The following is a 57,671-nucleotide window of genomic DNA, read 5'->3' on the forward strand; positions in this document are numbered from 1 at the left end:
TTTATACTTACAATCGCAGCACTGGTAGTAGGATTTATGCTTTTTACCGGACACGGTTCCTTTTTTATGAAAGGCGGAAACACACAGGCCAGAGCCCAGAAGTATGATGAGAAAAAAATGGAAAAGGTTTCAGGAATCTGTCTGATACTTATCGGAGTGGCTACAGGAGTTGACGCATTTACCACAAGTGTAGCAGCAAAGATCGCCTATGTAGTAATTCTGTTTGTGATACTTGCGGTATTTCTGTTTGTACTCAGAACAAAATGTATCAAAAAATGATCAGAAGTATCAGAACTATCCTTTAGGTAAAAAAGCAGAACTCCCCGTGAAACGGTAACCTGTCTGATCAGGCTCCGGTATCCGCGGGGAGTTTTTCTGTCTGTATTTAGTTTAATTTCGTTCGGCTGGTCTGCCGGAATGTCAGAGTAAAGATGATTCCCTTTACGATAGAAGTAAGGGAAAGTGCCCACCAGATACCATTAAGTCCCATTCCCGCATGAGTCAGCAGCATGGCAAGCGGGATTCTGGCCCCTGTCAGGATAATACTGATGATACTGCAGAGCTTGGTCATACCAAGGCCGGACAGTGCACCGATGGTCATCAGCTCAATGGCCATGAAAGCCTCACAGAAGCCGATGATGATCAGGTAATTTACAGAAATCCCAAGGGATTCCGGATCATGGAAAAACAGTCCGGAGATCGGGCGTGGGAGCAGCACAAAGGCTGCAGTTATGATAAGGCCCCAGATTGTCAGGATACCAAAGGAAATACGGTAGCCCTGGCGGATGCGGTCGTATTTTTTTGCACCGAAATTCTGTGCGGTAAAAGCATTTAAGGCAGAGGCAAAGCCGTCCGCGGTGTTCCAGGAAACGGATTCGATCTGTCCGCCCACACGCTGGACAGCAATGGCAGCAGCACCGAAGGCGGAAACCATTCTGGTCAGTACCATGGAGATCATACAGTAGAGCATGCTCTGGATAGCGGTTGGAAAACCAATGCGGAAGATATTTTTATAAAATTTTCCCGGAAAACGTGAAAAAAGATGAAGTTCACGAAGTACATTTGTTTCCAGCCCGGAAGTAAAGATCCGGAAAACCAGCACTGCAAAAACCAGAAACTGTGCAGTTACTGTGGCAATGGCAGCACCTAACGTTTCAAGCCGTGGAAAAGGTCCAATTCCAAGGATCAGGAGCGGATCCAGGAGCATATTTCCCACAAGTCCAAGAAAATTGGCCATCAGCGGAGATCTGGAATCTCCCTGGGCTGTAAAAAGTCCGGTGAGAGTCAGGTTCAGGAAGGAAAAAATGATTAGTCCGCAGGTGATCAGCATATAAGATCTGGCAGAAGAATATGCTTCCGGGTCTGTCAGATTAAAAAATCCGATCAGAGGATCAAGAAATATAATACTTGCTGCAGAAAATAAGAGACCGAAGAGAATGGTCATCTGCAGGGCACTGGCCGCGTAGGAACGTGCCTCTTTATAATCCTTCCGGCCGCAGGATTGTGCGGTGTTTACCTGTCCGCCCATTCGTGGAAGGGCTACCAGTCCCTGGGAAAGCCACACATACATGCCGCCCACACCGACACCGGCAACTGCCTTGGAGCCCAGAAGCCCGATCCAGGCCATGTCTGTGATATTATAGGCAGTTCCAAGAAGGGAAGATGCCATGATAGGAAGAGCAAGCTCTGAAAGCGTTTTCAGGATCGGACCGGAAGTAAGGTCTATGGATTTTGATTTTTTCATACTCATCTGCATATCTCCGTAAGGTCAAAAGGCCTGGTGATCCGGTAATCCGGTTTATCCACCTGACCGAAACCGTATTCAGCAAAGATAAAAGGAACTCCTGCTTTCCGGCAGGCATTAAAGTCTCCTATAGTATCACCGATATAAACCGGATCGGAAAGATTATTATTCTCGCGGATCTTCATGATATTTTCCGCTTTGGCCATGCCGGTGTCACCGGGACAGAGATGGCCCTTGAAATAGTGTCCGAAGCCTGTGGATTTCAGGAACACTTCAATATATCCGGCCTGGCAGTTACTGACGATAAAAAGAGGAAAACGGCTGGAAAGAATCTTCAGTGTTTCCTCAAGATCCGGATACAGCGGAGCACATTTGCGAAGCAGTGCCTCGTGCTCTGCCTGGCAGCAGCCGTCGATGATACGAAGCTGTTCTGCTTCCGGAAGCTCAGGGAAAAGAGCCTTTGCGATATCCGGCAGCAGCTGGCCGAAAAGCCCCATCAGTCGTTTGGCACTTACGTCGGTATCCATGTGCTCCGTATGGATAAGGTAATCACTCCAGGCCTCAGCTACGATTCCGGTGGAATCCCAGAGCGTACCGTCAACATCAAAAATAATACTGTCCATCAGAAAAACCTCCCAAAAAAACTATGATATGTAAAAAAAGCAACCCTTTGTACTGTACATAGTACAAAAAAGTTACTGTTCACTCCGTTCTCAGCAATACGCTTCGCGATGCACAGAATTTATGCTAATCGCATAAATTCGCGCGGTATGTTTCGGGTTTTCTGTGACCTTCGCTCACAAAAAACACCTCGCGGAATATTACCAGTGAACAGTTATCAAAATAATTCTATATGAGAAAAGAAAAAAAAGCAACTGCGCTTTTGAAGATTTTATGTTATAGTAAGGGTTACGAGGGAAAAACTATGAATTATAAGAATACGATCAGAGGTATATTCAAAGACAGGCCTAACCGTTTTATCGCTCATGTGCAGATCGGGGATCAGCTGGAAACGGTCCATGTGAAGAATACAGGCAGATGCCGGGAACTTCTTGTTCCGGAAGCAGAAGTGATCCTGGAAAAGAGTGATAATCCTGCCAGGAAAACGAAATACGATCTGATCAGTGTGAACAAGGAGGGCCGCTGGATCAATATGGATTCCCAGGCCCCAAATAAAGCAGCAGAAGAGTGGGTGGCGGCCGGAAATCTTTTTCCGGAGAAAGTGACTGTCAGGAGAGAAAAGACATACGGAAATTCCCGTTTTGACCTGTATGTGGAATCCGGGAAGCGAAAGGCTTTTATCGAGGTAAAAGGCGTCACTCTGGAAGAAAATAATATCGTGCGTTTTCCGGACGCACCTACAGAACGGGGGATCAAGCATCTTTGTGAGCTGATGCATGCAGCAGCTGACGGCTATGAGGCGTATCTTCTTTTGGTGATCCAGATGAAGGGTGTAAGGTATTTTGAACCAAATCGGGAGACACATCCGGAATTTGGAGAAACACTTAAGGCGGCAGCAGATGCCGGTGTTCACATCCTGGCCTATGACTGTGTTGTCACGGAAGATTCCATGAAGATATGTGATCCGATACCGGTAAGATTATAGAAAGGAAACGATATGCCTGAAAACATTGCAGAACCCCTTCTGAAATGGTACGATAAAAACAAAAGGATCCTGCCCTGGAGAGATAAAGACAATGCCTATTATACCTGGGTATCTGAGATCATGCTCCAGCAGACCCGAGTGGAAGCGGTGAAACCTTATTTTCAGCGCTTTATCCAGGAACTTCCGGATGTAGCAGCCCTTGCGGCGGCACCGGAAGAGAGGATCATCAAGCTGTGGGAAGGCCTTGGCTATTACAGCCGTGTCCGCAACATGCAGAAAGCGGCTGTTCAGGTCATGGAAGAATATGGAGGCAGGATCCCTGAGGATTTTGAGACACTTCTCTCGTTAAAAGGAATAGGAAGATATACGGCAGGTGCCATTGCGTCCATTGCCTACGGAAAGAAAGTCCCTGCAGTAGATGGAAATGTGTTGCGGGTATACGCAAGACTCACCGAAAACCGTGGAGATATCATGAAACAGTCTGTACGGAAATCGGTGGAAAATGATCTTACAGAGCAGATGTCTGAGGACAGACCAGGGGATTTCAACCAGGCTATGATGGAGCTGGGAGCTGTAGTCTGTGTTCCAAACGGAGCAGCAAAGTGCGAAGAATGCCCGTTGGGGCATTTTTGCCTTGCCAGAAAGCATGGAACTGTAGAAGAACTTCCCGTAAAAGCACCGAAGAAAGCCCGCACCATAGAACAGCGAACGGTCCTTGTGATCCAGGACGGAGCAGGCACAGCGATCCGTAAACGTCCGGATACAGGACTTCTGGCAGGCCTTTATGAGCTTCCAAATGTGGAAGGACATCTGACGGAGAAGGCGGCACTTGCCCGGGTAAAAGCCATGGGGCTGGAACCACTGCGGATCGAAGCACTGCCGGATGCGAAGCACATTTTTTCCCATATTGAATGGAGGATGTGTGCTTATCGTATCGCTGTATCCTCTCTGGAAGAAGCACCGCAGGGGGAGTTCCTGTTTGTGGATAAGAGAGAATCCGATAAAAAATATGCAATACCATCTGCGTTTCGCGCATACACCAGATATATGAAGGAGGAAAACACATGAAACTTTTGAGCGTAGCAATACCATGCTATAATTCAGAGGCTTATATGTCAAAATGCATCAATTCCCTGCTGATCGGAGGAGAGGAAGTAGAGATCATCATTGTAGATGATGGCTCCAGTGACCGTACTGCCGAGATCGCAGATGATTATGCCGAGAAATATCCAACTATCGTAAAAGCCATACATCAGGAAAATGGCGGCCATGGACAGGCAGTCAACACAGGGATCAAAAACGCAACAGGACTTTATTTCAAGGTTGTGGACAGTGATGACTGGGTAAATCAGGATGCCTACTATGAGGTCCTGAAAACACTTTATGAACTGATACGTGGGGCTGAGACCGTGGATCTTCTCATCAGTAATTTCGTTTATGAGAAGCAGGGAGCTACCCGCAAAAAGGTCATGCAGTACAGACACTGTTTTCCGACAAACCAGATTTTCGGATGGGATGAGGTACGCCACATGAAAAAAGGCCAGTATCTCCTTATGCATTCCATGATATACCGTACAAAACTTCTCCATGACTGTGGAATGGAGCTTCCGAAGCATACGTTCTACGTAGATAACCTGTTTGCGTTTGAGCCGCTTCCCTATGTAAAAAATCTCTATTATCTGGATGTAAATTTCTATCGATATTTTATTGGAAGAGATGATCAGTCTGTCAATGAGAAAGTGATGATCAAGCGTATCGATCAGCAGATCCGTGTAAACAAACTGATGGTGGACGCCTATCTGAAGGCTAATGTGAGCAACCGCAGACTTCGTGCTTATATGTTCAGCTATCTGGATATCATCACAACCGTTTCTTCGATCATGCTGGTAAGAGCTGCAACGCAGGAATGCCTGGATAAAAAACAGGAGCTGCAGGATTACATCAAAGATCAGAATATGGGACTGTACCGGAAGCTTCGGAGAAGTCTCTTCGGAAGGGTGTCCAATCTTCCCGGAAGAGGTGGAAGAAAGATGTTTGTGGCAGCCTATAAGATCTGTCAGAAGTTTTATGGATTTAATTAAAAAAAAGCCCCCAACGGGGCTTTTTTTATAAATTCTGTTCCGGCTTCTTCTTGCGCATATGAGATAGGGAGCGCTGTTCCTCGTAATCCTCCACTCTCTGTGGATAGAACAGGAGATGTCCGAACAGTGCCAGTGTGGTACCAAGACATACATCGATCACGGAGTGCTGCTTGATAAACATGGTGGACAGGATGATCAGAACAGAAAGGATCAGGGCTCCTCGCTGAAGCCATTTCCTGTCTTTCAGTGCCTGGCAGTGATGAATGGCAAAATAAACAGCCAGGGAATTAAATACATGGATACTTGGCAGGATGTTGGTGGGAGTATCTGTCCGATAGAGCTCGGCCACCAGTCGTGTAAAGATGTTGCTTCTGGGGAATACCGCAGGGCGGAGATACTGAACGTTCGGATAGATGTAGGAAACAACAAGGAAAACCGTCATTCCCATCATCAGGTTGAAGATCAGCTGGAAATATTCCTTTTTATTCTTATTGCGAAACAGGAAATACACAACCGTTATTACCACATATGGAAACCATAAAAGGTACGGAATAATAAAAATCTCGCAGAACGGGATCATATCATCAAAAACAGTATGTACAACATGGTAGGCTCGTACAGGCCGCTGCTCCAGATATCCAAACAGGATAAGATAGGCAACGAAATAGATTGCTATGATAAAACCGTGCCTGTATTTTTTTATTTTACTCAACATTTTGCCGCTCCTTTTCTTGAGGTATGGCTGATGTCAGCCTTAAGCTTCTTTTTTGTTAAGTATCTACCTGCTACTATAACACAGGCATTATGATTTTTAAAGGTTTCTTTTCAATGGTCACAGAAAATTCACGCTGGATTCCGCCGGATTCTCCGTCTTTATGCACAGGAAGGGAATGGTCACTTGTAATATGTACGTTCCTGCACTGTAAAATATGTACACCGCGAATGCGGGTATGTTTTCCCCAGAGAGCGCTCGGCAGGCAGAACAGCATTTTCAGCTTGGAGATTCCTTCAATAACGATCACATCCAGTAAACCATCCTCCGGACTGGCGTTTGGACAGAATTTAAAGCCTCCGCCTTCATATTTCTGGTTCATTACAGCCGCAAACCAAGTCCTGCTGAAGGTTTGTGGCTTGTTCCCGTCAAGTGTTATCGTGACCGGGGACGGAGTAAGGAAGAGAAATTGCTTCAGTGCCACCATAAGGTAGATGAGTTTACCCATATGGAGACGGTTGAGAAATTTTTTGCCAGGTGTGATCAGGACTTCCTGACAGATTGCCGCATCGTAGCCCATTCCTGCACTGATGCCGAAACGGTAGGAATGGCTGCCAAGGTGGAGAACAGGAACATCCATGAAAATGGTCCGTCTGTTTTCAAGGATAGAGCGAAGCGCTTCAAAAGGATCAAAGGGCAGGCCCATACTGCGGCAGAAATCGTTGCCGGACCCGACCGGGATAAATCCGAAAACAACCGAAGACAGATCAATGATCCCGGTAAGTACTTCGTAAATAGTGCCGTCACCGCCTACTGTTACCAGAGTTACCGGATCCTCCGGTGTTCCGGCGGCACTGATCCTCTGTGCCAGTACTGTGGCGTGTCCCACATATTCTGTGAGAAAATACTGATATGAGATCCCCTGACTTTCCATGATGCTGCGAAGCCGGTTCCAGACATTACGTCCCTCACCGGATCTTGAATTGGGATTCACAATAAAAGAATACATAATAAAAAACCTCCAAACAACTCTCTGCTTTATCATAACATTGACGTTCGGCTTTTACAAATTAAAATTTCTTAAGGATTTCTATATTTTACATAAACTTAACCTTTTTTCTATGTTGGATTTTACGAATGCACTTTATACTTGCACGTATCAGATGAAAAATGAAGCTGGAGGAAAATTATGATATATCTTGTGGAAGATGATGAAAGTATCCGTGAACTTGTTGTATATACATTAAACAGTCAGGGTCTGGAGGCACAGGGTTTTGAACGGCCATCACTTTTCTGGAAAGCGCTGGAAAAAGAACTGCCTTCACTGGTGCTTCTGGACATTATGCTTCCGGAGGAAGACGGACTGTCTATTTTAAAAAAAATCCGTATCCGTCCGGATGTGCGGAAACTTCCGGTGATCATGCTTACTGCAAAAGGAAGTGAGTTTGATACCGTGGTAGGTCTGGACAGCGGTGCAGATGATTACATTCCGAAGCCGTTCCGCATGATGGAGCTAATCTCCAGGGTACGTGCCCTTCTTCGGAGATCAGAGGACAATGGCGCAGAGGAGTATCGTATGGAAAATCTTTATGTATGTCCGGGAAGACATGAGGTAACTGTTGATCAGGAGCCTGTGAATCTGACACTGAAAGAATACGAGATGCTTTGTCTCCTTCTGAAAAACAGTGGTACGGTTCTTTCCAGAACACAGCTTTTAAATCAGATCTGGGGATATGAATTCGACGGGGAGAGCAGAACCGTAGATGTACATATCCGTACCCTTCGCCAGAAGCTTGGACCGGCAGGAGATCTGGTGGAAACCGTTCGTGGAGTGGGCTATAAGATCAGCGGAAAATGTGCATGAACAGCTGCTGAGAGTAATATGAAAGTAAAGAGCATTTCGACGGAAAAAGGCTTCGGCCCTTTTCTGGACGAAGTGCTTTTTTCATGCTATAATAGTTGAACCCCGGAGCTCTGAAAAACAGGCTCCAAAGAGTAAGAGGTGAAAGAAAAAAATATGAAATCATTAGTAATTGCGGAGAAGCCATCCGTTGCCAGAGACATTGCCAGAGTCCTCCACTGCAGTCAGAAGGGGAACGGAACCCTGGAAGGAAAAGACTATGTAGTGACCTGGGCCCTGGGACATCTGGTAACACTGGCAGATCCGGAAGAATACGATAAAAAATATACCAAATGGGAGCTTTCTACGCTCCCCATGATGCCGGAGAAAATGAAACTGGTGGTGATACGCCAGACCTCCAGGCAGTACAATGCGGTGAAAACCCAGCTTTACAGGAAAGATATTGGGGAGATCATCATTGCCACAGATGCCGGACGTGAGGGAGAACTGGTAGCAAGGTGGATCCTTGCAAAGGCAGACTGCCATAAGCCTATTAAGCGTCTGTGGATCTCGTCCGTAACGGACAAAGCGATCCGTGACGGCTTTGCCCACCTTAAAAACGGCCATGATTATGATGATCTTTACCGTGCGGCACAGGCCAGGGCGGAGGCGGACTGGCTGGTGGGAATGAACGGGACCAGAGCACTGACCTGTAAATATAATGCCCAGCTTTCCTGCGGACGTGTGCAGACCCCCACCCTTGCCATGATCGCAAGAAGAGAGCAGGAGATCCGGGAATTTAAGCCGGAGGATTATTACGGGATCACTCTGCAGGCGGGAAATGTACGCTGGACCTGGCGTGACGGAAAAAGCGGAAGCCTCCGCACCTTTAAGAAGGAGCGTGCCCAGGAGATCCAGACAAAGGCAGGAAAAAGCAGCCTTACCATAACAAAGGTTTCCAGAAAGCCGAAGAAGACCTATGCGCCGGGGCTTTATGACCTGACCACTCTTCAGAGAGAAGCCAATCAGAAATACGGCTTTTCTGCAAAGGAAACTCTGAATATCATGCAGAGGCTCTACGAGAATCACAAGGTCCTTACCTACCCAAGAACGGATTCCAGATATATAGGAAAAGATGTAGTTCCTACCATTAAAGAGCGTCTTCAGGCATGCGGGACAGGTCCTTATCGGAAACTTGCCGGTGTACTGGCCAATAAACCAATCCAGACCAGTGCTGGCTTTGTGGATGACAAAAAAGTCAGTGACCATCATGCCATCATTCCTACAGAACAGTTTGTACAGCTGGATCATATGACCAACGAGGAACGAAAGATTTACGATATGGTAGTACGCCGTTTCCTGAGCGTGCTGTATCCGCCGGCTGTATATGAGCTGGTAAGCATGGAAGGAACTGCAGCAGGAGAAACTTTCGCTGCAAGCGGACGTATTGTAAAAAGTGCCGGATGGAGAGAAGTCTATGAAGGCGGCTGGCAGGATGAGGATGAAGAGGAATCCGGTGATAAGCTGAAAGACCAGAAGCTTCCGGAGCTTACGGAAGGTCAGATACTTACTGTGGAAGGATCAGCTCTTACAGCAGGCAAAACAAAACCACCGGCCAGATTTACAGAGGCCACACTTCTTGGTGCCATGGAAAATCCGGTTCATTTTATGGAAAGCCACGACAAAAAAGCGGCAAAAACCCTTGGTGAGACCGGTGGACTTGGAACGGTAGCCACAAGAGCGGACATCATCGAGAAGCTTTTCAACAGCTTTATGATGGAAAAAAGAGGCAATGAGATCTACATTACCTCCAAGGCGAAACAGCTTCTGGAGCTGGTTCCGGAAGAACTGAAAAAGCCGGAGCTTACCGCAGACTGGGAGATGAAGCTCAGTGATATTGCAAACGGAAAGCTCCGTCAGGATAAATTCCTCACAGGGATTCGTAAATATGCCTGTGAGATCGTAGATGAGATCAAAGGCGGACAGGGAACCTTCCGCCATGACAATATGACAAACAAGAAGTGCCCTAACTGCGGCAAACATCTTCTGGCAGTCAACGGAAAGAATGCCAAAATGCTGGTGTGCGAGGACCGGGAATGCGGATACAGAGAGACAGTATCCAGGACCACCAATGCGCGCTGTCCGAAATGCCATAAGCGTATGGAGATGCTTCTGAAGGGAAAAGAAGAGACCTTTGTATGTCAGTGCGGCTATAAAGAAAAGCTTTCATCCTTCCAGGCAAGACGAGCCAAAGAGGGTGCAGGTGTGAATAAGCGTGATGTGCAGCGTTATCTTAAGAAACAGCAGAAAGAGGCCAATGAGCCGGTGAACAATGCATTTGCGCAGGCGTTGTCAGGAATTAAACTGGATTAAATAAATTGCCTGTCCAGATATCCGGGGTTCGGATGAGCGGAGGACCGGATGCAGATACGTCGGTCGGAGAAATGTGTCTGGCAGAACAGGACAGCAGAAAGAGAGGAAAACGATTTGGGATTACAGGATGACAGAATGTCAGGAAATATTCAGGATATCGCAAGACTGATCACAAGACTTCTTCTTAAGGGAGATATGCCGCAGTATACACTTCCTGCAGCAGAGGCAGATTATACAGAGGCAGACCAGCTTTTTAAGAAGGTTATCGGACTTGCTGATGAGGGTGACATCAACGGAGCGGAAAATGAGCTTCTTATGAACATGGAGGAAGATGATCCGGATTATCTGGAGCTTGCCCTTACCTTTTATCTGCATCTCAATGATATGGACGTAGATTACCTGGATGATCACGATTATTCCAGGGAGGAGATTCTGGACGGGTTGAAAAGCCTGGCTGAGGACTGGGGAGTTACAGGACTGGAGGCACTTGTCTAATGCGGCGGGAGGTTACACTGGAGGAAATTTCCGACGGTCGTTTATACGAGGCAAATGACATGGTAAAGGCAGACTGTCAGGACTGTAAGGGCTGTTTTGACTGCTGTACGGGAATGGGAGATTCTGTTGTACTGGATCCGCTGGATGTATGGCGGTTAAGTCAGGGACTTCACTTAAGTGTGGACCAGCTGCTTGCCGGAAAAATAGAGCTTGGCGTCACAGACGGAAATATTCTGCCGCATCTTAGGATGACAGGGGCAGAGGAACGATGCGTATTTCTGAATGGCAACGGAAGATGCTCCATCCACAGCTTCCGTCCGGGCTTCTGCCGTTTGTTCCCGCTGGGAAGATACTATGAGGACGGGAGTTTTAAATACATTCTTCAGATCCACGAGTGCAAAAAGACCAGCCGCAGTAAGATCAAGGTCCGGAAATGGGTAGATACTCCGGATTTTCGAAATTACGAAAAATTTGTCTGTGACTGGCATTATTTTCTTCTGGATGTCCAGGCGGTTCTCTATGAGAGCGAGGACAGTGATCTGATCCGAAACCTGAACATGTATGTGGTAAACCAGTTTTACAGGAAGCCTTATGATGAGAAGCGGGATTTTTATGAGCAGTTTTATGAGAGACTTGCGGCGGGAAAAGAACTCCTGAGCCTTGGAGTGTGAAACAGACCAGGCAGCGAGGTGTCTGAGCTTACCTGCCTGAAGGTCTCTCGCGCGGAGGAAAGAAAGGATTTTTTGACATATGAACTTAAATCAGCTCACATATTTTGTGACTCTTGCCCAGATCGAAAATTATACCAGAGCAGCCAAGAGGCTGGATATAACCCAGCCAAGCCTGAGCCATGCGATCTCCAACCTTGAAAAGGAACTGCAGGTTCCACTTTTTGAGCGTCACGGAAGAAATGTGACCATGACCAAATACGGGGAAATGTTTCTGAAATATGTGCAGGACTCCTTACATATCCTGAATCTTGGTGTGGAGAGGATACAGGAAGCGGCAAGGATTCCGGGAGGAAGTATTTCCATCGGATATATCCATACCCAGGGACGCAGATTTATCCCGGAGCTTGTCCGGGGGTTCCTTAATGAACAGGAGGGGAAGAAGATTGATTTCCGTTTTCAGAATGCAGCTACCGGAAGTCTGATCCGGGGTCTGAAGGAAGAGAAATTCGACGTGATCTTCTGTTCCCGGGCAGAGGGAGAGAAGGAAATCAGCTTTGTGCCGGTGTCAGAAGAAAAGCTGGTGGCTGTAGTGCCTGAGAACCATGCTCTTGCAGACCGAAATTCAGTGACCATAAAAGAGCTGGGACAGTATCCGCAGGTGACCTTTACCCCTGCAAGCGGACTGTATTTTGTGATCCGGGAGCTTTTCGAAAAGGAAGGACTTTCACCGGAGACGGCCTTTGAGGTAGAAGAGGATGGTGCACTGGCAGGTATGGTGGCGGAGGAATTTGGGGTAGGCATTGTGCCGGATGTACCGGTGATCCATACACTTCCTGTGAAAATCTTAAATATCGAGAATCTTCACTATCGCCGATATATATATATGGGAATGATGAAAAACCGGTATCCAAGTGCGCTTGTGGAGCAGTTCCGGGATTATATATATAAGCATTACCGGATCTATGAAGTGATACAGTAGAATCTTGGTGATATAATTTCTGTAAAAAATCTCTGCTTCTGTAAAAGGGCGGAGATTTTTTTGACACAGATCCTAGCGTGAATACTATAGCAATTCCATAAATTACTGCAAACAATCCAGTCCATCATAGTGTGAAGTCCTGCATCAGATATCTTTGCCGTGCCTAAAAATTATAAAAATAATCTATAGATCACATGCGTAAATTCAATGAAAATTTGGGTTGAGATAAAAATGACCAGTTGGTATAATAAGGACAGATACTTGATTTAAAGTGATAAAGTGATGACGGAAATCCGTAATAAAATGAACGAAGTAAAGGAGATATTATGAACCAGTTAGAAGTATTAAGAGAAAGCCTTGGACAGTGCGATGAGATCATTCTGGACGCACTCCTTATGAGAAACAGGATCGTAGAGGACATCATGGTATACAAGGAAGCTAACGATCTTCCGGTACTTCAGCCGGAACAGGAGGCGAAGCAGAAAGGATGGCTGGAAGCCAGAATGGAAGGCAGACGTCATAAGAAAGAGGTCAATGATGTTTTTGCAAGTATCATCCAGAACAGTAAAAGAATCCAGTCCAGAAATCTTTTCAATTATAATATCTTCCTGATCGGATTTATGGGAGCTGGTAAATCTACGATCTCCGATTATCTGAAGAATGTTCTTGCCATGGATGTTGTGGAGATGGATCAGTGTATCGTGGAGAGACAGGGAATGAGCATTTCCGATATCTTTGAGACTTACGGTGAAGAGTATTTCCGTGAGCTCGAGACAAATCTTCTGATCGAGATGCAGTCCAGATCGAATGTTGTAGTATCCTGTGGCGGTGGTGTTCCGATGCGGGAGCGCAATGTTGCTGAGATGAAAAAGAATGGCCGTGTCGTACTTCTGACTGCAAAGCCGGAGACGATTCTGGAACGTGTAAAGGATAATCATGACCGTCCGTTACTTGAGAACAACAAAAATGTTTCATTTATCGCTGACCTGCTGGAAAAACGTCGTGCGAAATATGAGGCAGCAGCAGATATAGTTGTTGAGACAGACGGAAAGAGTGAGCTTGAGATTTGCGAGGAGCTGATCCACAGACTTCGTGAGGCAGAGGCGAATAAATAACTGCTGATCATAAAACAGAATAGTTTTACATATAAAAGAGACAGCTGTCCGATAAACCGTACAGAAACAGAACGGGGATCGGGCAGCTGTCCTTTATGATATAAAAGATCCGGACCATATATTTGCAGATGAACAGACCGTTTAATTTGTCTTATAGAAAATCTCCCGCGAGGTTTCCTCGATCACAAATTTTTTAAAGGCCTCCACAACCGGCGGATGGTATACATCCTTCAGCATGGCCATGTAGAAATTCCGCTGCCAGCTTGGAGAGACAAGGGGCAGGATCTTAAGGTTCAGAGAGTGCAGGATCGGGATATCCGGTGCAATGCAGATGCCGAAATCATTGGCAACAAATCCTGCGGCAACCTGATCCTCATCGATTTCAAAAGCCACATCCGGGTACTGACCGATGCTCTTAAATAACTGGTCAATGATCTGGCGGAGACCGCTTCTCTTCTTGAAGATGATCTGCTTGTATGGAAGCGTTTCCTCCAGATGAATCTCGGATTTCTCAGCAAGAGGATGTTCCGGCGGAACGATGACGACCAGATCCTGCTTGGCAACCGGAATAAATTCGATCAGTGGTTCGTCGTCAAATTTGGAACAGAAGCCGATATCGTATTTCTTTTCTTTCAGTCCGGTGAGGATATCGCCGGTAAGCACCTTATCGCAGAACAGATTGAAATGGATCTGTTTTCCCTTATTGGCATTAAGAAAGCTGCGGATGATCTTTGGCATAAAGTCAACACCCAGAGTTCTGAGAAAAGCCACATCGATCTGTCCTTCTCCCTTTCCTGCAAGCTGGAGACCGTTTACGGAGGAATCCAGCCGGTTCAGGGTTTGTTCCACATCCTCCAGAAAAGACTTGCCATATTTGGTGAGAGAAACATTCCGTCCGTTTTTTTCAAATAATTTCACTCCAAGCTCTTCCTCCAGAGAAGAGATCGCGTGACTTAGGCTGGGCTGTGTGATGGCCAGAACATCCGCAGCTTTTGTATAATGCTCCAGATGAGCCAGTGTCACGAAATAGCGAAGATGATACAGATTCATTTTTCAATACTCCTTTCGTAAGTTTATCTGAATGTTTTACTTCGAACAGATCCCCGGTAAGTCTGACAGACATAAGAGATTTGCCGGGCCGTATGCAGTGACGGCGGCAATACGGCTGAATATGTTTTATATAGTATAACATGATATATTGATAAAATCTATGGATTCTCCTGGTACAATCAATTTGTTTTGTATTTAACAAAGTTATATAATGCTTATAGAAAAAAGATACAAAATAATTTAAAAAAAACAAATAAAATTATTTAAATTTTCAGGAGGAATTATCATGTCAAAAGAATTTCCAATCACAATCAGTTCCTGGACACTGGGAGATCAGTGCAAATTTGAGGACCGTGTAAAAGCTGCCAAAGAGGCTGGCTATGAGGGGATCGGCCTGAGAGCAGAAACCTACGTAGATGCCCTGAATGAGGGACTTTTCGACGAGGATATCCTGGCAATCCTGGATAAATATGACATGAAGGTAACAGAGGTTGAGTACATCGTGCAGTGGGCAGAGGAGCATCGTTCCTATGAGCAGAAATACAAAGAACAGCTCTGCTTCCATATGTGTGAATTATTTAACGTAAAACAGATCAACTGCGGACTGATGGAGAACTATTCCGTAGAGTACACAGCACAGAAGCTTCGTGAGCTTTGCCACAGAGCAGGCAAATACATCATCGGTGTTGAGCCAATGCCATACAGCGGAATCCCGGATGTGAAAAAGGGCTGGGCTGTTGTAAAAGCTGCTGACTGCGAGAATGCGAAACTGATCCTTGATACATGGCACTGGGTAAGAGCAAACCAGCCGATCGAGCTTTCCGTACTTGAGGGAATCCCGGCAGACAAGATCGTATCCATCCAGATCAACGATGTATGGGAAAGACCATATGCAACAACGATCTTAAGAGATGAGTCCATGCATGACCGTCTTGCTCCTGGAACAGGAATCGGAACAACAGTACCGTTCGTAAAAATGATCAAAGAAAAAGGCATCAGACCAAATGCCATCGGCGTAGAGGTTATCAGCGATGCAAACCTTGAAAAAGGTATCGAGTATGCTGCAAAACATACATATGAGAACACAAAGAAGGTACTGGAAGAGGCTTGGCCGGAAGTACTGTAATTAATATAAGAAACTAATATTTCAGACGGGCCCCTGTTTCCGACGTCATACCGGTGACAGGGCGTTACCGTGAAAGAAACAAAAAGATTGTTTCAAAGGAAAGGAGAACGCATATGAAATTCAATGCGATGTTTCAGCCGATCGAGATCGGTCCTATGACAGTAAAGAACCGTTTTGTTGTTCCGCCAATGGGAAATAACTTTGCAAACACAGACGGAACAATGAGTGAGCAGTCCGCTGCATATTACAGAGAAAGAGCAAAAGGCGGATTTGGTCTGATCACCATCGAGGCTACTGTAGTTCACAAGGGCGCAAAGGGCGGCCCGCGTAAACCATGTCTTTATGACGACTCTACAATCGAGAGCTTCCGCAAGGTTATCGACGGATGTCATGCAGAAGGAGCAAAGGTGTCCATCCAGCTTCAGAACGCAGGTCCGGAAGGAAATGCAAAGAACGCAGGAGCACCGATCACAGCAGCAACCAGTATCCCGTCAGTGTGCGGCCGTGATATTCCGAAGCAGCTTACAACTGAGGAAGTTTATGAGCTGATCAAAGGCTACGGTGAGGCAGCAAGAAGAGCAATGGAAGCAGGAGCAGATGCTGTTGAGATCCATATGGCACACGGTTATCTGGTAAGTACCTTCCTTTCTCCGAGAACAAACAAGAGAGTGGATGAGTTTGGCGGATGCTTTGAGAACCGTATGCGTTTCTCCCGTCTGATCATCGAGGAAGTTAAAAAAGCAACACAGGGAAAAATTGCAGTTCTTGCAAGAATCAACTGTGCAGATGAGGTTCCGGGCGGACTTGATGTCCACGACAGTGCAGCAATCGCAGCATATCTGGAAAGCTGCGGACTGGACGGACTCCATGTATCCCGTGCCGTTCATATCAAGGATGAGTTTATGTGGGCACCGACTGTTATCCACGGTGGATTCTCTGCAGCAGAGGTTGAGGAGATCAAACGTGCGGTAAATATCCCGGTGATCACAGTTGGACGTTATACAGAGCCACAGTTCGCAGAACTGATGGTAAAAGAAGGAAGAGCAGACCTTGTAGCATTCGGACGTCAGAGCCTTGCAGATCCGGCTATGCCGAAGAAAGCACAGGAAGAGCGTCTTGAGGATATGACTCCTTGTATCGCCTGTCTTCAGGGCTGTGTTGCAAACATGTATGCAGGAAATCCGGTATGCTGTCTGACAAACCCATTCCTGGGTCATGAGGCAGAGCCGCTTGAGAAAGCGGAAGAGCCGAAGAAGGTTATGGTTATCGGTGGCGGTGTTGCAGGACTTTCCGCTGCATTTATCGCAAAAGAGAGAGGACATGAGGTAACACTTTATGAGGCAGGAGATGTTCTCGGCGGAAACATGAGACTTGCTGCATATCCGCCAGGAAAAGGTGACATCACAAACATGATCCGCAGCTACATCCATCGCTGCCAGAAGGATGGCGTTAAGATCGTGATGAACTGTGAGGTAACTCCGGAGCTTATCAAAGAAGAGAAGCCGGACAGCGTGATCATTGCCACCGGTTCCAAGACTCTGATCCTTCCGATCGAGGGAATCGACAATCCGGCTATCATCCACGGCTCAGACCTTCTGGATGGCAAGAGAGCAGCAGGCAAAAAGGTTCTCGTTGTCGGCGGTGGAATGGTTGGATGCGAGACAGCTGCATTTTTAGGCGAGCAGGAGCATGATGTAACTGTTATCGAGTTCCGTGATACCGTAGGTGCAGACGTGATCCACGAGCACAGAGTATATCTGATGAAGGATTTCGAGGACTACGGAATCAAGGAGATCACCGGAGCAAAGGTATGCAAATTCTATGAAGACGGTGTAGAATATGAGACCGCTGACGGAGTACGTCACGAGTCAAGAGGATATGATTCTGTGATCCTTTCCATGGGATTCCGCAACTACAATCCTCTGGAAGAGAAGATCAAAGACCTTGTACCTGAGACACATGTGATCGGAGATGCTATCCGTGCAAGACGTGCACTGGATGCAACAAAAGAGGCTTATGAGGTAGCTTCCAGGATCTGATCTGCCAATCTATCCAATAAAACGGACAGTACAAAAATTAAAAAGATGACCTGTCAGACACCGGAGAAAATATATCCGGTGTCTGACAGGGGAAAATGCAGGAGGTAAAAAGAAATGGAACAGAGAATTAAAGGAACAACTGGTTTACTTGCACTGATCGGAAGCCCTGTAGGACATTCCGGATCCCCGGCTATGTACAACTTCAGCTTCCAGTACCATAACCTGGACTATGCTTACATGGCATTTGATATCAAAGAGGATCAGGTTCCGGCAGCTCTTGATGCAATGCGTCTGTTCAAAATGAGAGGCTGCAATGTAACCATGCCTTGCAAGAACAAAGTAGCTCAGTGTGTAGACGAGCTTTCACCGGCAGCAAAGATCATCGGCGCTGTAAACACCATCGTAAATGAGGATGGAAAACTTGTTGGACATATCACAGACGGTATCGGATTTGTCCGCAATCTGAAAGAGCACGGTGTTGATGTAAAGGGTAAAAAGATGGTAGTCCTCGGAGCAGGCGGTGCAGCTACAGCCCTTACTGTACAGTGTGCCCTTGACGGCGCTGCATCCATTGCGATCTTCAATCCTGACGATCCATTCCTTGACAGAGCAAAAGGAACTGCTGAGAAGCTTGCAAAAGAAGTACCGGACTGCAAAGTAAGCGTATATTGCCTTGACGACCAGGACAAACTGAGAGAAGAGATCGCAAACGCAGATATCCTCGCGAACGGAACACTTGCAGGAATGAAACCACATGATGACATCACACTGGTTGATAAATCCATGTTCCATAAGGATCTTGTTGTTGCTGACTGCGTATACAATCCGGCCGAGACAAAGATGGTAAAAGAAGCAAAAGAAGCAGGCGTGAAGCTTGCGGTAGGCGGAAAAGGAATGCTTCTGTGGCAGGGTGCAGCATCTTACAAGCTTTACACAGGTCTTGAGATGCCGACAGATGAGTACCAGAAATTTCAGGCTGAGAACGAAGGGAAATAAGAAAAATGAGCCAGACAGGTAAGAAAAATTTAGTGATTACTTCTATCGCGCTGTATTTTACATATTTCATCCATGGAATCGGAGCTTCCATCATGGGTCAGTACAAGCCGGAGCTTGCGGCTCACTGGGGAGCAAAGGCTTTAAGTGATGGAACTATGGATGTCAGCATGGTAGTATCTGTAATTGCCGCACTTGGACTTGGAAGACTGATCTCTCTTCCGTTTTCCGGTCCCCTGTCCGACAAATTCGGACGCAGATTAAGCGGAATCATCGGCGTAATCTGTTATGCAGCATACTTTATGGGAATCGCATTTGCTCCGTCTATGGGAGTTGCCTACGCCTTTGCCATTGTAGGCGGTATCGCAAACTCCTTCCTGGACACCTGCGTAAGCCCGACATGTATGGAGATTTATGTAAACAATCCTTCTGTAGCGAACCTGTTTACAAAATTCTCCATGTGTATCAGCCAGTTTCTGCTTCCTTTCCTCATCGGATTTGTAGCAGCGGCGAATATGTCCTACAGAACCATTTTTATTGTTGCAGGTGCTGCGATCTTTATCGATGGAATCCTGATTCTGTTCCTGCCATTCCCGGAGAGAAATACAGCAGGTACAGTAAAGAAAGAAAAAGCAAAATTAAAGATCACTCCTGCAGCTCTTGCAGCAATCCTCATCGGATTTACAAGCTCTTCTACATTCATGCTGTGGCTGAACTGTAACCAGGAGCTCGGAAAGCTTTATAACTTAAGTGATCCTTCCAAAATCCAATCATTCTATGCAGTAGGAACCTTTGCAGCAATCCTGTGTTCCTCTGTATTTATCAAAAAAGGACTGAAGGAGATCAATATCCTGATCATTTATCCACTGATCTCTTTCATCATGCTGGGACTTTGCTACTTTATCCAGAATCCGACAATCTGTCTTATCGGTGGATTTGTGATCGGTTTTGCAGGCGCAGGCGGTGTGCTTCAGCTGGCTGTTTCCACAACTGCGGAGTTCTTCCCGGAAAACAAGGGAACTGCAACATCCATGGTCATGATCGCATCCAGCGTTGCGAACTACACCATTCTGACACTGGCCGGCTACATTACAAAGACTGCCGGAACCAGTGCTCCGAGAATGATCCTGCTTCTCAATATGGCAGTGACATTCATAGGAATCCTTCTTGCACTGTTCGTTAAGATGAACCGTGGAAAAGAGGCTTGACTGAATCAAGGAAATCCCTTGGGGTGAATATCCGTTTGACTACAGTAAAAAAAGTGAATCATTGTATGGATACAGACAAAGATGACTGAATCTGTGCAAAACAAAGTTCCAATTCGGGAACAATTCCCGGATTGGACTTTACCGTTTCTGAAAATGTTTGTTAATTAACAAACTTACAAAATAAAAGATACTATATATGTATTATCAAAAAAAACGATAAAGGAGAATCGTTATGGCACGTGCAGCAAGACAGCGAAGAGAAAACGAACTGCCCTACATTCCGTTTGGGCCATTTCAGATTCGTTTTCCGTTTATTCACTATAAAATTGAGTCCGTAGAGTTTATCCAGGGTCTGATCCTTGGAGTTACGGCACTGGCGGCTGTTCCTTATCTTGAACAGTATCTGGGACTGCCTTATGAGCTGGCATGGAGCTGTGTGATCATAGAGACCATGCTGTATATGCTACACAGCTTACTTGGCGATCCGGTTGTACCGGGATGGATCACACCGACCCTTCCGCTGACTATCGTATTCCTGGAAGGCTTCCCTATGGGAAAAGAACGTATCCAGGCAATGATCGCCCTGCAGATGCTGGTTGGTCTGGTGTTCATATTTATGGGTGTCACCAAGCTTGCGGATAAATTTGTCCATGCAGTACCAAATTCTGTTAAGGGTGGTATCCTTCTTGCTGCGCCGGTGACGGTTATGGCAGGACAGCTGGGTGATGGCGGCAATATGCATAAGTATCCGCTGGCCATCGTTGCCGGTGTAGGCCTTCTGGTCCTGATCAGCTTTTCGGATAAATATCAGGAGAAGAGAAAGAATAACAAATTCCTGGATCTTGTTGCCAGATATGGAAACCTTTTCCCATATCTGATCGCCATGGTGGTAGGTCTTCTTGTAGGAGAGCTGGATGCGCCTGGTCTTGAGCTGGGAACCTTTATCAAGATCCCCCAGTTCAAAGAGATCATCTCCCAGGTAAGTATCTTTGGTGTGGGAATCCCGCCGGTTTCCATGTTTGTCAAAGCACTTCCTCTGGCACTTGTATGCTATGTTATCGCATTTGGTGATTTTGTTACCACAGAGACACTGGTTACAGAGGCACGCCAGTCCAGAGATGATGAGTACATTGATTTCAATTCCAGCCGTTCCAACCTGGTCAGCGGCATCAGGAACCTGATCCTTTCCGTCATTGCCCCGTTCCCGCCGCTTTCCGGTCCGTTATGGGTTGGAATGACAGTATCTGTTTCCATCCGTTACAAGGAGGGAAAGAAAGCTATGAAGTCTCTGATCGGCGGTATGGCATCCTTCCGTATTGCAACGTTTTTAAGTGTGCTGATCATTCCGGTTGTAAGCTTCTTCCGTCCGATCTTCGGAGTCGGTTCCTCCATTACTCTGATGTTTCAGGCCTTTGTCTGTGCAAGGATCGGTATGGATTACTGCAGAACAGACCGTGACAAGATGATCGCAGGTGTTATGGCAGCTGTGCTTGCAACCCAGGGAACTGCATGGGCATCCGCATGGGCCCTGGCTGTAGGCTTCGGTCTGAATATCTTCCTTTCAAACTGGGACCCCAGAAAGAAAGAGGAGAATGCCATCGAGGATAAAAATTGATCAGAGGAATAACAAAGATATAAAAAACAGAAAAAGAAGAAGTGTGCTGGATGGGTCAGCACACTTCTTTTTTTGTCATGAGATTTGTTGTTTTTAATTATTATTTTAATAGATTTGCTATTATGGGATTAAAATTGCAAAAATTTGTTACATCAATTGGGTTTAAAAACTGGTTTATAATTCGCGTTCTGTTACAAAAATCTACCGTAGATCCTTTTTATGGGAGGTTACAGGATCACAGGCTTTTGTGGATAATGTCAAGAACCTGTGCAAGCTCGTTGACATTGATCTGTCCCGGTGCGGAAGCTTTGGTAGCTGCACCGAAGGTAAGGGCGGAACCGAAGGTTTCACCAGCGAGACGGCTGACAACACCGGTACCTGCCATGGACATGGTAATGATCGGGCGGTCGGCGAACTGCTCGGACATTTCCAGCGTGGCACTTAAGAGTGTAAGCACGTCCTGTTTGTTTCTTGGCATAACAGCCATTTTCGGGATATCTGCGCCATAGTCCTGCATCATGCGAAGACGGCGCACGATCTCATCCTTCTCAGGAGTTGCGTCAAAATCATGGTTGGAAGCGATGACCTTTACGCCATAGCTGTGTGCTTCCTGGATCATGCTTTTTACGATCTCCTCACCTGTGAAGGCTTCTACATCAATGAGATCTACATAGCCGCTTTTTGCGACAGCCATGTTGAGTGCTTTGTAAGCTTCGTTGGAGATCGCTTTTTCTCCGCCTTCCTTTGCAGTACGGAAGGTGAAGAGGATCGGAGTGTCCTTTAAAACGGTCTGGAGATCTTTTGCCACATCCAGAACCTTGTCTGTGTCAAAAACGTCCTCAAACCAGTCAACACGCCATTCCACAACGTCTACGGGTATCCTTGCGAAGGTCCCTGCCTCAAGGAGGATATCATCCTTTGTCTGTCCCACGATCGGGACACAGATCTTCGGTCTTCCCTCTCCGAGTGTGATATTTCTTACCTGAACTGTTTTCATAATGGTCCTTTCTGATACGACAGGAACAGATAGCAGTTTAGTCGTCGTATCTGATGTTAAGAATCTCTTTCATATGTTCGATCGGCATCGGTTCTCCGGTCCACAGTTCAAATGCAGCGGAGCCCTGGAAAAGCATCATGCCAAGGCCGTTCATTGTCTTGCAGCCAACTTCCTTTGCCATAGAACGCATAGCAGTTTCAAGAGGGGAGTAAGGCACGTCAACAACGATAAGCTCCGGGCGGAAGTAAGACTTGTCCGGAACAACGGACTGACCTTCTAGTGGTTTCATTCCAACACCTGTCGCATTTACGAAAATATAACTGTCAGCCATTTCTTTTTTCAGCTGGTCAAGATCAGCCAGATCATAGAGAACAGCATGGCTTGAAGTTCTGGTGTTGATCTTTTCTACCGTAGATACTGCACGATCCCAGAATTCATCTTTGCGGTTGAAGATCACGATCTCGCCTACACCGTCAAGTGCTGCCTGGATCTCGATAGCAGTTGCGGCACCACCTGCACCTACGATGGTCATTTTCTTTCCGATGGCGTCGATGTTATTGTCTTTCAGTGCTGCCATAAATCCGATACCGTCTGTGATATGGCCTGTAAGATGACCATGATCATTAACGATGGTGTTTACAGCGCCGCACATTTCTGCTGCCGGTGAAAGCTCGTCAAGGTACTGGCCTACCAGAGTTTTGTTCGGCATGGAAACGTTGGAACCTCTCATTTTCAGAGTACGGATGGCCTTTACAGCATCCTCGATCTCGTCTGCACCAACCTCAAATGCAAGATATGCATAATCATAGCCAAGCTTTGCAAAAGCTTCATTCTGCATGGCAGGAGAGCTGGAGTGGCGGATCGGATATGCCATAAGACCAATCAGTTCGGTATGTCCTGTGATTCTTTCTGACATGGTAATAACTCCTCTCATTGGTAAAATCTGGATGAAGATTTGTCTTTTTAAACCTCCCGCCACATAGATCTGAAGAAGCTGCGGACATCTCCGGACGGCTGCGGGGGAGGAAGACGTGGAAAATTTATGTTACGGATCACCGAGTGAACTGTAACAGATCTATATACACTTTCCGGTAGAAGGATTGAAATGTTCCCGGAAAGGGTATAGCGGAAAAATATTAAAAGTATCCCTTCTGCTCAAGAATGGTAAGGATATTGCGTCCTTCCTGGGTACCGTCAATGATTCGTCTTGCTCTCTGGCTGTCGCCGATGTTCATGATCTCAACATCCTCAGAAGAAAATTCCTCTGTGAGGTTCTGGTAAAGCTGTCCCTGAGCTCTCATTCCGAGACATACGAAGCCGTACTCAAATGGAAGCTCATAAGGCTCACCGTCGCCCCTGACAAGGAAGGAAGAATCCTTAACCTCAAGGAGAGCAGTTTTTGTAAGCTGATGTACATTGTGTTTTTTCATCATGGTTTTTGTGTCATTTTTGCTTACCGGGTCAAGATCACGTCCGATCTGATCCATCATCTCAACGATAGAGATGTCTGCGTTTCTGTCAGCAAAGAATTCCACAACATCAAGACCTACAGCACCGCCGCCTACAACAACAACCTTTTTGCCTTCCAGATCCTTCGGAAAATCATTAATGTGGCTGATCATACCAAGAATAGAATAAATATTATGGTTCTCGTTGTCAATACGATCCTTCAGTCCTGCGATCGGAGGCAGAAGCGGAGCGGAGCCGGTGGAGCTTACGATGATATTCGGATGGAACTTGCGGATGTTTTCCGGTGTTCCTTCTGTGTTTTTGAAGATGTAAAGATTATCAAGCTGTTCAGCACGATGCATGAGATAGTGCGGGAAATCAGCAAGACGGTTCTTTGCAGGGATCTTTGAGATCAGAGATGCAAGTCCGCCAAGCTCATTGCCTTTTTCAAGAAGGAAGGTATTGCATCCAACCTCTGCGGCTGTACAGGCAGCTTCCAGTCCGGCAGTGCCGCCGCCGATAACGACTACGTTGCAGTTTTTATTTACATGTTTTTTCTTATATACATCGCCCTCAAGAACAGATGGGTTTACAGTACAGCGGATCGGACGGTTTACACCGATACGGTTTCCGGCACAGCCAACGTTACAGGAGATACATTTGCGGAGGTCACACTCATGACCTGTGGCAACCTTGTTTACCCATGCAGGGTCTGCAATCAGACCACGGCCCATACCGATCAGGTCTGCATCACCGTCAGCCAGGATACGCTCAGCAACCTTCGGGTCACGGACATTACCCATGGAGATACATGGCTTGTTGAATTTTTCTCTTACGGCCTTTGCCATGTAGGAACGCCATCCGTCCGGGAGATAATTTGCATCGATCTGGTACTGGATGGAACCGTTAAGTCCGCAGGAAACATCAAAGATATCAACCTCTTCCTGAAGATAATCCAGGTATTCCAGAGTATCCTCCAGTGTATTTCCGCCCTCCATCAGCTCATCCGCACTGAGACGGAGCATGATCGGGAAGAAAGGTCCTACCTGTTTCCTTACCTCATCGATGACCATACGGCAGAAACGGGTACGGTTCTCAACAGATCCGCCGAACTCATCGGTACGCTTGTTTGTGATCGGGGAGAGGAACTGACTGATCAGATAGGAGTGTCCTGCATGGATCTCTACTGCATCAAAGCCAGCTGTCTGTGCACGTTTTGCAGCCTCACCGTATTTTTTTACGATGTGAAGGATCTCGTCTTTGGAAAGAGGCCGCGGGATCTCGCCGCCTTCTTTGGATGGAACGTCAGATGCGGAAACTGGCTGCATGTTGATTCTGGAAGAAACAGCGGAAGCTCCGGCATGGTTGATCTGGATCGCAATCTTTGTTCCGTATCTATGAATATTTTCACAGAATTTGAAAAGACGTGGCAGATAGTTGTCATGGTCGATGCGCAGCTGTGTGGTTCCGTTGGAGCCTTGCGGGGAATCGATGCTTGCGTTCTCTACGATGATGAGACCTGTGCCACCCTTCGCACGCTGCTCATAATAATTGATATGAAGAAAACTCATTTCGCCGTTCTGTTCACCGTAGTTGGTGCCCATCGGCATCATAACAATACGGTTCTTGATAGTCATATTTTTAACGGTTAATGGGGAAAAAATATGCGGATAATCATTCTTCATCTGAAAAAAACCTCCCTGGTTATTTTAAATAGAATCGTTTGTTTGTGTTAATTATATAACAGAATAATCTATAAAACTAATTCATAATACGAGCAATATAATAAAAATAATCTATAGATTTTTGGATATCATCTTTCAGGCTGCAGGTACTTGCATGCTTATAATGTGAAAAAACAGATGTAGAACGGTAACGCTAACTGGAAAATGGTATCGGATCCAGGGGTTTACATATATGATTTTAACGTGTTATCATAACAAATAAAAAAGATACAGAAAACGGAGAAACGGGCAGGCTGAAACGGATCAAATGTAAGACTGTATTTCCGCGTTCTGTAAAAAGACAGGAGATAGATAAAATGGAATTCTGGGATATTTACGATGCAGATAAGAAACCGACAGGACGGACTATGAAGCGCAATGACTGGTGTTTAAAAGATGGAGAGTATCATCTGACAGTTTTGGGCGTGGTAGCAAGACCGGACAAGACCTTTCTTATTACAAAACGTGTGATGACAAAGGCCTGGGCTCCGGGCTGGTGGGAGGTTTCCGGCGGTGCAGCCCAGGCAGGAGAGGCTTCCCGTGATGCAGTACTCCGTGAGGTAAAAGAGGAGACCGGACTGGACGCCAGTGAGGCAGAGGGCGGATACCTTTTTACATATAAAAGAGAGAACCCGGGGGAAGGAGATAATTACTTTGTGGATGTGTACCGTTTTGTCATGGATGTGGAGGATAAGGATCTGAAGCTTCAGACAGAAGAGACAGACGGATATATGTTTGCAACCCTGGAGCAGATCCGGGCGTTTGCCGCAGAGGGAAAATTCCTACATTATGACAGTATTAAGAAGGTGTTTGAGTTCTGAGCAGATTTCTGACTGGTTTTCCGCGAGGATTTGAAAATAAATGTTGTTTTTTGTGGATTTCTATTTTTGAAAACGTTGTTTTTTGACTTGTTTTCGAAGAATTGTCTTGACATTAAAATTGGTAAATAGTAAAATTAAATCAGATGAACTGCCAGACTGTTTTTTGACCATGAGCAGGTAGCAGAGCGGATTTCAAAGATCTGCCTGACTTTAGGAAGCTGTAAGCCGGATGAATGAAATCCGGCTTATAAAATTATCCAATATTATCAGATCGAGAATAATATAAAATTTTGAAAGCGAGGAATCATCAATGGCGGATGAACATAGAGATCAGATCAGAATCGTACAGGAAACCGTAGCCGGTAAGGAGATCACATTTGCCCATATCATGGGTGGTCCGGCACCTATCATATATCAGAAGCTTGGACTGAATCCGCAGGTGGACTATGGATCATCTGCAATTGGTATCATGAACATGACACCTTCCGAGTCTGCTGTGATCGCATCCGATATTGCTGTGAAGAGCGGTAATGTGTATCTTGGATTTGCAGACCGTTTTACAGGAACACTGATCATAACAGGAGAGATTTCCGATGTGCAGACTGCAATGGAGGAGATCGTGGATTATTTCCGTGATACTCTGGGATATGTAGTATGCAATATCACCAAGAGATAAGGAAGTGTACCATGGAAGAACGGATAACGAAGGAAGAACTGCTGGAGAGGCTGTTTCATGATGATTATGAGAACCTTAAGGGAAGAAGACTTCGGCTGACCCGGGTGAGAGTACCTGGAAAGGAGCTTTCCTTTGCACATGTTTTTACACCAAATGACAGATCGATATATGAGAATCTTGCGTTACATATCGGTGTTCATGAAGGTGAAGATCACAGTGGAGATGCCATCGGCATGGTCCGTGTCACACCCTGGGAGGCAATCGTGGTTGCGGCAGATGTTGCAGTGAAGGCAGCTCATGTGGAAGTAGGATTTATGGATCGTTTCTGCGGGACGCTGATCCTGACAGGCGGTTTTACGGAAGTGATGACAGCCGTGGAGGAAGTGGTACGATTTTTCCATGAGACATTGAAATTCGATGTCTGTAAGATCCACAGGAGCTGAGGCAGGACGGGATAAAAAATGAAAAAAATTTTTCTGATGGGTCGAAGTGAAGCCGGCAAAACATCCCTGACACAGGCACTTAAAGGGGAAGAGCTTCATTATCATAAGACTCAGTATACCAATACAAATGAAGATACTATTGATTCACCGGGAGAATATGCGGAATCCAAGCATTTCAGCGTAGGACTGGCCTGCTTTTCCTTTGAGGCGGATGTGATCGCCATTGTACAGGCAGCCAATGAGCCCTTTAACCTGTTTAGTGACGGCAGCAGGAATTTTCTACTACGGCCGCTGATCGGGATCATCACCAAGGTGGATTCTCCCCATGCCAACATTCCCATGGTCAGACAGTGGATGGAGAACATGGGCTGTGAGAGAATCTTTATGGTAAATAACAAGACCAGGGAAGGCATCAGCGAGCTGATGGATTATCTGCAGGATGATCTCCCGACGCTTACGCTTGAACAGGCGAAATTCAAGCAGAGCCTTGGCCTTAACGAATGGGATTCCATGCCGGAAGGGGTGGAGTATCCGGAATCCATACGGTAAAATAGTAATATTCACGAAAAATGAATAAAAATACAAAATTCAAACAGAAAAAGTAGAAATTCCTCCGGAACTGTGATATACTGTCATCGTTTGGAAGATTCGTGGGCTGAAATGTAAGATCCCCAGAGCATGAAGGATAAAGAGGATAGAAACGGGGCTCGCAGATATATGGCAGAAGAGCTGTATGTCGGGAACACCGGGTATCCGTATCTGACTTCGTGTTCCGGGGATTTTTTATATTCTATACACAGATTTTCCGAATGGATGCAAAAGACAAAAAATAAGAAGGACAGGAGAGGAAAAGATGTTTGAATTATTTGAAAATCTGACCAACTGGCTCTGGGGACTGCCGCTGCTGATCACGATCCTCGCTACAGGCGTATATCTGACAGTACGTTCCGGTTTCTTCCAGTTTCGCCATTTTGGTTACATTGTGAAAAACATGTTCAGTAAAGAACGTCGCCAGGAAGGCGGAGATGACGGAAAGAGCCTGACACCGTTCCAGGCTATTTCCATTGCGATCGGAGGTACTGTTGGTGTATCCAATATGTCCGGTGTTGCAACGGCTATTGCAACAGGAGGACCTGGGGCATTATTCTGGCTCTGGATCGCAGCGCTTCTTGCCATGGTCATCAAGATGGCAGAGGTAACACTTGCTGTATACTACAGAGAGAAACAGCCAAACGGTGAGTACCAGGGAGGCCCGACCTACTACATGCAGAAGGGGCTTGGCGGAGAGAAAAAGCTTCCTTTCTGGAAACTTTTTGCAGTACTGTTCGGCGGCTGTATTTTCATGACATGGTTCATTACTTTGCAGAATTATACAGTATCAGAGGCTGTCGGAAGTACCTTCCACCTGCCGTACATCGTACCGTCACTTTTGTATGTGGCAGCGATTTATCTGATCATCATCGGCGGTGTAAAGAAAGTCGGCGTGATCTCTTCCTATATGACACCGATCATGTGCATGCTTTACATTGTAGGCTCTCTCGCAATACTGGTAGTGAATTTTGACAAGCTGCCGGAAACCTTTGGACTGATCTTCAAGGGTGCATTTACAACACAGGCGGCAGTCGGCGGATTTATGGGAGCCGGTGTTGCAACAGCAATGCGTCTTGGCTTTGCCCGTTCCGTATACAGCAACGAGGCAGGCTGGGGAACATCTCCAATGATCCATGCTTCCGCAAAGACAGACCATCCTGTAAAACAGGGACTGATGGGAGCATTTGAGGTATTTGCAGATACTATCGTAGTCTGCTCCATGACAGGTCTTGTCGTTATCACCACAGGCTACTGGAATTCAGGACTTCAGGGGTCCGAGCTGACACTGACAGCATTTGAGTCCGGAATGGGCTCTGTTGCGAGAGCATTGATCGCGATCAGTATTTTCCTTTTCGGACTGACAACATCAACCGGATGGTTCACCTACTACAGCGTGATCCTGAAGCACTGGCTGAAAAACAATCAGAAGGTTCTGAAGATCGCAGAGAAGATTTTTATCCTTGGAACACCATTATGGGGTCTTCTGGTCACAGTGCTTACTCTTTACGGAAACGGAACACCGGCACAGCTGTGGGTAATTGCAGACTTTACAACCGTATTCCCTACATTTGTAAATGTTGCCACATTATTTATCTTAAGTGGTACCTTCTTTAAACTGCTGAAGGATTACAAGGCGCGTTACATGGGAATCGGTAAAGTAGATAAGGATATGGCACTTTTCTACGAGGATAAAAAAGAAAAAGAGGAAAAATAAACAGTGGATACAATTTTTTTTAACGGATGTATAAGAACACTGGATGACAGTGAAAAAGTGGCAGAGGCTGTGGGAATCGAAAATGGCCGGATCGTTTTTGTGGGAACTGATAAAGAAGCGGAAGCTTTTTCCTGCAAAAAGCGGATCGACCTTAAGGGAAGGCTGATGCTGCCCGGTTTTGTGGATACACATATGCATATGCTGCATTATGCATTTGTGGAAAGATCTGTAAAACTGTTTGACTGCACAAGTGTTGAGGAAATGCTTGCCGCAGCAAAAAAAAGACTGGAGGAGAGCAAAGGTCAGAAGCTGACCTGGCTCTACTGCAGAGGCTGGAATGAGGAGCATTTTGATAAGCCACGCTATCCGCACAAGGATGAGCTGGATGCGCTCTCAACGGAAATCCCCATCATTATGGTGCGTGTCTGCGGGCATGTGGCTGTGTGCAACAGCTGCGGTCTGGAGCTTCTGAAAAAAATCCCGGAGTTCCCGGAGATTGAGAAGGAGGTTGACCTGGATACCGGACTTCTGAAGGAGAATGCAGTACAGTTTTATTCTTCCGTATTGGAAGCACCATCCCAGGAAGAAGTGGAAGACTACATCAAATACAGTGCGAAGAAGCTGAATGAATGTGGATTTACAGGTGTACAGTCCGATGATCTTGCTTCACTTCCGGGGAAAAACTGGCGTCGGATCATGGCCTCCTATAAGGCACTGGATGCCAGAGGAGAGCTGAGTATCCGCCATTATGAGCAGTGCCTTTTTGAGCGGGCGGAGGATGCGAAGGCTTTTATTGAGGAAGGATATCGTACCGGACAGAGGGGGTATCACTTTACTGTCGGACCAATGAAGCTGATCCAAGATGGTTCCCTTGGTGCAAGAACAGCGGCCATGAATGAGCCTTACGAGGATTCGCCGGGAAATACCGGGATCATCACATTCAGTCAGGAGGAGCTTGACGATCTGTTTGCTTTTTTTGACCAGCATCAGATGCAGGCAGCGGTACACTGTATCGGCGATCGTGCCATGGATATGGTCATTGAGGCAGCAGCGAAATCTCCTTACCGGAAGGATAATAAAAAGGGCAGACATGGTATCGTGCATTGCCAGATCACCAATCCGCGTATTTTGCAGGGGATGAAAGACCAGGATCTTCTGGCATATATCCAGCCGGTATTTATCGATCTGGATATGAACACAGTGGAACCTGCCATCGGCGCACACCGTATGGATAAGGTGTATGCATGGAAGAGCATGCTGGATATGGGAATCCATACGTCCGGCGGTTCGGATGCTCCTGTGGTAAGCTTTGATGCCATGGAGAATATTTATTTTGCAGTCACCCGCAAAAATATCAGCGGTCAGCCACAGGAAGGCTGGATCCCATCCGAAAAAATGTCTGTAGATGAGGCGGTGAAGCTTTTTACAAAAAACGCAGCTTACGCTTCCTATACAGAGAAGGAGAACGGAACGATTGAAACCGGGAAAAACGCGGATCTTGTAGTTCTTGAGAAAGATATTTATTCCATTGATCCCGATGAGATCAAGACGGTGAAGGTGGATATGACAGTTCTTGGCGGCAAAGTCGTCTTTGAACGGGAATAAACCATTCCCATAAATATTTATGAAAAAGAAAAAGGAGGAGAGTAAGATGAAGAGAAAACTGGCACTGCTTCTGACAGTGACAATGCTGGCAACAAGTGTGTATACACCGTGGCTGGCAAATGCGGCAGAGTTTACTTCCGGTGAAGAAAACTCTCTGTACACGGAAGAGAAACCGGAAACAGAAGAAATTGAAGAAGAACCGGAAGCAGACACAGAAGAAGCCGGAGAAGAGGAGGTACAGGAAGATATCCTTTCCGACGAAAACACGGACACTGGTGAAGCGGAAGAAATTCAGCCATCAGAGGAAATGACAGAGGAGGAAGAAACACAGGAGCTTCTGCCAGAGCCGGCTGACGGAGAACAGGAATCTGCTTTTGAGGATGGCCAGACAGAAGAAGCCGGCGCAGGTACCACAGGCGTCTGGAACGGACTTAACTATAAGGTATCCAATGGGGAAGTAACGATCCTTTCAGTGGTCTATGATCAGCATTTTGACAAAGACGGGAAAAAGACCGGGGAGGACCGCTGTCAGCAGACAGACGGAAAGATCCCTTCAAGTATCGCAGGCTATCCGGTTACGGAGATCGCAGGAGGAGCCTATGCGAACTGCATTAACATGACTGAGGTGGTCATTCCGTCAACGGTGAAGAGAGTGGAAAGGGAAGCCTTCAGCGGCTGTACTTCTGTTCGCAGTATTTCACTTCCGGATAATGGAGTTACCATCTGTGCCGGTGTTTTTCAGGGCTGTACGGCACTGAATTCTGTTCATATACCGGCATCTGTAAAGGCGGATGGAGCCATCGGGGAAAGTCCGGCCTATGCAGGCGTATTTGCACGATGCAGCGCACTGCGGAATGTAACCTTCGGAGAAGGCATTACCTCGATCCCCAAGGGATTCTTTTTAAGCTGTACCGGGCTTCTCAGTATCAATATACCGGACAGTGTGACAAATATCGAAAAAAATGCGTTTAACAGCTGCGTCAATCTGAAAGATGTCCATCTTTCCGCAAAGCTTGAGTCTATCGAAGCAGGAGCCTTTAATAACTGTAAAAGTCTGAGCAAGATCCAGCTGCCTTCCACACTGAAGGTTTTAAGAGGCAGTGCGTTCAGCGAAACCAGTCTTACAGAAATCAATATTCCGCCACAGATGAAAACAGAGGATTATACCGCAGCCAACAGAGCATGGGGAGGACCGTTTGCAGGTCTGACGACACTTAAGAAGGTTACATTTGAGCAGGGAATGGAAGAAATCCCGAGAGGTATTTTTTATTCACCGGGGTCAATGCTCATGCTGGAGGAAGTGGTTCTGCCGGATTCCGTAAAAAAAATCGGCTATCGGGCATTCTGTAACTGCGGATATCTTAAAGAGATCACACTGCCCAAAAACCTGGAATCTATCGATGCAGATGCATTCTGGAACTGTACGGATCTGAAGCTGAGCAGAAGTGAACTTCCGGCATCCCTGAAAGTCATCAATGGTTCTGCGTTCTATGGCTGTAAAAATATTGACAGGATCGTATTTCCGGAAGGACTGGAATTTCTTGGAGGAAGTGCCTTTGGAGGCTGTACAGGCCTTAACGAGATCAATGTGCCGGCAGGTGTTGATACTGCTTACCGGGAAGCAGGACCTTTTGTAGATTGTTCCAATCTTAAAAAGGTTACATTCGCAAAGGGAATCGATAATGTTCCCTACAGCATTTTTGAGAACTGTAAAGGCCTTGAAACCGTAGAGATCCCGGATACAGTGAAAAAAATTGAGTCCTATGCCTTCAGCGGCTGTACAGGGCTTACAAAGGTGAATATTCCAAAGAACGTAACACAGATCGACAATGATGCATTTCTGAAATGCAGTGCGCTGAAGGAAATCCAGCTTCCGGAATCGCTGGTCTATATGGGATCTGAGGTCTTTAAAGCATGCACGGCACTGGAGAAGATCACATTTCCTTCCCGGAATATTGCAAATGGAACAGGCTCCAATATTTTTGCGGAGTGCAGTTCCCTGAAGAATGCTACGATCCCTTCCGGGGTTACAAAGCTGAATGATAGCCTTTTTGATGGCGTATCAGAAAATTTTGCCATTTACGGATATACAGGATCCTATGCAGAAAGCTACGCAAAGGACCACTCATTCAAGTTTGTTTCCGTAGGAACCACAGAAAAATTAAACTTTAAGATCACATTCAACAAAAATGCGAAAAAAGCAGTGCTGTCGGAGAAACAGAAGACAAAGCTCCTGAAAAAGGGAGAGGCATTCGGAACCCTTCCGGTACCTGTCTATAAGGGATATTATTTCCTGGGATGGTATACCAGAGCAGGAAAAGGCGGCACGAAGATCACTTCCAAGTCTTTATTACTTCTGCCCGAGGATTTGACATTATACGCACACTGGGCAAAAGCAGATCTGACCAAGGCAAAGATCACCGTTGGAAGCCGTACCTGGAACGGAAAGGCATCCCTTCCAAAGGTAACGGTAAAATTTAACGGTATAACCTTAAAATCCGGTAAGGATTATAAGGCATCGACCAAAAGCAAAGAGCCGGGAACCGGAAGTGTGACTATTAAGGGATCGGGTGCTTTTGCAGGATCAAAATCTGTAAAGAAAAATTTCAAGATCAATAAGGCTGCACGTACACTGAAGGTATCCAATGTGATCAAAGGAGCCGGCAATAAAGGAAAAACGTTCACCATTTCCACAAAGATCAACGGAGGTAAGGCAGATAAACCGAAGATCACCTTTAAGAGCAGCAATTCTTCCGTTGCAAAGCTAAACGGAAGTAAGGCGACACTTCAGAAGACGGGATATTCTTATATTACCGTAAATGTAGGCGCCACAAAGCATTACAAGGCAGTATCCAAAAAGGCTCTTGCGGTTCTTCAGGGAAAACAGAACATTACCTTAAATCCGGACGGAATGAAAAAAGGTACAAAAGCCAATACCTATGTTACCTCCGGCGAACTTCTGGCGAAGCCATTAAGAGTCAAGGCACTGGATGAGGCGGCAGTTACCTGCAGCGTGAATGCATCCGGATTAAATGGAGAAGCATGGATCACCGGCGGAGACAAGCTTACGGCAAAGGGTAGAGGAAAGATCACCATCAGGCTCACCGCAAAAGAGAGTAAGCATCATGTTTACCCAAAGACAACCAAAACCATTACGGTGGAGGTGAACGGTTTTGCCGTTTACGGCAAGGAATGGGCTTATGAACAGAACAATAACGGAACCATAACCCTGGTAAGATATTATGGAAAGAATTCCAAGGTCGGTATTCCGTCAAGCCTGAGCATAGCTTCCTCTGCAAGAAAAGTAACAGCACTGGGGGCGGGACTGTTTAAGAACAATACGACGATAACGTCCGTAAGCATTCCTTCCAGCGTAAATACCATTGGAGCCAGTGCATTTGAGGGCTGTAGCAGCCTCAGTGAGGTCAGCAATTCTTCTGCACTTAAGAAGATCGGCGCAAATGCCTTTAAGAACTGTAAAAAACTTAAAAATATCGAATTACCGGAAACGGTTACATCCATTGGAGCCGCAGCGTTTATGAACTGTTCTGCACTTACCATGATCAGGCTTCCTTACGAGCTTACTATCATTGAAGCAAATACTTTCTCCGGATGTACCACAATGGGGGGAGCGCTGTATCTTCCGTTAAATCTGGAGACTATCGGAGATTCTGCTTTTGAAAACTGCCGGGCTATCGGCAAGGTACACGTTTTCGGTTATGTGACCAGAATCGGAAAAAATGCTTTCCAGGGCTGCGAAAGCCTTGCGGAAGCAGCTTATGCCGGAATCAAAAGAGGATGGACTCAGTCCATTTCCTGGGGCGCAGGCAATGAAAAACTTAAAAACGCAAGCCTTACCTCCTATGTTTACGGAGAAAACTTCCTTTCAAGTTTCGTGAAGATGTCAGAAGAAGAATTCCTTACAGATCATGCAGATTACCTTGGAAATGCAGAGATCAGCAAGGTTGCAAAAGAATTGCAGAGTGAATCCTATACTGCAATGGCATCAAAAAGTAAATTTGATGATATGGCAGCAGCACTGATCAGCCAGCTGGAAGCAGGCACACCGAATGTAAAAGCCATATTTGAACATTTTACCGGTGTAAGCTACAGTGAAGATAAGCTTAACATGGAGATGGCCAGAGAACTTCTTCAGAGTATGCAGGAAGAGGACTGGAACAGAAGATATGATTCGCTGGCAGATCTGTTGAAAGTAATAAATGGATTTTTCGGTGAAGCCAAGAATATCCGTGAAAGCTTTAAACTGGACGGGAGAACCCGTTATCAGTTTGCCCGGACAGTTTCCTCAAAGTTTTTAAATGGAGCGGTAGATGCCAGCAAACTGAATAATGCATTTAAACTGTTTACGGATAACTGGGGCAAGATCGAAAAAGCGAACAAAGCAATTGGAAAGGGATTAGACCTTTATGACTTTGTGATCTCCTGGATGCTGGTCCTGCATGTAGAATATGATCAGATCGTACAGCTGATGCATCTGGTTCCGACAGACAGTGGTCTTTATACAGGACTGAATAAGCTGGAACAGTGGTACAGTAAGGATATCTACAGTATGGCGGTGGATTATATAGCAGATGATATTCTGAGTGAAACAGCAGACCTTACCAATGATCTTATAACAAAAGGTATCGTAAATACTGTATGGAAGGGGCAGAAGCTGGGTGCTTCCAGCTATACCCTTGTAGCAAAATGGGGATTTAAACTGGTGGGCAAGGCATTCAGCGGAATCCAGCCATCGATCTCAGCTTACAATAAGGCATGGATCACTATCTGTAATACAAGATATCTTCAGTCCCAGATGGAAAATCTGCGAATAAAACTGGCAAACGGCCAGAATGATAATACAAACAGAAAATATTTTGCAACAGCAGCAAAGGCATACTTCGCATCTCTGCGTCAGCAGGTTGAGTATGTATCCAAAGCTGTTGACAGCAAACAGTCCAGCGAGCTTATGTTCCTGTACAGAAGATACGAACCAGGACTTACCTACAATTCCTACATCTATTCCCAGATCGCACGGTATGAGGGAATCTGACAAAAAAGGAGAAAACTGTAAATAACGCCAAAAAAGCTGTCCGTAAATGCGGGCAGCTTTTTTTACGGGAAACTGAGAAGATGTTACTGTTCACTCCGTTCTCAGTAACAGTAAAATTGATACATGGAAAATACTGATTGAGAAACAAGGGTAAACTGGTTATAATAAAATTAAGAAGTAAGCAGAGCATAGAATGATCAGTAGAAAATGAGGGATGATATATGCCAAAGATGATGCAGGATTTAATCGAACAGTATGTAGAAGAGATCAAGAAGATCTATGGTTCCTATGTACGCCAGATAATCCTTTATGGTTCATGTGCAAGGGGTGACTTTCGTCCGGATTCTGATGTGGACATTATGATTCTGGCAGATATATCAGATCTGGAATTAAAGGCATATGCACAACAGCTCTCGTACATGACCTATGACTTTAATATGGATCATGACACGGATATTAAGCCTATTGCAAAAAGTGAAGCACATTTTAACAAGTGGATTGTGAACTATCCATTTTATTCCAGTAAACTTGCAGAACAAATTTCAAATGATAGTTATGGAATAGAAAATATGGATGCAAAATATCTGGCAGAAGATTTGATCGAGAATGAGCCGAAGCTTTTTGGATAAATTTTTTTACTCTGAATGATATACTGTAAAAGCAACAATAATAAAGATAAAAGCACTCTCTTTACATATAGTAACAGGCAGTATTTACATATCCACAAATTTCAGAACAACAAGGAGAACCGTATGGATCATTTCAAATTACACTCCGAATACAACCCACAGGAGACTAGCCTCAGGCTATCGAAAAACTGGTCAATCATTATAGTGCTTCTTATTGTAGTGGGAATATCTATGGTTACTTTTGGATCCATCGTATGTAATAAATTGCGACAACCACAAAACTATATTGAAGCAGTAGACTCAGATAGTATAGAAATGAAAACTGCTGAATTGTTATCAGGAATTGATGGAACAATGATGTTTCGATACAATTCAAGGGATACATTTAAAACGTTATCTATTTACTTGTCAGAATATCAGCTTGGACAACGAGTTTCACATAAAAAAGTTTTGGAACTTTCCTATGAAGATGTGAAATCTTCCACAAATGGATTGATTGTCATTACACCGGATTTTGATAATTTTACTGCAAAGCTCATCGCAGCAGATAAATATTCAAAATATATGACAGAAATACCAATTTTGGAGGGAGTTAAAAACAGGGAATATTATGGAAGATCAGCAACGACTATTGAAAACAAATGCAGGATAGAGTATGGAACAGAGCAAGGATTAGCAGCACTGATTTATGGAGAAAAAGGATTAAGCTCGTTGCCAATACAGGATATTGCAGGGGAGCATATAGATACAGATAATGAGTACATGTATTACTATTCGGTTGAATTTATAAAATAGCACTAATAAAAAGAAGAGGATGTCACGTAATCTGATTTGATTCGTTGGCATCCTTTTTTGGCATTTAGGACAATAAGCGGGAATCCTCGGCAATTCAATTACCGAGATGAAAGCGCAAGATTGTGCATATCTGCACATTGAAATAATATAATAATCTCCCAATCCCTTGATATTAATGCCGTAACCGGCATATAATCATTCGAAAATATGTTCGATTTTTGCTGCGCATTTTTATTCGTTATGTTATACTATATGTATGAAAGAAAATCTAATACATTACAGGACTTGTGTGTGTAATATTAATTACCATATGGTGTGGTCGGTGAAATACCGGCGGAAGATATTAAACCCAGAAATTGAGGAATACCTAAAGGAACTGGTGCAGCAGATCGCTGAGGATAAAGGTTTTACCGTTCATTTATTTGAATGTGGTGAAGGTGATCATGTCCACTGTTTTGTATCAGCTCCACCAAAGCTGTCCATAACAGCGATCGTCAAGTATCTGAAGGGGATCACCGGTAGAAAACTGTTCGAACGTTTTCAGGAAATAAGAGACCAGCTATGGAAGGGAGAGCTGTGGAACCATTCCTATTATGTGGAAACGATCGGATCTGTATCTGAGGAGAATATCCGCCGTTATATTGAGCATCAGAGCAAGTCGTATTAAACCAAGGTGGAGTGTAGATTTCTATCTGCATAGCTGTCCAAAGGGGGAAGAGGAATGCTGCTGTCACACAGAACATCTGTAAAGATCCGGCCGGAATATTCCAATATCATAGGGCATATGTGTTATGCAGCTTCCAAACTCTGGAATGTCTGCAACTACGAACGTCATCATTATAAAGAGCTGGGACTGGAAAAGTATCCTGACTGGTATTATCAGAAAAAAGCGCATAAAGGAGATCTGTGGTACAGACAGCTTCCGTCACAGATAGCACAGGAGATCTGCAAACAGCTGGACAAAGCATGGAGATCTTTTTATGTCCTGAAAAAGACCGGAGGGGTCAAAGATCCAAATCCGCCCCGTTTTAAACAGGACAATATCCCGGTCACATACATGCAGATGGGGATCCGGCATGAGAAAGGTTCAGATCGGTTGCGGCTGTCTCTGCCAAAGGATCTGAAAAGCTATATGGAAGAAACCTACGGGATCCATGAAAGATTTCTATATCTTGAAAATAAGATTTTCAGGGACATGGATCATATAAAACAATTGCGGATCTATCCGCCGGAAAACGGAAAATGTGACCTTATCGTTATCTATGAGATCGAAGGGACAGAGCAGCTTTCCCAGAATGGACATTATTTATCTATTGATCCTGGACTTCATAATCTGATGACCTGTTATGATTCCGGAAACGGTCGGACTTTTATCCTTGGAAGGAGATATCTTTCATTGGAAAGATACTTTCATAAAGAGATCGCCAGAGTGCAGTCTGTCTGGTATGCGCAGCAATCGGAAAGAGGGATAAAATATCCAAGATCATCGAAACATATCCAGAGACTTTACAGAAAAAAGCAGAATACAGTGAAGGATTATCTTCATAAAGTGACCAGATGGATTGCAGAATACTGCAGAAAAGAAGATATCCGCTGTGTGGTTGTGGGAGATATCCGAAATATCCGTAAAGAGAAGGATATGGGGCATAAGGTCAACCAGAAGTTTCACGGACTGCCATATAACAAGCTGTATATCATGCTGGGATATAAGCTGAAACTGTATGGGATCCAATTGATAAAACAGGAGGAAAGCTATACCAGCCAGTGCAGTCCGTTATCACCGGAAGTATCAAAAAGATATGCAGAAGCAACAAACCGAAAAGAACGGGGCATGTATATAACTGAAGGAGTAAGCTACAATGCAGATGCAGTAGGCGCATTTAATATCCTGCGGAAATATCTTTCCGCATCCGGAAAAGAGAAGACACTGTCCGTAACCGGACTAAAAAATCCAGAAATAATAAAAGTAGCTGTATAGCCGAAAGGCAAGCAGTATTGGTGTCATGGACGTACCCTGAAAAAAGGCGGTATCCCGCCAGATTTCAGATGCTCTGGTAACTAAGTTGCCGAGTAGTTCACTTTTTATGACATTATAGATTTCATAACCTATTTCTTATTTTTCGGTATTCTCTCGGCGAATATCCTTTCAACTTGTGAAAAAGCCGACTGAAATAAAGCTGGTTATCATATCCGACAATCTTAGAAATCTCATGGATGGAATAAGTTGTTGTTTCAAGTAACATCTGAGCATTGTTGATGCGGATTCCCACAATGAATTGCATTGGTGTAGAACCGGTATATTTTTTGAAATTTCGGATAAACCAGCTGACACTCATGCCTCGTGAGGCAGCATAATCATCAATATTGATATTTTGATTGTAGTTTTCACTGAAAAAGGTAACAGCATTATCCATCTCATGATCAAGGTATTCATTTTTTAATATGTGCTCTCTTGTCAGTTCCCGGTGGAAACTGATCAGAAGATAACGTAGCAAAAGGACAAGCATTTCCTCATAATTGTCTTGACAGCGTTGCAGCTCGATAATGATACGTTTGAAAATTTGTTCATATTCATTAGATGTACCCACTTGAAAGACACGTTCTTTATCCGGAAACCCATATTGACGTAAGATATTTTTCACATTGCTTCCTGTGAAGTGAATCCAGTATACTTCTGTCTTATCTTCTCCGTAATATTCATATTTTTGGAGTTCTTTCGGTCTGTACAGTACAATGTTGCCGGCTGGAACAATCGTTTCATTATTTACATTATCAAAATGAAAATGCCCACAACCAGCAGTGATATATATAATCTGATAATCCAGACGACCCTTTGGACGGTAGGTCGGAAGTTTGGGATGTCTGGAAAGACGGTAAGTACCACAGCTACCTACAATCAGCGGACGACTTTTGTCTTTGAAATCCATATGTGAGTGGTTCAAATAACCGGTGTTCAAATACATAGGACAGCACCTCTTTTCGTACTTTTTATCATTGTATCATTTAGTGCATATTTTGTCTAATCCAATTCATAGACATATTTTGCGAATTAGGATAAGCTATATATAACATAACTAAGGAACGTAAACAAAAAGTAAAGTATAAGGTTTGCTTTAGGAAAACAAAGAACAAAAAAGTATATGTATTAGAGGAGAGCTATTTATGATCGTACCACGTTATTATGAAAATCTAAGCGTACTGCACGAAAACACAATGCCAGCCAGAGCCTATTATATTCCGGCATCCAGAAGAATGGATAACTTGGTGGAACACAGAGAAGAGTCAGATCGTATGCAGTTATTGAATGGAACTTGGAAATTCCAGTATTTTAACAGCATCTATGACATTCAGGATTCTTTCTTTGAGAAGAATTATGATACAGAAAATTTTGATGAGATTCAGGTTCCAAGTGTATGGCAGATGGCTGGATATGATACACACCAGTATACAAACATCCGGTATCCATTTCCGTTTGATCCACCATATGTGCCACAGGACATTCCGTGTGGAGCCTATGTACATACTTTTGAGTACAGTAGAGATGAGAAAGCGCCAAAATCTTTTTTGAACTTTGAAGGAGTAGACAGTTGCTTTTACGTATGGATCAATGGCTCTTACATAGGGTACAGCCAGGTTTCGCATATGACCAGTGAGTTTGATGTTACCGATGTACTTCAGGATGGAACGAATACGGTGGCAGTGTTGGTAATGAAGTGGTGTGATGGTTCCTATTTGGAAGATCAGGACAAATTCCGTATGAGTGGTATTTTCCGGGATGTGTACATTTTGAAACGCCCAAAACAGGCAATCAGTGATTATCATATTAAAACAAGAATTGAGGATATGCTTGCGAAAGTAGAAATTGAAATGAAATTCTACTCTCCGTTAAATGTAAAAATTTCGATTGAAGATAGAAACGGAGCAGTTGTAGCACTAGGAAGTATTGCTGAAGAAGGAACAGCTGTATTAGAAATCGCAAGTCCGGAACTTTGGAATACAGAAAATCCATATCTATATAAACTGATTCTTGAAACAGAGAATGAAGTAATTGTAGATCACATTGCATTAAGAAAGATAGAGATTAAAGACCAGGTTATTTATTTAAATGGACAGAAGATTAAATTCCGTGGTGTCAATCGACATGATTCTGATCCGGTTACTGGATTTACAATCAATCCGGAACAGATTACAACCGATCTTACGTTAATGAAGCAGCATAATTTTAATGCGATCCGTTCCAGCCACTATCCGAACGCACCATTTTTCTATGAAATGTGTGACAAGTATGGATTCATGGTAATAGATGAAGCAGATATTGAAGCTCATGGTCCATTTATGATCTACAGAAAAGAAGACACTGATTACAATCGGTTCAAACGATGGAATGAGAAGATTGCAGATGATCCGGTATGGGAAGAGGCAATCGTTGATCGCGTAAAACTCATGGTGGAACGTGACAAAAACCGTTTCTGTATTGTTATGTGGTCAATGGGAAATGAGAGTGCTTATGGCTGCAACTTTGAAAAAGCACTGGAATGGACAAAGAATTTTGATCCAGACCGTATCACACAATATGAGAGTGCAAGATACCGTAATTATGATGAAACATATGATTACAGCAATCTGGATGTGTACAGCCGGATGTACCCAGCGCTTTCCGAAATTCAGGAATATCTGGATAAAGATGGAAGCAAACCCTTCCTTTTGGTAGAGTACTGTCACAGCATGGGAAACGGACCTGGAGATTTTGAAGATTACTTCCAGATGATTCAGGATAATGATAAAATGTGCGGCGGCTTTGTCTGGGAATGGTGTGACCATGCGATTGCTCATGGAACTGCTGAGAATGGAAAGACTATATATGCTTATGGGGGCGACCATGGCGAAGAAATTCATGATGGCAACTTCTGTATGGATGGATTAGTATATCCGGACAGAACGGTACATACAGGACTCTTGGAACACAAGAATGTTTATCGCCCGGCAAGGGTTATTTCCTATGACAAAGAAAGCGGAGAACTGGTGCTTCATAACTACATGGATTTTGATGACTTGAAAGATTATGTGAAGATTAGTTATGAGCTGACACAGGATGGTCTTGTGATCAGCAAAGGCATACTTCCGGAGTTTTCTGTGGCACCACATGGGGAAGGAAAAACAAACCTGAAGATCAATGTTCCAGAGAATGGGAAATGTTATTTAAAACTTATTTACCATCTGAAAAAAGAATTGCCACTGTTGGATGAAGACCATATTCTTGGATTTGATGAAATTGAGGTAAGTAAAGAGGATACAAAATGTAAACTTGCAGAGAAATGGATACCAAAAACAGTAGTGGACTCTGAATTACAGGTAAATGAAAATGATACACAGATTCATATCAAGGGGCGTGAATTTGCTTATACCATAGACAAACGTACTGCACTCTTTACAGAGATGAAATTCGCAGGGCGGGAATATCTGAACCACCCGATGGAATTAAATATTTGGAGAGCTCCAACAGATAACGATATGTACATCAAGTCTGAATGGAAGAAAGCCCACTATGATAAGGCTTACACAAGAGCCTATACGACAGAGGTTGTGCAGGGAAAACATGGCGTGAAGATTACAAGCCATGTTTCCGTTGTGGCAGAGACAGTACAGAAGATTCTTGATGTGACGATTACATGGAAAATAGAAGCTGCTGGAAAGATTGATGCAGATATTGCAGTAACAAAAGACGATGAATTCCCGGATCTTCCGAGATTTGGTGTGAGGATGTTCCTGGATAAAAAACTTTCAGCTGTAAGATACTTTGGAATGGGACCACAGGAAAGTTATTGTGATAAACATCAGGCTGCGAGCCACGGTTTGTACCGGGCAGATGTAGGGGATTTACATGAGGACTATATCCGTCCACAGGAAAATGGAAGCCATTATGATTGTGAATATGTAGAACTTAACAACAGCCGATATGGAATTGTGGCATCCGCAGAAAAGGCATTTTCATTCAATGCTTCTTATTATACACAGGAAGAACTTGAGAAGAAAACGCATAATTATGAACTGACAGAATCAGATAGTGTAGTATTTTGTGTTGACTATGCACTAAATGGCATTGGTTCTAACAGTTGTGGTCCAGTTGTATTGGAGCAGTACCGATTTGATGATGTATTATTCCGGTTCCAGTTTACACTGATACCGTATATAAAGGGATAATAAAGTTTCATGTAACCCGTAAACAAGGAAAGAGAGTCTGATTGTTATGTAAAGTCCGGATATACAGAGCAATCAGACAAAAACAGAGAAAAAACTAGAATTAGACATCATACTCTGTTAGACATCTTGAAATTCTAAGTGCGATGAAGATGAGGAGCAAAGAAATTCGATGGAAGAAAAAAAGTATTTGAAATGGTATAACAAAATTGGATATGGATCAGGCGATATTGCAGGTAATGTAGTCTATGCGTTCCTGACATCTTTTATGATGGTCTATTTGACGGACTCAGTAGGACTTGCTGCAGGTGTCGTAGGTACCCTGATTGCCGTATCAAAACTATTTGATGGTTTTACGGATATATTTTTTGGATCAATGATTGACAAAACACACAGTAAAATGGGAAAAGCAAAACCCTGGATGCTATATGGATATATTGGTTGTGCCATTACGCTGGTCTGCTGTTTTGCAATACCAGTCAGCTTGGGAACAACGGCTAAATATGCATGGTTCTTTATCTCTTATACACTGTTAAATGGTGTGTTTTATACAGCAAACAATATTGCTTATTCAGCACTTACGTCACTGATTACAAAGAACAGCAAAGAGCGTGTACAGATGGGATCTTACCGTTTTATTTTTGCATTTTCAACAAGTCTTCTGATTCAGGCGATTACAGTTGGATTTGTAGATAAATGTGGTGGAGATGCTGCGGCATGGAGAACGGTTGCTATTATCTATGCAATCATTGGTCTGGTCGTAAATACGATTTCAGCACTTTCTGTTAAGGAACTTCCGGAGGAAGAACTTAACGAAGGAGAAGTAAAGGATGATAATGAAAAGTACGGAATGGTACAGGCATTCAAGCTTCTTGTTAAAAACAAATATTACATGATGATTTGTGGAACATATATTTTACAGCAGTTATATGGTGCCATGATTGGAGCTGGCATTTATTACATGACATGGGTACTGAAAAATAAGAATTTGTTTGGACAATTTGCATGGGCAGTAAATATTCCACTGATCATTGCCCTGATTTTCACACCGACATTAGTTGGTAAGTGGAAAGGTATGTATAAACTGAACTTAAGAGGTTATGTCTTAGCAGTCATCGGTAGAGCACTTGTTGTTGTTGCCGGATATATGGGCAGTGTTCCGCTGATGATGGCATTTACAGCTCTTGCAGCCTTAGGTCAGGGACCATGGCAGGGAGATATGAATGCAGTTATCGCATCCTGCTCTGAGTACACTTATCTTACACAGGGAAAGAGAATTGACGGAACGATGTACTCTTGTACTTCTCTTGGCGTAAAAATCGGTGGAGGTATTGGAACCGCTGTTGTTGGATGGCTGCTTGAGTTCAGTGGATATATCGGAACAAATGCAACTCAGCCGCAGTCTGCACTTGATATGATGCAGTTTATGTATCTTTGGCTTCCGTTAATCTTTGATGTATTGATTATGTTTGTACTTTCAAGAATGAATGTAGAAGATGCAAATAAAAAACTGAAAGCAGAAAAAGAAATTGCTGCAGATGAAGTAACAGATGCATCAGACATAAATTAGAATTGACAGGAGAAAGCGTTGTCTGGTCGTTGCTCGATGAGACAGTGCTTTTTTCTATATATAAAGTGATTGAACTGTATTTTGAAAATAAAAAAGGACCACTTCGTTTTTGTGAAATGGCCTTAAGAAAATATTCAGTTTTCACAAAATAGTCCTTTTAGTATTTATACATGGTAAGGATGCTCAAAATATTCGGTGTAGAATACTAAAAGGTCATTCAGATATTTTTTTAGGTTGCTCATTTGCAATTCCTCCTTTCCTTATTTACAAGTTGATTATAAGATAGGTGTAAAAGGATTGCTTGCCAAATCGAAAGAAGATATAGACAAATGTTGCAAAGGGGAGTATTTCATGCAGTTAAAATATGTTGACACAAAAGAGGAGATCATAGCAATAAATAGGAAGTCAAAACATATTGAACCACATCTTCATAATGCACTGGAGATCGTTTGTGTAACAAGTGGAGCATTAGAACTTGGTGTCGGACAGGAACTATACCATATGGAAAAAGGAGATATAGGCTTTGTATTTCCAGATGTTATTCATCACTATCAGGTACTGACACCCGGTGTAAATAAAGCGACTTATCTGATTGCATCGCCATTTACGATAGCCAAATTTGCAGATATCATGCAATCCATGGCTCCTGAATACCCAATCATCAAAGCGGAAAAGGTTGAATCGGAGGTATATAGGGTTATAAATGCAATTTTAGAGACAGAACAGTCGGATATTACTGTTGCACAGGCATATCTTCAAATTGTGTTGGCACGCTGCATAGGAAAATTAAATTTGGTAGAAAAGAGCAGTGTGGGGAGCAACGATCTTATTTACCAGACAGTTTCCTATATATCAGCAAATTTCAAGAAGAAGTTTTCTCTGGAAGAGATGGCAAAAGACCTGGGCGTGAGCAAATATGTTTTATCCAGACTCTTTTCCAAGACATTCCATAGAAACTTTAATCAATATCTTAACGATGCAAGGCTGAACTATGCATGCCATCGTTTGGAAAATACGAGTGATTCTATTACAAATATTTGTCTGGATAGTGGATTTGAAAGTCAGAGAACGTTTAACCGAGTATTTAAAGAAAGATATAAAATATCACCAAGTGATTATCGAAGTACTTGTGTGAAAGAGATGTTGTCATAAAAGGTTCTGTTGATCGAAATATTTACTTTGATTTTACAGTGCTATGTATTTGATTTCATGTGTGGATGATATAATATAAAAGTATTTGTAGAAAAAAGAGTTTTATTCTATTATGAAAAGAGTAAGGTGTATTCTAAAGAGACAAGAAAGGCAGGGCGCATATGAACATGATAAAATCCATAATCGATTTTAATGAAAAAAAAGGATTCATCTGTGATATGGATGGTGTGATCTATCATGGCAATCAGATATTGCCAGGTGTTCCAGAATTTATCCAGTGGTTGCATGATGAAAAGAAAGAATATTTGTTTTTGACAAATAATAGTGGATATACACCACGAGAATTAAATCAGAAACTGGCTAGGATGGGACTTGATGTGCCAGAAGAACATTTTTATACCAGTGCATTGGCAACAGCCGCATTTTTAAAAGAACAGGCGGCAGGCTGTTCGGCATTTGTGATAGGAGAAGCCGGCCTGTTAAATGCACTTTATGATGTAGGTATCACAATGAATGATGTAAATCCGGATTATGTTGTTGTGGGAGAGGGACGCTCCTATTCATTGGATACATTAACAAAAGCAACGAATTTAGTTCTGAAAGGTGCAAAGCTGATCGGAGCAAACTCAGATGTTTCCGGACCGATTGAGAACGGCATTGCTCCTGCTTGTCGTGCATTGATTGCACCTATAGAAATGGCAACAGGTACACAGGCATATTTCTGTGGGAAACCGAATCCACTGATGATGAGAACAGGATTGAATATGCTTGGATGTCATTCAGCAGAAGCTGTAATGGTTGGGGATCGTATGGATACAGATGTGATTTCAGGAATGGAAAGTGGTATGTCTACTGTATTGGTTCTCTCTGGATGTTCAACGAAGGATACACTCAAAACTTATGCTTATCTTCCGACAATGGTATTGAATGGAGTGGGAGATATCGCCAGTATGGCAAAAGCAAAAGAGGAATAGTGTGATTAGGCAAATACCAGGAGGTAAAGTATATGATGAAACTTGATAATTTTGTAGGAATGATGACAGGACATTTTGATAATAAGGATCAATTTAATAAGATGCAGGCAGAAGGGAAAACATATCCATATGCGGAACATGTAAATACAATCTGTAATGACAAAATAAATAACCTTCCTGAAGATTTCAAAGGAAAATTTGTTGTTGAAGAGAGTTATTATGAAATTAATGGAAAACGTCATGCATCTCCACATCTTTTCCTTATCACGGAAATAGAACAGGGAATTTTACTTTCTTCTTATAAAATTCCAAAAGGAGAAGATAAAAATACATTTTCATATGATTCTATGAAGAATGTTGATTACTCTAAACTAGAAAAATCTGAAAAATTTAATCCGGCACTTTATCATGAAAAGGACGGAATCTGGGAGGGAGGCAGCACAAGCCAGTTCTCTCCGGTAATGACATTCAAACTTTGGGAAAAGTTTTCCAACAATTTTCTGGAAGTATCGGAAAGCATGGAAGTTAATGGAAAGAGAACTTTTGGATATGATGAACCAATAATTTATAAGCGTGTATAATCAAAGGTCTGCATATTGGGATGAACTTCAGTTTGTAGAGGACTCGATGAATTTGCGTAATATTGGGCGTTACATGAATGTTAATTTAAGAAAATAATATGGTAAGCAAAAGCGGGATAACTTTTCAAATATAAAAATAAGCGATATTATAAAAATTCTTTTTCAATTAAAAATAAGAAATAATTATCTGCCGTACGACGGCAAAAGAAAAAAGTACAAATAAGAATCGAACATTTGTACTTTTTTTCTTGAGTTAATCTATATACTTTCAAAAATTTATTTGATATAATAGGGACTGTTACAAGAACAAACAGTAAAAATATGACAGGACCGGAGGTTAGTATTTTCAGGTATTTCCGAGTGCTGTTTTATCCGCAAATATTAGTTTTGTGACTTTTATTCGTAACGAGGTGAGAAACACATCTATTCACTATAAAAATGAGCTTTTCGTTACGAATCTGGGTACGAATTTTTAGCTGATAATGATCATAGTAAAAGTCACAAATGGAGGGATTTACCATGAATGAGTTCAAATTAAAAGCCCCATACAAGCCAACCGGCGATCAGCCCCAGGCCATCGAGAAATTGGTCGAGGGATTTAAAGAAGGCAACCAGTTCGAGACTTTGCTTGGTGTTACTGGCTCCGGTAAGACTTTCACAATGGCGAATGTCATTGCCCAGTTAAATAAACCAACTCTGGTACTTGCCCACAATAAAACACTGGCGGCCCAGCTTTACGGCGAGATGAAAGAATTTTTTCCTGAGAACGCAGTGGAATATTTTGTCTCCTACTACGACTACTACCAGCCGGAGGCTTACGTTCCTTCCACAGACACCTACATCGCTAAGGACGCATCCACTAACGATGAGATCGATAAGCTCCGTCTCTCCGCCACAGCAGCCTTATGTGAGCGCAAGGATGTAATCGTGGTTTCGTCGGTATCCTGTATCTATGGCTTAGGTGCACCTCAGGAGTTTTTTGATATGATGATCTCTCTTCGCCCTGGAATGGAGAAGGACCGTGATGAGGTTATCAAACAGCTGATCGATATCCAGTACACAAGAAATGAGATGGATTTTCACCGTGGAACATTTCGTGTCCGGGGTGATGTGCTGGAGATCTTTCCGGCGAATTCTACAGACCGGGCAGTGCGTGTGGAATTTTTCGGAGATGAGATCGAGCGTATCACAGATATCGATGTGCTTACCGGAGAGATTAAAAGTGTGGAAAACCATGCAGCGATTTTCCCTGCATCTCATTACGTTGTGCCTCAGGAGCAGATCCGTCGTGCAGCAGATGCCATTTTGGAAGAGATGAAGCAGCAGGTGGAATACTTTAAAAGTGAGGATAAGCTGATCGAGGCTCAGAGAATTGCGGAGCGTACCAACTTTGATGTGGAAATGATGAAGGAAACGGGATTCTGCTCCGGGATCGAGAACTACTCCAGGCACCTGACAGGGCTTGCACCGGGGCAGCCACCGTATACACTGATGGATTACTTCGGAGATGATTTTTTACTTATTATAGATGAGTCCCATAAGACAGTTCCCCAGGTTGGCGGTATGTATGCCGGTGATCAGAGCCGTAAACAGACACTGGTGGATTACGGCTTCCGACTTCCGTCTGCTAAGGATAACCGTCCATTGAGCTTTGATGAATTCGAGAACAAGCTTGACCAGGTAATGTTTGTATCTGCGACACCGGGAGAATATGAATATGACCATGAGCTTCTCCGCGCAGAGCAGATCATCCGTCCTACAGGGCTTCTTGATCCGAAGGTGGAGGTGCGTCCGATCGAAGGACAGATCGATGATCTTGTAGCAGAAGTAAATAAGGAAATTGAAAAGAAAAATAAAGTCCTGATCACGACCCTGACCAAACGTATGGCAGAGGACCTTACCGATTATATGAAGGATCTGGGAATCCGTGTCCGATACCTTCATTCAGACATTGACACTCTGGAACGTGCGGAAATCATCCGCGATATGCGCCTGGATGTGTTTGATGTGCTAGTCGGGATCAACCTTCTGCGAGAAGGACTGGATATTCCGGAGATCACGCTGGTAGCGATCCTGGATGCAGATAAGGAAGGCTTCCTTCGTTCGGAAACATCCCTGGTACAGACTATCGGCCGTGCTGCCCGGAACAGCGAAGGCCATGTGATCATGTATGCAGATAATATGACAGAATCCATGGAAAAAGCAATCTCGGAGACAGAAAGAAGGAGAGCGATACAGGAGGCTTACAACAGGGAGCATGGCATCACTCCAACCACGATCAAGAAGGCGGTCCGTGATCTGATCGCTGTTTCGAAGAAGGTGGCAGAGACAGAAGTGAAGCTTAAGAAGGATCCGGAATCCATGAACCGAAAAGAACTGACGAAGGTGATCGCTCAGGTAGAGAAGCAGATGCGTGCTGCGGCAGCAGACCTGAATTTCGAGCAGGCTGCTGAGCTGAGAGACAAGATGCTCGAATTAAAAAAGAATCTGGAAGAATTAACGGAATAGGCTGCGAAGCAGCTGACAGTACAACACCCCTGGCTGTAATATCCAGGGGTGTTGTCGGGTATGCTCGATCTGTTTTGGGGAAAAGCTTATTTTGTAGTTGAAAAGCCCAGGGAGCGCAGGGTGATGCCGGAGCCCTTGAGAAGATCAGTCCAATATGGAATAGCCATATCCAGAGTGTCGTTGGCAAGCTCGGAAGCATCTTTTTGTGTCAGAATCTGCCTTAGCTTGGAAGAACTAATCCTGGGAGCGGCCTCTGTAACACAGACTGTGCCAGGCAGAATTGCCGATTCTGCCGGAAGCATGGTCAGTACAAAGACTGTTATCAGAGATATCAGGATTTTTTTCCATTTTTTCATAGCGATCCCTCCTTCGAAAAAATATGATGGTTCTCTTTATTGATTGATTATAAGTAAAATTCCGGAGAAGGGCACTGGCATTTGTGCCAGTAACTTTGTTATAAAGAAGAGAAGAAGTTATGTATGCTGTTCCCGATAGGCGGAAGGTGTGATCCCCATTTTCTTTTTGAAGCTGGTGCTGAAATAATATTGATTGGCATAACCACATTTCAGGCTGATCTCCTTCAGACTCATAGTAGTCGTAGTCAGGTAACGGGCGGCTGCGGAAATTCGCTGAGATGTGATAAAGTCACTGAGACTGATTCCCTGATTTTTTTTGAAAAGAGCACTTAAATAAGCAGGGCTTACATTGGCAGAGGCAGCAATATCATTGAGGCAGAGCGTATTGTCAGTGTAGTGTTCGTTGATATAGGAAATCACCAGTTCGCAGAGCTTCTGGTGATAATCATTCATGGAGGAATCAAGCTTCCGACATAAAAGATGGCACAGATCCTTCAGCCATTGACATAGCTCTTCCGTATTATGAAACTCATTTATGTGGTTGTAAACATACAAAATTTTAGCTTCAAGGTCATGCGTATCCAGATTTAATTCATAGAAAAATTTCAGGATCCGGCCAAGAAGAGAATAAATCTGTATGAAAGCGAAATTCTTTGTGCGAAATTTCTGAGTGAGCCAGTCGGAAAAATTCTGAAACCAGAGATCTATGGCAGCGGTATCCTTTTTGCAGAGAAGCCGGATCAGTTCATCCTCCTTTGTATCTGAAAAATCTGCAACAGACAGATCGGAACCCAGAGCCTCTCTTCCGTCAAAGATATTCTGATGCGGGAAAAAGAATCTGTATTCCAGTGCATGTACGGCGCTTTTATAAGAATGGTTCAGGTTCCAAAAATCCTGGACAATTGTTCCAATACCTGCGTTGAGAGAAAGTCCCAGTGGCTGGCAGGCATCTGCGATTGAGGAAATAAGTCCGCTGGTAAGCTGGCGGAAGCTGTTGGACTGACAGCCGCTGTGTCCCAGAATGCACAGATAGCCATCCATATCCGGGAGAAGATACACAAAATCAAGAGAAGCGGTTTCCTCAGTTATCAGATCCTGAAGGTTGAAAAGCTCCATCTGAAACTTTTCAATCCCGTAAACAGCTTTTAGATCCGGAGCATTTTCAAGCTCCAGAATAACAACTGTATAAAAATCATAATTCAGCTCCAGGTTCAGATACTTAAGATAAGGCTTCAGTCGGTAGGCTGCTTCAGAAGACGGAAGGTGTGTGATCTCGCGGAAAAATTTTTCCGTAAGAAGAGGCCTGCTTTGTTTCAGAAGCTGGAGATTTTTCTGTTCCTTTTCCATCAGTGCAAAAGCGTTTTTTACCTTCTGGATAAGATAGGCATAATCCAGAGGCTTTTCGATATAATCCAGAGCACCGAGGAGCAGAGCGCGTCTTGCATATTCAAATTTATCATAGGCACTGATCAGGATGATCTTCACCATAGGATTGATCTCAAGAGCTTGACGGCTCATGGAAATGCCGTCAAGATCAGGCATTTCAATGTCAGAAATGATCAGATCTGCCGGTTCTTTTTTCATGGCTTCGATAGCAGAGGTTCCATTGTAGCAGACATGGATGATCTCTGCATTCAGTGTTTCCCAGTCTATGTTTTTTTCGATACCTTCTGCAGATAAGTAATTATCATCTACGATCATTATTTTTTTCATCGATATCTTCCTCCATCTGTTCGAATTCAATGGTGACGTATGTGCCGTTTCCGGGGTTGCTGCGGATCCTTACGGAACCGTTTCCGTATAATGGGTTGGAAATACGGGAACTTACGTTGGAAATTCCAAAATGCTTCTCATAATCAATAACATTATGCTCAATAGCATGGCGCAGCTGTGCAAGGGTTTCGGAGTCCATGCCGGCACCGTTGTCCTCAATGGAGATCACAACCGTATCATCGCCATAAAGAACATGGATCGAAATGAAAACAGCTGGTGTGCCCGAAGAAATCCCGTGCAGAATGGAATTTTCGAGAAATGGCTGAAGTGTAAACTTGCAGATCAGGAAATTTTCGATTCCATCTTCTGCTTCGATCTCCCAGTCCAGATTATCTTTATGACAGAGCTTTTCCATTTCCAGATAAAGCCGGGCAATTTCCAATTCATCTTTAATAGGAATAAGTTCCTTTGATTTACGCAGGGTAAGACGGTAAAAGGCAGTCAGATTTGCAATCATCTGATCAGCAATGTCAAGCTTTCCAAGGGACTGGCAGGTACGGATCGATCCCAGGATATTGTAAAGAAAATGCGGATTGATCTGTGACTGGAGCAGCTGGTATTTCAGACGTTCTTCGTTTACGGAAAGATTTACAATGGACTTCAGGTTTCCGGCTATTGTGTGCTGCATATCTTCAAAGGTGATGCCCAGTCTGTCAATCTCATCATACCTGGAAGGATCATCCGGGTGGGGAACAGTAACGATAGATAGATGTTCCGGGTCATATCCCAGCTGAAAGGCTTCCATTGCATAGGAAAGTGCAGTGATCTTCCGGGTAAGATTTTCGGAAAACAGGATAACGATGATAACAGTAAGGAGCAAGAAAATAAGGACAGTGATCAGTAAGGCACGGATCAGGATGTGCGTGTTGCCCTGAATATAGCTTTCCGGGATTTCGGTAACATGAAGCCAGCCATTGCTTAAGGTGCAGCAGTTATAATATTTGTCGCCGCTGTGAAAAGAAGAATCTGCATTTCCTTTGAGTTTCTGAAACTGTGCTTTGGAAATTCCGGATAAATTCAGTGAGGATGTATTTTTTGCTGCAATCTCTCCGTGATCTGTGAGAATGTAGCTGTATATGCGGGAATCCAAAGCAGCAGGCTGCAGATAAGTGGTAAGCTCTGAGGTGTCCAGAGCAATGCCGTAGGCGTATTCCAGAATACCGGTGGCCTGATTTTTCAGTGCCCGGACGCAGAGGATCACATCGGCAGATGATTTTTTTGTGGACAGTATTTTAGGCAGAGGCATATTGGAAACCGGTATCCAGACAGAGGAAAAGCCTGAACCGGAAACAATATTTTTATCCAGACCATATGCAGAAAGCTCATCTGTGGAAAAGAAGTACAGGCTTTCTTTTGAACCGAGCTGATCGGGCTGCAGAAAAACATATATATGGAAGAAATCGAATGTGGATTTATACAGCGAAATATTGTTTTTTACAGTGGTGAATTTTTTCAGTGCATCTACCTTATTAGAGGAAGGCTGATTTAGGGAGTACATTTGAAACTGTATGGTATCTGCTACATTTTCAACCTGACCGAGGCGGTCGTTCAGCTGAGAGACCAGCTGCTTGTCAGTCATTACGGCAGAATCGATGATACGATCTCTGGCAATGTTATAGGAAATGTGATAGCTGATGAAGGTCAGGGAAATCAGAGGTACCATAGTTGCGATCAGAAATGCGAGCAGGAGCTTATAGCGAAATGAGGAAAAAATGGGTGGGATACATTTGTGGAATTTCATAGTACATACTCTCCTTTATGTCGAAAACAAATTAATGAAACCGAATCCAGCTGTGAAAAAAAGCCGTTACAAATATAGATTATATAAAAGGATTATAAAAAATTAACAACAAAAATACAAGAGAACGAAAAATAATATAAAGAAATCATAAAATATTGTATTTAGAATGAGGGGGCTCTCTGGTATCCTTAAACCATCAAAAACAGGTGTGGACAAACACGAAAATGTCCAGAAAGGAAGAAAGATATGAAGAAAAAAGTAATGAGTGCAGTTTTGGCAGCAGCGATGGTTGTGGGTATGGCAGGTAACGTGGTTACTGTTTCCGCAAAGGAAAAATATGATCTTACCTTATACAGCGTCAACACCACAGACCCGGATTTTGAGGACTGGCTTGCAAATGTGGAAGATGCCACGGGCCTGAACATTAATGTAATTGCGGCACCTACAGATACAGATACCCGTCAGCAGAAGATCACCACAATGCTTTCCACAGGAGATACTTCCGTGGATGTCATTGAGATCAACGATGAGATGAGCGCGGCATTTAAAAATTCCGGATGGCTGGAAGGACTGAACGATACAGTAATGACAGATGATATCGCTGATCAGTTTGCCCAGGGATATGTAAAGGATATGATCACAGATAAGGACGGAAACATCGTCGGTGTTCCAGGCTATACAGGATATCTTGCATTCTGGGTAAATCAGGAGATCATGGATGAGGTCGGAATCAAATCCATTGATACAAAAGAGGATTTCATGAAGTATATGAAGGCTGTTTCCAAGGACGGAAGATTCGGCTACGGCGGTTCCTGGGAGAAAACCTATGCATTTAACGAGCTTGCACAGTTTGTAAACATGTTCGGCGGCGATTATTTTGACTGGACCAAAGAGGAAAACAAGGAAGCAGTTCAGTTCCTTCACGATCTGGTTGCTAATAAAGAAACATCCATCGAACAGATTGCAGATAAATATGACCAGATGAATCCGAAGATCAATGACGGAAAATACGGATGCTGGTTCATGTGGGGCCTTGGAACAGATTATGCAAAGGCAGATATGCTTGGCGCAGATAAGATCCACATGGAAATGGTACCGGATTTCAGCGGCAAGGGAGAGCGTGCGATCTTTACAGATTCCTGGAGCTATGTTCTCAACAAAGCATCCAAGAATAAAGATGCAGCTGTGAAATTCCTCCAGTATATGGCTGATGAAGGCGGAATGGAAGCTTCCTATAAAGCATTTGACAGATATCCTGCAAGAAAGGATGTTGCAGAGAAGGTAGTTCCGGATTCTGACCCGGCAAAAGAAATGTACAGCAGATATGCAAATGAATGCAATGTACAGGGACGTCCGATGGTGGCACAGACAATGGAATTTATCAGCGATATGGGAACAATCTTCCAGTCCTGTATGAAAGACGAGATTACAGTTGATGAGTTCTGCAAGAAGGCTCAGGATGTGGTAGATATGTATAAGTAAAAGATATAAAAAAACAGCAATGTAAAGCAGAGGTAAAAGTCTGCTTTACATTGCTTGATGAACAGGGAGGAAAGTTCCATGACAATAAGCAAAAAAAATATGAAGTGGATACCATGGCTTTTGATCCTGCCGGTTGTACTGATTCGAGGTTTTACAACAGTATATCCCATTCTGATGACTGTGAAAAACAGCTTCTTTAATATCAGTATCCTTGCAGGTATCAATGAATTTATAGGCTTCAAGAATTACCTGAAGGTATTTTCTGATCCTAAAGTGCTCACATCGATCAGCTTTACGGCAATATTTGTGGTTGCTTCCATGATCTTTCATGTGATCCTCGGAGTTATCCTGGCACTGATCCTGAATATGAAATTCAAAGGCCGCCGTTTTCTGAGGACCATCGTGCTGATCCCGTGGGCTATGCCTGCAGTAGTAGCCGGTATGGCTGCAAAATGGGCATTTAACAATGATTATGGTCTGATCAATGATTTTATCCGCTGGTTTGTACCGGGTTACCAGAACAGCTGGCTGATCAATACAGGTACTGCAAGAGCAGCGGTAATTGCAATGGACCTGTGGAAGGACCTTCCGTTCTTTGCAATTCTTGTACTTTCCGGACTTCAGTTTATTTCCGGCGATATCTATGAGGCAGCAAAGGTAGACGGTGCAAACGGGATCCAGAGCTTTTTCCGGATCACACTTCCGCTGATCGCAAAAAATGTCCTGACTTTATGTATTCCGTTCACACTCTGGAGACTGACAACCTTCGATCTGGTTTATTCCATGACATCTGGAGGCCCTGGAGAGGATACTGCGCTGATCGCATACAGAATCACAACAGAAGCATTTACAAATCTAAACGTAGGATATGCTTCGGCGCTGGCTATGCTGCTGTTTGTTGTAATGGCGATCTTCAGCTGGCTGAATATACGTGTTATGAATAAGTTTGACAGTTAGGGGGAATTATCGTGAAGAATACAGGAAAATATAATGTTTATCATGGAGTGGTAGCCGTTGGAAGATGGGTTCTGTTTGCAGTTGTGGCTTTTCTGATCCTGTTCCCGGTTTACTGGATCTTTATTTCTTCGATCACACCGTCAGGAGAACTGTTTAAAACACCGATCGATTATCTTCCGGATCATCCCACACTGGAAAGCTATAAATTTCTGATACAGAATGTAGGACTGCTTTC

General features: G+C 44.0%; 46 protein-coding genes and 1 pseudogene (2 of these 47 cut by a window edge). 35 read left to right on the plus strand and 12 right to left on the minus strand.

Features of this window, described 5'->3' with window-relative positions:
* On the plus strand, window positions 1-279 hold the 3' portion of the coding sequence (locus ABCM67_RS01465) for a DUF3784 domain-containing protein (protein WP_015527011.1). Its footprint begins 21 nt before the window's first position; only the last 279 of its 300 coding nucleotides appear in the window; the start codon falls outside the window, past its left edge; it ends in the stop codon at window positions 277-279.
* Between the two features lie 106 nt (window positions 280-385).
* Here ABCM67_RS01465 and ABCM67_RS01470 read toward each other — a convergent pair whose 3' ends face one another.
* The gene (locus ABCM67_RS01470) at window positions 386-1,750 is read right to left on the minus strand and encodes an MATE family efflux transporter (RefSeq protein ID WP_342992436.1); all 1,365 of its coding nucleotides are present in this window, start codon (window positions 1,748-1,750) and stop codon (window positions 386-388) included.
* Window positions 1,747-2,367, minus strand: a complete 621-nt coding sequence (locus ABCM67_RS01475) for an HAD family hydrolase (RefSeq protein ID WP_059085367.1) — start codon at window positions 2,365-2,367, stop codon at window positions 1,747-1,749. The genes ABCM67_RS01470 and ABCM67_RS01475 overlap by 4 nt, the downstream gene beginning before the upstream one ends.
* A gap of 302 nt (window positions 2,368-2,669) precedes the next feature.
* Between ABCM67_RS01475 and sfsA the strand changes: the two genes are divergently transcribed.
* From sfsA to ABCM67_RS01490, 3 genes are read left to right on the plus strand one after another with little or no spacing between them, the layout of a single operon-like run.
* The gene (gene sfsA, locus ABCM67_RS01480; protein WP_022426438.1) at window positions 2,670-3,350 is read left to right on the plus strand and encodes a DNA/RNA nuclease SfsA; all 681 of its coding nucleotides are present in this window, start codon (window positions 2,670-2,672) and stop codon (window positions 3,348-3,350) included.
* Window positions 3,351-3,362: 12 nt separating this feature from the next.
* A complete protein-coding gene (gene mutY, locus ABCM67_RS01485; protein WP_022426439.1) occupies window positions 3,363-4,418 on the plus strand; it encodes an A/G-specific adenine glycosylase in 1,056 nt (351 codons plus the stop codon).
* Entirely contained in the window at window positions 4,415-5,431 is a 1,017-nt protein-coding gene (locus tag ABCM67_RS01490) for a glycosyltransferase (RefSeq protein WP_021652289.1), read from the plus strand. The genes mutY and ABCM67_RS01490 overlap by 4 nt, the downstream gene beginning before the upstream one ends.
* A gap of 25 nt (window positions 5,432-5,456) precedes the next feature.
* Here ABCM67_RS01490 and ABCM67_RS01495 read toward each other — a convergent pair whose 3' ends face one another.
* Window positions 5,457-6,146, minus strand: coding sequence for a phosphatase PAP2 family protein (locus ABCM67_RS01495; protein WP_021652290.1), 690 nt, complete (start codon window positions 6,144-6,146; stop codon window positions 5,457-5,459).
* A gap of 73 nt (window positions 6,147-6,219) precedes the next feature.
* On the minus strand, window positions 6,220-7,152 hold the full coding sequence (locus tag ABCM67_RS01500; RefSeq protein WP_118752573.1) for a diacylglycerol kinase family protein: 933 nt from the start codon (window positions 7,150-7,152) through the stop codon (window positions 6,220-6,222).
* 180 nt (window positions 7,153-7,332) lie between these two features.
* Here ABCM67_RS01500 and ABCM67_RS01505 point away from each other — a divergent pair, with 180 nt between their 5' ends.
* The 6 genes from ABCM67_RS01505 to ABCM67_RS01530 all read left to right on the plus strand — a co-directional run bounded on the left by ABCM67_RS01505 (window position 7,333) and on the right by ABCM67_RS01530 (window position 13,616).
* Window positions 7,333-8,007: a response regulator transcription factor gene (locus ABCM67_RS01505; RefSeq protein ID WP_021652293.1), complete on the plus strand. Its 675-nt coding sequence runs from the start codon at window positions 7,333-7,335 to the stop codon at window positions 8,005-8,007.
* A 153-nt stretch (window positions 8,008-8,160) separates the two neighbouring features.
* The gene (locus ABCM67_RS01510) at window positions 8,161-10,356 is read left to right on the plus strand and encodes a DNA topoisomerase III (protein WP_110102540.1); all 2,196 of its coding nucleotides are present in this window, start codon (window positions 8,161-8,163) and stop codon (window positions 10,354-10,356) included.
* A gap of 114 nt (window positions 10,357-10,470) precedes the next feature.
* The gene (locus ABCM67_RS01515; protein ID WP_022426444.1) at window positions 10,471-10,851 is read left to right on the plus strand and encodes a DUF6483 family protein; all 381 of its coding nucleotides are present in this window, start codon (window positions 10,471-10,473) and stop codon (window positions 10,849-10,851) included.
* Window positions 10,851-11,522, plus strand: a complete 672-nt coding sequence (locus tag ABCM67_RS01520) for a YkgJ family cysteine cluster protein (RefSeq protein ID WP_110102515.1) — start codon at window positions 10,851-10,853, stop codon at window positions 11,520-11,522. Before ABCM67_RS01515 ends, ABCM67_RS01520 begins: the two co-directional genes overlap by 1 nt.
* Window positions 11,523-11,601: 79 nt before the next feature.
* Window positions 11,602-12,501, plus strand: coding sequence for a LysR family transcriptional regulator (locus ABCM67_RS01525; protein WP_110102514.1), 900 nt, complete (start codon window positions 11,602-11,604; stop codon window positions 12,499-12,501).
* A gap of 326 nt (window positions 12,502-12,827) precedes the next feature.
* Window positions 12,828-13,616 carry a shikimate kinase gene (locus ABCM67_RS01530; RefSeq protein WP_178016032.1) on the plus strand — a complete coding sequence of 263 codons (789 nt, stop codon included), beginning with the start codon at window positions 12,828-12,830 and terminating at the stop codon, window positions 13,614-13,616.
* Between the two features lie 141 nt (window positions 13,617-13,757).
* On the opposite strand, the gene ABCM67_RS01535 is transcribed toward ABCM67_RS01530, so the two are convergent.
* Complete coding sequence (locus ABCM67_RS01535) at window positions 13,758-14,666, minus strand: LysR family transcriptional regulator (RefSeq protein WP_021652297.1); 909 nt, start codon at window positions 14,664-14,666, stop codon at window positions 13,758-13,760.
* Between the two features lie 286 nt (window positions 14,667-14,952).
* Here ABCM67_RS01535 and ABCM67_RS01540 point away from each other — a divergent pair, with 286 nt between their 5' ends.
* The 5 genes from ABCM67_RS01540 (at window position 14,953) to ABCM67_RS01560 (ending at window position 21,647) form a co-directional block, all read left to right on the plus strand.
* Window positions 14,953-15,792: a TIM barrel protein gene (locus ABCM67_RS01540; RefSeq protein ID WP_022426446.1), complete on the plus strand. Its 840-nt coding sequence runs from the start codon at window positions 14,953-14,955 to the stop codon at window positions 15,790-15,792.
* A 113-nt stretch (window positions 15,793-15,905) separates the two neighbouring features.
* Window positions 15,906-17,831, plus strand: a complete 1,926-nt coding sequence (locus tag ABCM67_RS01545) for an FAD-dependent oxidoreductase (RefSeq protein WP_015527026.1) — start codon at window positions 15,906-15,908, stop codon at window positions 17,829-17,831.
* A gap of 114 nt (window positions 17,832-17,945) precedes the next feature.
* The gene (gene aroE / locus ABCM67_RS01550) at window positions 17,946-18,827 is read left to right on the plus strand and encodes a shikimate dehydrogenase (protein ID WP_015527027.1); all 882 of its coding nucleotides are present in this window, start codon (window positions 17,946-17,948) and stop codon (window positions 18,825-18,827) included.
* A gap of 5 nt (window positions 18,828-18,832) precedes the next feature.
* Window positions 18,833-20,032, plus strand: a complete 1,200-nt coding sequence (locus ABCM67_RS01555) for an MFS transporter (RefSeq protein WP_021652301.1) — start codon at window positions 18,833-18,835, stop codon at window positions 20,030-20,032.
* A 232-nt stretch (window positions 20,033-20,264) separates the two neighbouring features.
* Window positions 20,265-21,647 (plus strand): hypothetical protein, encoded by a 1,383-nt coding sequence (locus ABCM67_RS01560; RefSeq protein WP_342992439.1) that lies wholly within the window; start codon window positions 20,265-20,267, stop codon window positions 21,645-21,647.
* A 235-nt stretch (window positions 21,648-21,882) separates the two neighbouring features.
* Here the strand turns inward: ABCM67_RS01560 and aroD are convergent, their stop codons facing one another.
* From aroD to ABCM67_RS01575, 3 genes are all read right to left on the minus strand, one after another.
* Complete coding sequence (gene aroD / locus ABCM67_RS01565; RefSeq protein ID WP_015527030.1) at window positions 21,883-22,644, minus strand: type I 3-dehydroquinate dehydratase; 762 nt, start codon at window positions 22,642-22,644, stop codon at window positions 21,883-21,885.
* 37 nt (window positions 22,645-22,681) lie between these two features.
* Window positions 22,682-23,560, minus strand: coding sequence for a shikimate dehydrogenase (locus ABCM67_RS01570; protein WP_118608570.1), 879 nt, complete (start codon window positions 23,558-23,560; stop codon window positions 22,682-22,684).
* 220 nt (window positions 23,561-23,780) lie between these two features.
* A complete protein-coding gene (locus ABCM67_RS01575; protein WP_287071325.1) occupies window positions 23,781-25,778 on the minus strand; it encodes an FAD-dependent oxidoreductase in 1,998 nt (665 codons plus the stop codon).
* Window positions 25,779-26,134: 356 nt separating this feature from the next.
* Between ABCM67_RS01575 and ABCM67_RS01580 the strand changes: the two genes are divergently transcribed.
* The 11 genes and pseudogenes from ABCM67_RS01580 (at window position 26,135) to ABCM67_RS01630 (ending at window position 40,122) form a co-directional block, all read left to right on the plus strand.
* Window positions 26,135-26,638: an NUDIX domain-containing protein gene (locus tag ABCM67_RS01580; RefSeq protein ID WP_092069605.1), complete on the plus strand. Its 504-nt coding sequence runs from the start codon at window positions 26,135-26,137 to the stop codon at window positions 26,636-26,638.
* A 310-nt stretch (window positions 26,639-26,948) separates the two neighbouring features.
* On the plus strand, window positions 26,949-27,314 hold the full coding sequence (locus ABCM67_RS01585; protein ID WP_015527035.1) for a BMC domain-containing protein: 366 nt from the start codon (window positions 26,949-26,951) through the stop codon (window positions 27,312-27,314).
* Window positions 27,315-27,325: 11 nt separating this feature from the next.
* Complete coding sequence (locus ABCM67_RS01590) at window positions 27,326-27,757, plus strand: BMC domain-containing protein (protein WP_138277193.1); 432 nt, start codon at window positions 27,326-27,328, stop codon at window positions 27,755-27,757.
* Window positions 27,758-27,775: 18 nt separating this feature from the next.
* Entirely contained in the window at window positions 27,776-28,306 is a 531-nt protein-coding gene (locus ABCM67_RS01595) for a EutP/PduV family microcompartment system protein (RefSeq protein WP_022426452.1), read from the plus strand.
* 304 nt (window positions 28,307-28,610) lie between these two features.
* Window positions 28,611-30,062 (plus strand): sodium:alanine symporter family protein, encoded by a 1,452-nt coding sequence (locus ABCM67_RS01600; RefSeq protein ID WP_022426453.1) that lies wholly within the window; start codon window positions 28,611-28,613, stop codon window positions 30,060-30,062.
* Window positions 30,063-30,065: 3 nt separating this feature from the next.
* A complete protein-coding gene (locus ABCM67_RS01605) occupies window positions 30,066-31,667 on the plus strand; it encodes an amidohydrolase (RefSeq protein ID WP_110102509.1) in 1,602 nt (533 codons plus the stop codon).
* Window positions 31,668-31,713: 46 nt separating this feature from the next.
* Window positions 31,714-36,720 (plus strand): leucine-rich repeat protein, encoded by a 5,007-nt coding sequence (locus ABCM67_RS01610; protein WP_059085378.1) that lies wholly within the window; start codon window positions 31,714-31,716, stop codon window positions 36,718-36,720.
* Between the two features lie 221 nt (window positions 36,721-36,941).
* Window positions 36,942-37,244, plus strand: a pseudogene (locus tag ABCM67_RS01615) (nucleotidyltransferase domain-containing protein); the annotation flags it as partial.
* A gap of 228 nt (window positions 37,245-37,472) precedes the next feature.
* Window positions 37,473-38,144 (plus strand): transcriptional regulator, encoded by a 672-nt coding sequence (locus ABCM67_RS01620; protein WP_227573683.1) that lies wholly within the window; start codon window positions 37,473-37,475, stop codon window positions 38,142-38,144.
* 250 nt (window positions 38,145-38,394) lie between these two features.
* Window positions 38,395-38,811: an IS200/IS605 family transposase gene (gene tnpA, locus ABCM67_RS01625; protein WP_110102507.1), complete on the plus strand. Its 417-nt coding sequence runs from the start codon at window positions 38,395-38,397 to the stop codon at window positions 38,809-38,811.
* Window positions 38,812-38,865: 54 nt separating this feature from the next.
* Window positions 38,866-40,122 (plus strand): transposase, encoded by a 1,257-nt coding sequence (locus tag ABCM67_RS01630; protein ID WP_227573684.1) that lies wholly within the window; start codon window positions 38,866-38,868, stop codon window positions 40,120-40,122.
* Between the two features lie 121 nt (window positions 40,123-40,243).
* On the opposite strand, the gene ABCM67_RS01635 is transcribed toward ABCM67_RS01630, so the two are convergent.
* On the minus strand, window positions 40,244-41,107 hold the full coding sequence (locus tag ABCM67_RS01635; protein WP_342992442.1) for an AraC family transcriptional regulator: 864 nt from the start codon (window positions 41,105-41,107) through the stop codon (window positions 40,244-40,246).
* Between the two features lie 199 nt (window positions 41,108-41,306).
* On the opposite strand from ABCM67_RS01635, the gene ABCM67_RS01640 reads away from it, so the two are divergent.
* From ABCM67_RS01640 to uvrB, 6 genes are all read left to right on the plus strand, one after another.
* Window positions 41,307-44,345, plus strand: coding sequence for a glycoside hydrolase family 2 TIM barrel-domain containing protein (locus tag ABCM67_RS01640; RefSeq protein WP_342992443.1), 3,039 nt, complete (start codon window positions 41,307-41,309; stop codon window positions 44,343-44,345).
* A gap of 169 nt (window positions 44,346-44,514) precedes the next feature.
* Window positions 44,515-45,912 carry an MFS transporter gene (locus tag ABCM67_RS01645; protein WP_021652316.1) on the plus strand — a complete coding sequence of 466 codons (1,398 nt, stop codon included), beginning with the start codon at window positions 44,515-44,517 and terminating at the stop codon, window positions 45,910-45,912.
* A gap of 351 nt (window positions 45,913-46,263) precedes the next feature.
* Window positions 46,264-47,064, plus strand: a complete 801-nt coding sequence (locus ABCM67_RS01650) for an AraC family transcriptional regulator (protein ID WP_173723530.1) — start codon at window positions 46,264-46,266, stop codon at window positions 47,062-47,064.
* 161 nt (window positions 47,065-47,225) lie between these two features.
* Complete coding sequence (locus ABCM67_RS01655; RefSeq protein WP_021652318.1) at window positions 47,226-48,038, plus strand: HAD-IIA family hydrolase; 813 nt, start codon at window positions 47,226-47,228, stop codon at window positions 48,036-48,038.
* Between the two features lie 32 nt (window positions 48,039-48,070).
* Complete coding sequence (locus ABCM67_RS01660) at window positions 48,071-48,619, plus strand: hypothetical protein (RefSeq protein ID WP_015527045.1); 549 nt, start codon at window positions 48,071-48,073, stop codon at window positions 48,617-48,619.
* A gap of 519 nt (window positions 48,620-49,138) precedes the next feature.
* Window positions 49,139-51,127: an excinuclease ABC subunit UvrB gene (gene uvrB, locus ABCM67_RS01665; protein WP_147603343.1), complete on the plus strand. Its 1,989-nt coding sequence runs from the start codon at window positions 49,139-49,141 to the stop codon at window positions 51,125-51,127.
* An 86-nt stretch (window positions 51,128-51,213) separates the two neighbouring features.
* On the opposite strand, the gene ABCM67_RS01670 is transcribed toward uvrB, so the two are convergent.
* The 3 genes from ABCM67_RS01670 to ABCM67_RS01680 form a co-directional block, all read right to left on the minus strand.
* A complete protein-coding gene (locus ABCM67_RS01670) occupies window positions 51,214-51,483 on the minus strand; it encodes a hypothetical protein (protein WP_173739611.1) in 270 nt (89 codons plus the stop codon).
* A gap of 117 nt (window positions 51,484-51,600) precedes the next feature.
* A complete protein-coding gene (locus tag ABCM67_RS01675) occupies window positions 51,601-53,196 on the minus strand; it encodes a response regulator (RefSeq protein ID WP_021652321.1) in 1,596 nt (531 codons plus the stop codon).
* Window positions 53,171-54,997 carry a histidine kinase gene (locus tag ABCM67_RS01680; protein WP_059085385.1) on the minus strand — a complete coding sequence of 609 codons (1,827 nt, stop codon included), beginning with the start codon at window positions 54,995-54,997 and terminating at the stop codon, window positions 53,171-53,173. Before ABCM67_RS01680 ends, ABCM67_RS01675 begins: the two co-directional genes overlap by 26 nt.
* Before the next feature lie 246 nt (window positions 54,998-55,243).
* Here ABCM67_RS01680 and ABCM67_RS01685 point away from each other — a divergent pair, with 246 nt between their 5' ends.
* From ABCM67_RS01685 to ABCM67_RS01695, 3 genes are all read left to right on the plus strand, one after another.
* Complete coding sequence (locus ABCM67_RS01685; RefSeq protein ID WP_092071267.1) at window positions 55,244-56,479, plus strand: extracellular solute-binding protein; 1,236 nt, start codon at window positions 55,244-55,246, stop codon at window positions 56,477-56,479.
* Between the two features lie 78 nt (window positions 56,480-56,557).
* Window positions 56,558-57,436: a sugar ABC transporter permease gene (locus ABCM67_RS01690; RefSeq protein ID WP_044961978.1), complete on the plus strand. Its 879-nt coding sequence runs from the start codon at window positions 56,558-56,560 to the stop codon at window positions 57,434-57,436.
* Window positions 57,437-57,447: 11 nt separating this feature from the next.
* Window positions 57,448-57,671, plus strand: the 5' portion of a protein-coding gene (locus ABCM67_RS01695) for a carbohydrate ABC transporter permease (RefSeq protein WP_021652326.1). It continues 631 nt past the right edge of the window; 224 of the gene's 855 nt are visible here — the first part of the coding sequence; it begins with the start codon at window positions 57,448-57,450; the stop codon falls past the right edge of the window.

This window comes from Blautia sp. 2227st1_G12_2227SCRN_220401, assembly GCF_039062885.1.
Lineage (GTDB): Bacteria > Bacillota > Clostridia > Lachnospirales > Lachnospiraceae > Blautia_A > Blautia_A fusiformis.

Bases quoted from the DNA above. Each gene is read 5' to 3' on its own strand.
- ABCM67_RS01585 (WP_015527035.1), top strand. From the start codon at position 26,949: ATGGCGGATGAACATAGAGATCAGATCAGAATCGTACAGGAAACCGTA.
- ABCM67_RS01520 (WP_110102515.1), top strand. From the start codon at position 10,851: ATGCGGCGGGAGGTTACACTGGAGGAAATTTCCGACGGTCGTTTATAC.
- ABCM67_RS01620 (WP_227573683.1), top strand. From the start codon at position 37,473: ATGGATCATTTCAAATTACACTCCGAATACAACCCACAGGAGACTAGC.
- ABCM67_RS01590 (WP_138277193.1), top strand. From the start codon at position 27,326: ATGGAAGAACGGATAACGAAGGAAGAACTGCTGGAGAGGCTGTTTCAT.
- ABCM67_RS01600 (WP_022426453.1), top strand. From the start codon at position 28,611: ATGTTTGAATTATTTGAAAATCTGACCAACTGGCTCTGGGGACTGCCG.
- ABCM67_RS01660 (WP_015527045.1), top strand. From the start codon at position 48,071: ATGATGAAACTTGATAATTTTGTAGGAATGATGACAGGACATTTTGAT.
- ABCM67_RS01545 (WP_015527026.1), top strand. From the start codon at position 15,906: ATGAAATTCAATGCGATGTTTCAGCCGATCGAGATCGGTCCTATGACA.
- ABCM67_RS01535 (WP_021652297.1), bottom strand. From the start codon at position 14,666: ATGAATCTGTATCATCTTCGCTATTTCGTGACACTGGCTCATCTGGAG.
- ABCM67_RS01655 (WP_021652318.1), top strand. From the start codon at position 47,226: ATGAACATGATAAAATCCATAATCGATTTTAATGAAAAAAAAGGATTC.
- sfsA (WP_022426438.1), top strand. From the start codon at position 2,670: ATGAATTATAAGAATACGATCAGAGGTATATTCAAAGACAGGCCTAAC.
- uvrB (WP_147603343.1), top strand. From the start codon at position 49,139: ATGAATGAGTTCAAATTAAAAGCCCCATACAAGCCAACCGGCGATCAG.
- ABCM67_RS01610 (WP_059085378.1), top strand. From the start codon at position 31,714: ATGAAGAGAAAACTGGCACTGCTTCTGACAGTGACAATGCTGGCAACA.
- ABCM67_RS01555 (WP_021652301.1), top strand. From the start codon at position 18,833: ATGAGCCAGACAGGTAAGAAAAATTTAGTGATTACTTCTATCGCGCTG.
- ABCM67_RS01675 (WP_021652321.1), bottom strand. From the start codon at position 53,196: ATGAAAAAAATAATGATCGTAGATGATAATTACTTATCTGCAGAAGGT.
- mutY (WP_022426439.1), top strand. From the start codon at position 3,363: ATGCCTGAAAACATTGCAGAACCCCTTCTGAAATGGTACGATAAAAAC.
- ABCM67_RS01510 (WP_110102540.1), top strand. From the start codon at position 8,161: ATGAAATCATTAGTAATTGCGGAGAAGCCATCCGTTGCCAGAGACATT.
- ABCM67_RS01500 (WP_118752573.1), bottom strand. From the start codon at position 7,152: ATGTATTCTTTTATTGTGAATCCCAATTCAAGATCCGGTGAGGGACGT.
- ABCM67_RS01490 (WP_021652289.1), top strand. From the start codon at position 4,415: ATGAAACTTTTGAGCGTAGCAATACCATGCTATAATTCAGAGGCTTAT.
- ABCM67_RS01575 (WP_287071325.1), bottom strand. From the start codon at position 25,778: ATGAAGAATGATTATCCGCATATTTTTTCCCCATTAACCGTTAAAAAT.
- ABCM67_RS01690 (WP_044961978.1), top strand. From the start codon at position 56,558: ATGACAATAAGCAAAAAAAATATGAAGTGGATACCATGGCTTTTGATC.
- ABCM67_RS01505 (WP_021652293.1), top strand. From the start codon at position 7,333: ATGATATATCTTGTGGAAGATGATGAAAGTATCCGTGAACTTGTTGTA.
- ABCM67_RS01560 (WP_342992439.1), top strand. From the start codon at position 20,265: ATGGCACGTGCAGCAAGACAGCGAAGAGAAAACGAACTGCCCTACATT.
- ABCM67_RS01495 (WP_021652290.1), bottom strand. From the start codon at position 6,146: ATGTTGAGTAAAATAAAAAAATACAGGCACGGTTTTATCATAGCAATC.
- ABCM67_RS01630 (WP_227573684.1), top strand. From the start codon at position 38,866: ATGCTGCTGTCACACAGAACATCTGTAAAGATCCGGCCGGAATATTCC.
- ABCM67_RS01680 (WP_059085385.1), bottom strand. From the start codon at position 54,997: ATGAAATTCCACAAATGTATCCCACCCATTTTTTCCTCATTTCGCTAT.
- aroD (WP_015527030.1), bottom strand. From the start codon at position 22,644: ATGAAAACAGTTCAGGTAAGAAATATCACACTCGGAGAGGGAAGACCG.
- ABCM67_RS01475 (WP_059085367.1), bottom strand. From the start codon at position 2,367: ATGGACAGTATTATTTTTGATGTTGACGGTACGCTCTGGGATTCCACC.
- ABCM67_RS01525 (WP_110102514.1), top strand. From the start codon at position 11,602: ATGAACTTAAATCAGCTCACATATTTTGTGACTCTTGCCCAGATCGAA.
- ABCM67_RS01635 (WP_342992442.1), bottom strand. From the start codon at position 41,107: ATGTATTTGAACACCGGTTATTTGAACCACTCACATATGGATTTCAAA.
- ABCM67_RS01530 (WP_178016032.1), top strand. From the start codon at position 12,828: ATGAACCAGTTAGAAGTATTAAGAGAAAGCCTTGGACAGTGCGATGAG.
- ABCM67_RS01540 (WP_022426446.1), top strand. From the start codon at position 14,953: ATGTCAAAAGAATTTCCAATCACAATCAGTTCCTGGACACTGGGAGAT.
- ABCM67_RS01645 (WP_021652316.1), top strand. From the start codon at position 44,515: ATGGAAGAAAAAAAGTATTTGAAATGGTATAACAAAATTGGATATGGA.
- ABCM67_RS01650 (WP_173723530.1), top strand. From the start codon at position 46,264: ATGCAGTTAAAATATGTTGACACAAAAGAGGAGATCATAGCAATAAAT.
- ABCM67_RS01640 (WP_342992443.1), top strand. From the start codon at position 41,307: ATGATCGTACCACGTTATTATGAAAATCTAAGCGTACTGCACGAAAAC.
- ABCM67_RS01570 (WP_118608570.1), bottom strand. From the start codon at position 23,560: ATGTCAGAAAGAATCACAGGACATACCGAACTGATTGGTCTTATGGCA.
- ABCM67_RS01685 (WP_092071267.1), top strand. From the start codon at position 55,244: ATGAAGAAAAAAGTAATGAGTGCAGTTTTGGCAGCAGCGATGGTTGTG.
- ABCM67_RS01670 (WP_173739611.1), bottom strand. From the start codon at position 51,483: ATGAAAAAATGGAAAAAAATCCTGATATCTCTGATAACAGTCTTTGTA.
- aroE (WP_015527027.1), top strand. From the start codon at position 17,946: ATGGAACAGAGAATTAAAGGAACAACTGGTTTACTTGCACTGATCGGA.
- ABCM67_RS01595 (WP_022426452.1), top strand. From the start codon at position 27,776: ATGAAAAAAATTTTTCTGATGGGTCGAAGTGAAGCCGGCAAAACATCC.
- ABCM67_RS01580 (WP_092069605.1), top strand. From the start codon at position 26,135: ATGGAATTCTGGGATATTTACGATGCAGATAAGAAACCGACAGGACGG.
- ABCM67_RS01470 (WP_342992436.1), bottom strand. From the start codon at position 1,750: ATGAGTATGAAAAAATCAAAATCCATAGACCTTACTTCCGGTCCGATC.